The sequence below is a fragment of the Gabonibacter chumensis genome, assembly GCF_024741215.1.
Lineage (GTDB): Bacteria > Bacteroidota > Bacteroidia > Bacteroidales > Marinifilaceae > Gabonibacter > Gabonibacter massiliensis.
In genome coordinates, this window is sequence record NZ_JANSKB010000001.1 from 173,015 (window position 1) to 230,685 (window position 57,671).

Annotated in this window: 51 protein-coding genes, 2 tRNA genes and 1 pseudogene (2 of these 54 running past the window's edge); 25 read left to right on the forward strand and 29 right to left on the reverse strand. The window is 40.2% G+C overall.

Annotated features, from left to right (window positions below; all coding sequences use genetic code 11):
* The 3 genes in view from sppA to NVS78_RS00805 are tightly spaced (at most 39 nt apart) and all read left to right on the forward strand, a layout consistent with a single transcriptional unit that may run on beyond the window.
* On the forward strand, positions 1–547 hold the 3' portion of the coding sequence (sppA, locus tag NVS78_RS00795; RefSeq protein WP_286357508.1) for a signal peptide peptidase SppA. It extends 1,247 nt beyond the left edge of the window; 547 of the gene's 1,794 nt are visible here — the last part of the coding sequence; its start codon lies beyond the left edge, outside the window; it ends in the stop codon at positions 545–547.
* 39 nt (positions 548–586) lie between these two features.
* Positions 587–1,636, forward strand: coding sequence for a tetraacyldisaccharide 4'-kinase (lpxK, locus tag NVS78_RS00800; protein ID WP_353620707.1), 1,050 nt, complete (start codon positions 587–589; stop codon positions 1,634–1,636).
* A complete protein-coding gene (locus tag NVS78_RS00805) occupies positions 1,611–2,423 on the forward strand; it encodes a purine-nucleoside phosphorylase (protein WP_286357509.1) in 813 nt (270 codons plus the stop codon). Before lpxK ends, NVS78_RS00805 begins: the two co-directional genes overlap by 26 nt.
* 19 nt (positions 2,424–2,442) lie before the next feature.
* On the opposite strand, the gene NVS78_RS00810 is transcribed toward NVS78_RS00805, so the two are convergent.
* Positions 2,443–2,943, reverse strand: a complete 501-nt coding sequence (locus tag NVS78_RS00810) for a 3'-5' exonuclease (RefSeq protein WP_041502827.1) — start codon at positions 2,941–2,943, stop codon at positions 2,443–2,445.
* A gap of 18 nt (positions 2,944–2,961) precedes the next feature.
* Positions 2,962–3,786 (reverse strand): peptidoglycan editing factor PgeF, encoded by an 825-nt coding sequence (gene pgeF, locus NVS78_RS00815; RefSeq protein ID WP_286357510.1) that lies wholly within the window; start codon positions 3,784–3,786, stop codon positions 2,962–2,964.
* 72 nt (positions 3,787–3,858) lie between these two features.
* On the opposite strand from pgeF, the gene NVS78_RS00820 reads away from it, so the two are divergent.
* A complete protein-coding gene (locus NVS78_RS00820) occupies positions 3,859–4,644 on the forward strand; it encodes a Fic family protein (RefSeq protein WP_286357511.1) in 786 nt (261 codons plus the stop codon).
* A gap of 242 nt (positions 4,645–4,886) precedes the next feature.
* Positions 4,887–5,150, forward strand: a complete 264-nt coding sequence (locus tag NVS78_RS00825; RefSeq protein ID WP_041502824.1) for a type B 50S ribosomal protein L31 — start codon at positions 4,887–4,889, stop codon at positions 5,148–5,150.
* A gap of 54 nt (positions 5,151–5,204) precedes the next feature.
* Here the strand turns inward: NVS78_RS00825 and NVS78_RS00830 are convergent, their stop codons facing one another.
* A complete protein-coding gene (locus NVS78_RS00830) occupies positions 5,205–6,398 on the reverse strand; it encodes a GlmU family protein (RefSeq protein WP_286357512.1) in 1,194 nt (397 codons plus the stop codon).
* A gap of 223 nt (positions 6,399–6,621) precedes the next feature.
* On the opposite strand from NVS78_RS00830, the gene lon reads away from it, so the two are divergent.
* On the forward strand, positions 6,622–9,036 hold the full coding sequence (gene lon, locus NVS78_RS00835) for an endopeptidase La (RefSeq protein WP_286357513.1): 2,415 nt from the start codon (positions 6,622–6,624) through the stop codon (positions 9,034–9,036).
* 53 nt (positions 9,037–9,089) lie between these two features.
* On the opposite strand, the gene NVS78_RS00840 is transcribed toward lon, so the two are convergent.
* Positions 9,090–10,223, reverse strand: coding sequence for an AI-2E family transporter (locus tag NVS78_RS00840; protein ID WP_286357514.1), 1,134 nt, complete (start codon positions 10,221–10,223; stop codon positions 9,090–9,092).
* Positions 10,224–10,294: 71 nt separating this feature from the next.
* Positions 10,295–12,976 (reverse strand): MutS-related protein, encoded by a 2,682-nt coding sequence (locus tag NVS78_RS00845; protein ID WP_286357515.1) that lies wholly within the window; start codon positions 12,974–12,976, stop codon positions 10,295–10,297.
* Between the two features lie 317 nt (positions 12,977–13,293).
* On the opposite strand from NVS78_RS00845, the gene NVS78_RS00850 reads away from it, so the two are divergent.
* From NVS78_RS00850 to cydB, 3 genes are all read left to right on the forward strand, one after another.
* On the forward strand, positions 13,294–13,503 hold the full coding sequence (locus tag NVS78_RS00850; RefSeq protein WP_041502819.1) for a DUF4492 domain-containing protein: 210 nt from the start codon (positions 13,294–13,296) through the stop codon (positions 13,501–13,503).
* A gap of 4 nt (positions 13,504–13,507) precedes the next feature.
* Positions 13,508–15,058: a cytochrome ubiquinol oxidase subunit I gene (locus NVS78_RS00855; protein ID WP_286357516.1), complete on the forward strand. Its 1,551-nt coding sequence runs from the start codon at positions 13,508–13,510 to the stop codon at positions 15,056–15,058.
* A 103-nt stretch (positions 15,059–15,161) separates the two neighbouring features.
* On the forward strand, positions 15,162–16,280 hold the full coding sequence (gene cydB / locus NVS78_RS00860) for a cytochrome d ubiquinol oxidase subunit II (RefSeq protein WP_286357517.1): 1,119 nt from the start codon (positions 15,162–15,164) through the stop codon (positions 16,278–16,280).
* A 106-nt stretch (positions 16,281–16,386) separates the two neighbouring features.
* Here the strand turns inward: cydB and NVS78_RS00865 are convergent, their stop codons facing one another.
* The 3 genes from NVS78_RS00865 to trxA all read right to left on the reverse strand — a co-directional run bounded on the left by NVS78_RS00865 (position 16,387) and on the right by trxA (position 20,071).
* Entirely contained in the window at positions 16,387–17,802 is a 1,416-nt protein-coding gene (locus tag NVS78_RS00865; protein WP_041505533.1) for an amidophosphoribosyltransferase, read from the reverse strand.
* 114 nt (positions 17,803–17,916) lie between these two features.
* Positions 17,917–19,566 carry a SulP family inorganic anion transporter gene (locus tag NVS78_RS00870; protein WP_286357518.1) on the reverse strand — a complete coding sequence of 550 codons (1,650 nt, stop codon included), beginning with the start codon at positions 19,564–19,566 and terminating at the stop codon, positions 17,917–17,919.
* Between the two features lie 151 nt (positions 19,567–19,717).
* Positions 19,718–20,071: a thioredoxin gene (gene trxA, locus NVS78_RS00875; protein WP_286357519.1), complete on the reverse strand. Its 354-nt coding sequence runs from the start codon at positions 20,069–20,071 to the stop codon at positions 19,718–19,720.
* 113 nt (positions 20,072–20,184) lie between these two features.
* Here trxA and NVS78_RS00880 point away from each other — a divergent pair, with 113 nt between their 5' ends.
* Entirely contained in the window at positions 20,185–20,559 is a 375-nt protein-coding gene (locus NVS78_RS00880) for a YccF domain-containing protein (RefSeq protein WP_041502813.1), read from the forward strand.
* Positions 20,560–20,631: 72 nt separating this feature from the next.
* Here NVS78_RS00880 and NVS78_RS00885 read toward each other — a convergent pair whose 3' ends face one another.
* The 4 genes and pseudogenes from NVS78_RS00885 to NVS78_RS00900 all read right to left on the reverse strand — a co-directional run bounded on the left by NVS78_RS00885 (position 20,632) and on the right by NVS78_RS00900 (position 25,037).
* Positions 20,632–21,138 (reverse strand): TlpA family protein disulfide reductase, encoded by a 507-nt coding sequence (locus NVS78_RS00885; RefSeq protein WP_286357520.1) that lies wholly within the window; start codon positions 21,136–21,138, stop codon positions 20,632–20,634.
* Between the two features lie 118 nt (positions 21,139–21,256).
* Positions 21,257–21,697 (reverse strand): annotated as a pseudogene (locus NVS78_RS00890) (lipocalin family protein); the annotation flags it as partial.
* A 102-nt stretch (positions 21,698–21,799) separates the two neighbouring features.
* A complete protein-coding gene (locus NVS78_RS00895) occupies positions 21,800–23,887 on the reverse strand; it encodes a type IA DNA topoisomerase (protein ID WP_286357522.1) in 2,088 nt (695 codons plus the stop codon).
* Between the two features lie 16 nt (positions 23,888–23,903).
* Positions 23,904–25,037, reverse strand: a complete 1,134-nt coding sequence (locus tag NVS78_RS00900) for an OprO/OprP family phosphate-selective porin (protein ID WP_286357523.1) — start codon at positions 25,035–25,037, stop codon at positions 23,904–23,906.
* Positions 25,038–25,280: 243 nt separating this feature from the next.
* Between NVS78_RS00900 and NVS78_RS00905 the strand changes: the two genes are divergently transcribed.
* The 3 genes from NVS78_RS00905 to NVS78_RS00915 all read left to right on the forward strand — a co-directional run bounded on the left by NVS78_RS00905 (position 25,281) and on the right by NVS78_RS00915 (position 26,487).
* Positions 25,281–25,916, forward strand: coding sequence for a lactate utilization protein (locus NVS78_RS00905; protein WP_286357524.1), 636 nt, complete (start codon positions 25,281–25,283; stop codon positions 25,914–25,916).
* Between the two features lie 3 nt (positions 25,917–25,919).
* Positions 25,920–26,336: an acyl-CoA thioesterase gene (locus NVS78_RS00910; RefSeq protein WP_286357525.1), complete on the forward strand. Its 417-nt coding sequence runs from the start codon at positions 25,920–25,922 to the stop codon at positions 26,334–26,336.
* Between the two features lie 76 nt (positions 26,337–26,412).
* Positions 26,413–26,487: transfer RNA gene (locus NVS78_RS00915), tRNA-Val, on the forward strand.
* Between the two features lie 330 nt (positions 26,488–26,817).
* Here the strand turns inward: NVS78_RS00915 and NVS78_RS00920 are convergent.
* The 5 genes from NVS78_RS00920 to NVS78_RS00935 all read right to left on the reverse strand — a co-directional run bounded on the left by NVS78_RS00920 (position 26,818) and on the right by NVS78_RS00935 (position 34,287).
* The gene (locus NVS78_RS00920; protein WP_491896682.1) at positions 26,818–28,935 is read right to left on the reverse strand and encodes a golvesin C-terminal-like domain-containing protein; all 2,118 of its coding nucleotides are present in this window, start codon (positions 28,933–28,935) and stop codon (positions 26,818–26,820) included.
* A gap of 148 nt (positions 28,936–29,083) precedes the next feature.
* Positions 29,084–30,052: a hypothetical protein gene (locus tag NVS78_RS14235; protein WP_491896680.1), complete on the reverse strand. Its 969-nt coding sequence runs from the start codon at positions 30,050–30,052 to the stop codon at positions 29,084–29,086.
* Between the two features lie 454 nt (positions 30,053–30,506).
* Entirely contained in the window at positions 30,507–31,955 is a 1,449-nt protein-coding gene (locus NVS78_RS00925; protein WP_059027243.1) for an amino acid permease, read from the reverse strand.
* A 166-nt stretch (positions 31,956–32,121) separates the two neighbouring features.
* Complete coding sequence (locus NVS78_RS00930) at positions 32,122–33,420, reverse strand: M18 family aminopeptidase (RefSeq protein WP_286357527.1); 1,299 nt, start codon at positions 33,418–33,420, stop codon at positions 32,122–32,124.
* Positions 33,421–33,435: 15 nt separating this feature from the next.
* The gene (locus NVS78_RS00935) at positions 33,436–34,287 is read right to left on the reverse strand and encodes a 3'(2'),5'-bisphosphate nucleotidase CysQ family protein (RefSeq protein WP_286357528.1); all 852 of its coding nucleotides are present in this window, start codon (positions 34,285–34,287) and stop codon (positions 33,436–33,438) included.
* 405 nt (positions 34,288–34,692) lie between these two features.
* Between NVS78_RS00935 and folB the strand changes: the two genes are divergently transcribed.
* The 3 genes from folB (at position 34,693) to NVS78_RS00950 (ending at position 35,962) form a co-directional block, all read left to right on the forward strand.
* Positions 34,693–35,046 carry a dihydroneopterin aldolase gene (folB, locus tag NVS78_RS00940; RefSeq protein ID WP_041502802.1) on the forward strand — a complete coding sequence of 118 codons (354 nt, stop codon included), beginning with the start codon at positions 34,693–34,695 and terminating at the stop codon, positions 35,044–35,046.
* Between the two features lie 62 nt (positions 35,047–35,108).
* Positions 35,109–35,179, forward strand: a tRNA-Cys gene (locus tag NVS78_RS00945).
* 618 nt (positions 35,180–35,797) lie between these two features.
* Positions 35,798–35,962 (forward strand): hypothetical protein, encoded by a 165-nt coding sequence (locus NVS78_RS00950; RefSeq protein ID WP_286357529.1) that lies wholly within the window; start codon positions 35,798–35,800, stop codon positions 35,960–35,962.
* 110 nt (positions 35,963–36,072) lie between these two features.
* Here the strand turns inward: NVS78_RS00950 and NVS78_RS00955 are convergent, their stop codons facing one another.
* The 4 genes from NVS78_RS00955 to NVS78_RS00970 all read right to left on the reverse strand — a co-directional run bounded on the left by NVS78_RS00955 (position 36,073) and on the right by NVS78_RS00970 (position 39,609).
* A complete protein-coding gene (locus NVS78_RS00955) occupies positions 36,073–36,804 on the reverse strand; it encodes a DUF4595 domain-containing protein (RefSeq protein WP_286357530.1) in 732 nt (243 codons plus the stop codon).
* Positions 36,805–37,196: 392 nt separating this feature from the next.
* Positions 37,197–38,246: a DUF3871 family protein gene (locus tag NVS78_RS00960; RefSeq protein ID WP_286357531.1), complete on the reverse strand. Its 1,050-nt coding sequence runs from the start codon at positions 38,244–38,246 to the stop codon at positions 37,197–37,199.
* A 250-nt stretch (positions 38,247–38,496) separates the two neighbouring features.
* On the reverse strand, positions 38,497–38,940 hold the full coding sequence (locus NVS78_RS00965) for a JAB domain-containing protein (protein WP_286357532.1): 444 nt from the start codon (positions 38,938–38,940) through the stop codon (positions 38,497–38,499).
* Positions 38,941–39,129: 189 nt separating this feature from the next.
* Positions 39,130–39,609, reverse strand: a complete 480-nt coding sequence (locus NVS78_RS00970; protein WP_151411495.1) for a hypothetical protein — start codon at positions 39,607–39,609, stop codon at positions 39,130–39,132.
* Positions 39,610–39,929: 320 nt separating this feature from the next.
* Between NVS78_RS00970 and NVS78_RS00975 the strand changes: the two genes are divergently transcribed.
* The 6 genes from NVS78_RS00975 (at position 39,930) to drt3b (ending at position 47,158) form a co-directional block, all read left to right on the forward strand.
* Entirely contained in the window at positions 39,930–40,406 is a 477-nt protein-coding gene (locus NVS78_RS00975; protein WP_286357533.1) for a hypothetical protein, read from the forward strand.
* 349 nt (positions 40,407–40,755) lie between these two features.
* Positions 40,756–41,424, forward strand: a complete 669-nt coding sequence (locus NVS78_RS00980) for a hypothetical protein (RefSeq protein ID WP_286357534.1) — start codon at positions 40,756–40,758, stop codon at positions 41,422–41,424.
* Positions 41,425–41,613: 189 nt separating this feature from the next.
* On the forward strand, positions 41,614–42,378 hold the full coding sequence (locus NVS78_RS00985; protein WP_286357535.1) for a Fic family protein: 765 nt from the start codon (positions 41,614–41,616) through the stop codon (positions 42,376–42,378).
* Positions 42,379–42,388: 10 nt separating this feature from the next.
* Positions 42,389–42,889, forward strand: coding sequence for a hypothetical protein (locus tag NVS78_RS00990; RefSeq protein ID WP_286357536.1), 501 nt, complete (start codon positions 42,389–42,391; stop codon positions 42,887–42,889).
* A gap of 604 nt (positions 42,890–43,493) precedes the next feature.
* Positions 43,494–44,936 (forward strand): antiviral reverse transcriptase Drt3a, encoded by a 1,443-nt coding sequence (drt3a, locus tag NVS78_RS00995; RefSeq protein ID WP_286357537.1) that lies wholly within the window; start codon positions 43,494–43,496, stop codon positions 44,934–44,936.
* Positions 44,915–47,158 carry an antiviral reverse transcriptase Drt3b gene (gene drt3b / locus NVS78_RS01000; RefSeq protein WP_286357538.1) on the forward strand — a complete coding sequence of 748 codons (2,244 nt, stop codon included), beginning with the start codon at positions 44,915–44,917 and terminating at the stop codon, positions 47,156–47,158. The genes drt3a and drt3b overlap by 22 nt, the downstream gene beginning before the upstream one ends.
* 195 nt (positions 47,159–47,353) lie before the next feature.
* Here drt3b and NVS78_RS01005 read toward each other — a convergent pair whose 3' ends face one another.
* From NVS78_RS01005 to NVS78_RS01025, 5 genes are all read right to left on the reverse strand, one after another.
* Positions 47,354–49,282, reverse strand: coding sequence for a hypothetical protein (locus tag NVS78_RS01005; protein WP_286357539.1), 1,929 nt, complete (start codon positions 49,280–49,282; stop codon positions 47,354–47,356).
* Positions 49,283–49,764: 482 nt separating this feature from the next.
* Positions 49,765–50,772, reverse strand: a complete 1,008-nt coding sequence (locus tag NVS78_RS01010; protein WP_286357540.1) for a hypothetical protein — start codon at positions 50,770–50,772, stop codon at positions 49,765–49,767.
* Between the two features lie 108 nt (positions 50,773–50,880).
* Entirely contained in the window at positions 50,881–52,137 is a 1,257-nt protein-coding gene (locus NVS78_RS01015) for a site-specific integrase (RefSeq protein ID WP_286357541.1), read from the reverse strand.
* Positions 52,138–52,703: 566 nt separating this feature from the next.
* Positions 52,704–53,351 (reverse strand): CatA-like O-acetyltransferase, encoded by a 648-nt coding sequence (locus NVS78_RS01020; RefSeq protein WP_286357542.1) that lies wholly within the window; start codon positions 53,349–53,351, stop codon positions 52,704–52,706.
* Positions 53,352–53,369: 18 nt separating this feature from the next.
* Complete coding sequence (locus NVS78_RS01025) at positions 53,370–55,211, reverse strand: LTA synthase family protein (RefSeq protein ID WP_286357543.1); 1,842 nt, start codon at positions 55,209–55,211, stop codon at positions 53,370–53,372.
* A 301-nt stretch (positions 55,212–55,512) separates the two neighbouring features.
* Here NVS78_RS01025 and NVS78_RS01030 point away from each other — a divergent pair, with 301 nt between their 5' ends.
* Positions 55,513–55,662 (forward strand): hypothetical protein, encoded by a 150-nt coding sequence (locus tag NVS78_RS01030; protein WP_162835846.1) that lies wholly within the window; start codon positions 55,513–55,515, stop codon positions 55,660–55,662.
* 5 nt (positions 55,663–55,667) lie between these two features.
* Here NVS78_RS01030 and NVS78_RS01035 read toward each other — a convergent pair whose 3' ends face one another.
* Positions 55,668–56,114: a DoxX family protein gene (locus NVS78_RS01035; RefSeq protein ID WP_286357544.1), complete on the reverse strand. Its 447-nt coding sequence runs from the start codon at positions 56,112–56,114 to the stop codon at positions 55,668–55,670.
* Between the two features lie 115 nt (positions 56,115–56,229).
* Between NVS78_RS01035 and NVS78_RS01040 the strand changes: the two genes are divergently transcribed.
* Together NVS78_RS01040 and NVS78_RS01045 are read left to right on the forward strand one after the other, a co-directional pair.
* A complete protein-coding gene (locus tag NVS78_RS01040) occupies positions 56,230–56,502 on the forward strand; it encodes a LysO family transporter (RefSeq protein WP_041502797.1) in 273 nt (90 codons plus the stop codon).
* Positions 56,503–56,516: 14 nt separating this feature from the next.
* A complete protein-coding gene (locus tag NVS78_RS01045; protein ID WP_286357545.1) occupies positions 56,517–57,119 on the forward strand; it encodes a LysO family transporter in 603 nt (200 codons plus the stop codon).
* Here the strand turns inward: NVS78_RS01045 and NVS78_RS01050 are convergent, their stop codons facing one another.
* Both NVS78_RS01050 and NVS78_RS01055 read right to left on the reverse strand, forming a co-directional pair.
* Complete coding sequence (locus NVS78_RS01050) at positions 57,120–57,452, reverse strand: STN domain-containing protein (RefSeq protein ID WP_286357546.1); 333 nt, start codon at positions 57,450–57,452, stop codon at positions 57,120–57,122.
* Between the two features lie 215 nt (positions 57,453–57,667).
* A protein-coding gene (locus tag NVS78_RS01055; protein WP_286357547.1) for a hypothetical protein crosses the window boundary here: on the reverse strand, positions 57,668–57,671 show its 3' portion. 530 nt of this gene lie beyond the right edge of the window; only the last 4 of its 534 coding nucleotides appear in the window; its start codon lies off the right edge, out of view — the gene reads right to left on this strand; the stop codon is at positions 57,668–57,670.

Genomic DNA, 57,671 nt, shown 5'->3' on the forward strand with positions numbered 1-57,671 from the left:
ACTTCTATTCAGCGGGGAAGAACTGATAAAAGATAAATTAGGCATCTCTACCAACGTCGTAAAAACCAACGAACACAGCGACTTCGGAGGCGGTTATCCCCTTCCTCTTCCCGTAAGCTCCAGGCCACTTACCTCTTACGAAAGAAACGTTATGCAAAATTATATCAACCGGGGATATGATACCTTTTTAAGTCGGGTTAGCGAAGGACGCCGCATGAGTAAAGAAGCGGTCGATGAAATCGCCCAGGGGAGAGTCTGGACGGGTACCGATGCCCTCAGAATCGGGTTAGTCGATCTTCTCGGCGGTTTGGACGATGCCATACGGATCGCGGCCGACAAGATAAAATCGACCCAATACCAAATCGTAGAACTGCCAACGAGTAGAAATCCGATAGAAGAGTTGATTTTAAATCTTTCGGAGACAGTAAAGAACCAAATCATAAAATCCGAATTAGGGGCATACTATGAACTGTATACGGCCCAAAAAACATGGTTAAGTATACAAGGAGCCGTCGCACGTATCCCTTACAACGTATCATTCAACTGAAACAGTAAGGTTCAATTACTAACTTTAAAAATCTGCATAGTGATTAAATATCTTGTTTTATGGCCTTTAAGCATACTTTACGGAATAGGCGTAAATATCAGGAACCGATTGTTTAATCTGGGCCTTCTCGAGTCAAAAGAGTTCGATGTTCCCATCATCTGTATCGGTAATATCACGATCGGAGGCACGGGAAAAACACCCCACACGGAATCCATCATTAACGTACTCCAGAAAGACCATCGCGTAGCTTGTTTAAGCCGGGGATACAAACGCAAAACTTCCGGATACATATTGGCGACAGAAAATTCCACGGCGGATGAAATCGGAGACGAACCCAAGCAAATAAAAAATAAATTTCCGGATATCACGGTTGCCGTCGATGCCGACCGTGTCAGAGGGGTGAAAAAACTACAACAATTACCCAACCCTCCGGATATCATTATTCTTGACGACGGATTTCAACACCGATACGTGAAAGCGGACATCAATATCCTGCTGATCGATTACAACCGTCCTATCTATAAGGATCATCTCCTTCCCTTGGGACGGTTACGCGAACATCACAGCGCTTTGGAACGGGCCAATTATGTCATCATTACCAAATGTCCCTCCAATATCACCCCGATAGAAAAAAGAATCATCTATAAAAATCTGAAGCTAAAGGCTTACCAGGAACTGCTGTTTACCACCATGCAATACGGGGACATTACCCCGTTAGACGGTAAAAGTAAGTGCCTAAAAAATAATAATAGCGTCGTCTTATGCGTTACGGGGATCGCGCAACCGGGCCCCTATCAGGAACATTTGAAAACACTTTTCGGCCAGGTCTCCTTTTTAACTTTTCCGGATCACCACCGTTTCACGAACAACGACATACAGAAAATCATTCAGGAATTCAATAAAATTGATCAACCGGACAAGTACATTTTCACAACGGAAAAAGACGCAACCCGCTTGATTTCATACGAATTTCCCGATGAAATCAGGGAACGTATGTTTTATATACCTATCGAACCCGAATTTTTAACTTCCAAAGATCAACTCATCAAAAATATACACAACTATGCTAAGCAAAATAAAAGAAAGTAAAGATTTTATCTATCCTTTTTTAGACGGAGAATATTCGACAGGTATCATCCTCGGTACGGGCTTAGGAGAACTCGGAAAATCCATTGAAATAAAACAGGCTATCCCTTACGCGGAAATCCCCAACTTTCCGGTATCGACAGTCGAAGGGCATCAAGGTAAACTGTTGATCGGCCAATTCGGCAATAAGAACGTGATCGCCATGCAAGGACGCTTTCACTTCTACGAAGGATACAACATGAAGGAAGTTACTTTTCCCGTGAGAGTGATGCACGCCTTAGGGGTGAAAACATTGTTCGTTTCCAACGCGGCAGGCGGAGTAAACACCAACTACCTGGTAGGAGACCTCATGATCATAAAAGACCATATCAATCTCTTCCCGGAACATCCGTTACGGGGAAAAAACATGGAGGAGCTGGGCCCTCGCTTCCCGGGTATGACCGAGGCTTACAGTAAAAGATTAATCTCTTTGGCGGAAGAGATCGGCAAGAAACTGAATATTAAACTACAAAAAGGTGTATACGCCGGCTTGCAAGGGCCTTCTTTCGAGACACCAGCAGAATATAACTGGATAAGAGTCATCGGAGGAGATGCCGTGGGCATGTCTACGGTACCTGAAATTATTGTAGCCCGGCATATGAATATGGAATGTTTCGGTATGTCGGTAATCACCAATAGTACAGCTAACGAAGAGCTGATAAAGACAAATCACGAAGAGGTCCAAGACGTGGGAAATCATGCACAACCCCGTATGACAGCCATTTTCCGGGAAATGATCAACCAATTATAATAAAATGACGGTAATACCGTCATTTTTTATAATTCTCCAATTGCAACATGATTTGAGCAGCTCCCCGGGCATCGCTCAACGCTTCATGGTGATTTAACGCTATTCCAAAATAATCACACACCGTGTTCAAACGATAATTCGGTAACTCTTTTATATATCTCCGGGTTAACTGATAGGTACAATAATGTTGGGGTAAACGGGTATAAATATCAGCTCTTTCCAAACAGGCTTTCAATACCCGCATATCGAAGCTCGCGTTATGGGCTACCAACGCATCCGTATCCAAAAAAGAGGCAATCTCTCCCCAAAGCTCTTCAAATAAAGGAGCATCCGCAACCTGCTCGGGGGTAATTCCATGTATATCTATAAACTTCCGGTAAAAAAAGTAAGGCTCAGGCTTTATCAAACGGAAAAATTCATTTACGATCTTTCCGTTTCGTACCTGAACCAAACCGATAGCGCATGCACTCGTCGGGTATCGATTGGCCGTTTCAAAATCAATAGCTGTAAAATCTAACATGAATGCCGTAAATTCCCGTCAACACTTTTTCTTCATCATTATTCCAGCCCCGAAGCGCCCGGTATCTCCCTGATCTCCCCGGTAAGAGAAGAAACGATCCCGGTTACATACCGTACAAATACGGGCCACTTCAATATAACCGGAACATAAACCGGCCTCCATCAACTCCCTGCGATTAGCTTCCCACAAATCGAAATTGTATTTCCCATGATTTTTCCCCGACTCTACCAAGTCTTCCCAGCGATTCAAATTTTTTCGGACGATCTCGACAACCTCTTCGCCCACTTCAAAACAACACTTCCCGATAGAAGGTCCTATGCCGGCTCTTATATCTTTAGGATTACATCCGAACTCTTTTTTCATCCGGGCGACGACCCGAGAAGTAATCTTCCCCACCGTTCCCCGCCATCCAGCATGAATCGCCGCAATCACGTGCCTCTCCGTATCGTAAAGTAAAATAGGCACGCAATCGGCGGCTAATACCATCAAACAAACCTCCGGTAAAGCAGTAATCAAGGCATCTGTCTCCGGCAAACGGGTTTCCCGCACTCTTCCCCCGCACCCGACACTATTTTCAAGCACGACTTCGACATGGGTCGTATGTTTTTGTTCCCCGGTCGTCACCGTCGATAAATCCACTCCTACTTCCGACAATAACAGTTGTCGATTCTTCAATACATTCTCTCCCTCATCCTCCTCTGTAAAACCGATATTTAAAGAAGACTGCCCTCCACGACTGACACCACCCTCACGACCGGAAATAAAATGCACAAGATGAGAACAACTCCCCAATCCCGTAAACCGATAAACAGGTATATTATTATGAATACTCCTTTTCAGCATAAATAACTCTTTTAGGCGGCAAAGTTACAAAAACACCCCAAGAAAAACTCGCGAAAACATAACAATTTCATTATGGAGAACGTACTTATCACAAACCAAAAAGAAAGAAAAATGTGGCAAGAATTATGTAAAATGAGGGCTGAATACCTCGATAAATATAACCTTAAAGCTCAAGGCTATCCCTCACGTTTAGTGGAAACATTACTCTACGAGATTGCCAGATTAGAAGGAATTACAGTTAAAAAGCAAGATTTTTTGGATGTCCTCAACGAAAAAAATACCCCTGAACGAATAACCGAATGGGACATTCACAGAATAAAAGATTTGGAATCCGCTTTTTTGTACCTTGTCAGGTGTTCCAAACAACAGAAAAAATTTTCTTCGGAATTTGTACGGGATGTCAGCGCCTTGGTAATGAAACACACGGGAAAAGAGGAGACAACTACCGTCGGCCGATACGATACGTCACTGGGTGATTTCCGTTTGGGAGAAGAGTACTACGAGGAAGGAGTGCTCTCCGATTATACTCAAATTCCGGATATGCTTGACAAATTATGCAAGAAAGTTAATGAAGAGTTGGATCAGGTGCACGATATCATGACGGTAAAATTAGGGGCCCGTTTCCATTATCGCTTCCTGCACATCAAACCATTTGGAGAGGGAAATATCGAGGTGGCCCTGCTGTTAATGAACTACATCCAAATGTTATTTAACGAACCGCTTATCATTATTCCGGGAGAGGATAAAGCCAAATACCTTTCAGCCTTAAAGATGCAAAAAGACAAACCTACACCCGAAATCTTCGAGGAGTTTGTTGGTAAAGAATTACTCGAGTCTCTACAAAAGGAATTATCTTAAAGAGGTGCATATTGATAAGCAAAACCGTTCGAAGGCGGAAGTGGATAAACCCATTTTCCGCCTTCGATTATTATAAACGGATCAACGACAAGTATCCCGACTTTTATTCCGTATTCGTCCGAACGAATTCAGGAACTTTTCAAAGAGATAAAAAAAAGTCAATGAAATTCTTTGTGATTTATAATGAATGGACTATCTTTGCTGGCCGTTAAAGTAGAAACAAATTTAAAATTATATACGAGATGAAAAAGGGCATACATCCTGAAAATTACAGATTAGTAGCATTTAAAGATATGTCTAACGGAATGACTACTATTACCAAGTCAACAGCCGCAACAAGAGAGACTATTGAAATCGATGGAGTAGAATATCCTCTGATTAAGATGGAAATTTCCAACTCTTCACACCCGTTTTATACCGGTAAAATCAAATTGATCGACACTGCAGGACGTGTCGATAAATTCATGAACCGTTATAAATCACACATGGAAAACAGAAAAAAATAATCGTTTCGATACGATATAAAAAAGTCGCTTATCAAAAAATAAGCGACTTTTTTACTATTTAAACGTCCTGAATTCACGGGTATCTTCAAAGACTCGATCGATAATACGTTTTTCCACGTCATCGAAAACTTTTCCACGTCTTTTCATGACAGCTTCTGCCGTAACCGTAAATTGACGCATTTGATGCTCTACAAAACCGGAAGCCCCTCCCCAGGAAAAAGAAGGGATAAAATTCCTCGGAAAATCGGAACCGAAAATATTGGCCCCGACACCGACAACGGTTCCCGTATTAATCATCGTATTGATTCCCATTTTCGAATGATCTCCCATGATCAAACCGCAAAACTGCAAACCCGTTTTCCGAAAATGCCGGGTGTCGTAATCCCACAGCTTAACCTCTACATACGTGTTTTTCAAATTGGAATTATTCGTATCCGCACCCAAATTACACCACTCGCCTATAACCGAATTTCCCAAAAAACCATCATGTGCTTTATTGGAATACCCGATAAACACGACATTATTCAATTCCCCGCCGCATTTGCAGTAAGGCCCCAAAGTCGTTGCTCCATAGACCTTCGCTCCCATATTCAACACGGCATGCTCACACATGGCCAATGGCCCCCGGATCAATACTCCCTCCATGATTTCCGCTTCTTTACCTATGTACACCGGTCCGCCATCCGTATTAATCGTCGCGTACCGGACAACAGCCCCCTCTTCCAAGAAGACAGGATACTTTCCGCGTATCCGTACGCTATCTTCCAAAACAGCGCTCTTTCTCCCCTTTGTCAACAAATCGAAATCAAGAAGTAATTCCCCGGCATTATAAGCAAAAACATGGTAAGGATAAATTATCCTCGTGCATTCTCCCGAATATTCCAGGGAACGGAACGCGGCGAACTCCTCTTTTCTTAACCGATCGGCCACCTGTTTGCCGCCTCGCACGGCAATCACGACTCCCTGTTCTCCGAACAACAAATCATTCGATTCCAAACGACGAACAGCAGCAACCAGGTCCGCATTCGCACATACGGAGGCATTTATCCACAAATTATCATCCTCCGTCCGCAAGGGATATTTCTCCTGAAGATAATCACTTGTTAAATAGGAAACGGAGTTATTCAACCTTCTTTCCCACTTCTCTCTGAGCGTGAGAATACCTACCCGTATCTCGGAAACCGGACGAGTCAAGGTAAGAGGCCTTAACGTACTCCAACTTTTATCATCAAATAAAATAGTATTCATTCGTATTATCTAATTATTCTATGACAAAAATAACAATTGCTTCCATTACTTCCCGTATTACAGGAAAAAATCTTTGGCACAGGAATTGCCCTGTATAGAATCGTCTCAACTCAAATGAATCGTTGACAAAATGTCAGTCATTCGTTTTTATCACACACGAGACAGAAGGTGAAGAGGAGTGTAATTACAAAAAACAACTAAAAAGGAAGATAAGGAGATCATAATGAACGAAATAAACTTTGACGATATGCTATCGGAAAATATACAGGAAGAACGTCAAGACTTATTACAGATATTAGGAGATGAAAAAGAATTGCTGAACGAATCGATTAATATACCTGACACTCTGCCAATATTACCGCTTCGGAACACCGTGTTGTTCCCGGGTGTAATTATTCCCATCAATATCGGCAGGGAAAAATCCCTGAAACTGATCAAATATGCTTACAAACAAAGCGCCATGATCGGGGTTATCGCCCAAAAAGACACCAACACGGAGAATCCGGCACAAAACGACCTGTATTCTATCGGTACCGCCGCATCCGTTTTGAAAATATTAGAGATGCCGGATGGAACAACAACGGCAATCATTCAGGGGAAAAGAAGATTCCAGTTGGAAGATATCCTGTACGATGAACCCTATCACGTGGGGAAAATTATAGTAAAAACGGAAGAAGTTCTATCTAAAAACGATGAAGAATACAACGCTATTTCCGACTCGTTGAAAGAGATGGCTATGAAAATCGTAAAGTATTCCAGCAATATTCCCAATGAAGCCGGCTTCGCGTTGAAGAACATCGAAAGCATGCTGTTCCTGATCAATTTTATCTCATCCAATACGGACATTGACTATCGAAATAAACAGGAACTGCTGGAGATTGACAGCATAAAAGAACGGGCGATAAAACTGTTGGAACTACTGAGTAAACAGGTCAGCATTTTAGAATTGAAGAATGATATCCAGAAAAAAGTAAAATTCGATCTGGATAAGCAGCAACGGGAATATTTCCTGCATCAACAAATGAAAACCATTCAGAACGAATTGGGCGGAAATTCCGTTGATGATGATATTCAGGAACTGGAAGAAGCAGCCAAAAAGAAAGACTGGGGAAAAAATATCCAGGAATTCTTTGAAAAAGAACTACAGAAATTAAGAAGACAGAATCCTTCCATGCCGGATTATTCCGTGCAACTGAATTATTTGAAAGAATTAACCGAGTTACCGTGGAACCACTATTCGGAAGATAACTTCGACTTGCAGAAGGCTTCGGAAATATTAGACAGCGATCACTACGGCCTGGAAAAAGTAAAAGAACGAATCCTCGAATACTTAGCCGTATTGAAATTAAAAGGAGACATGAAATCTCCGATCATCTGTCTATACGGCCCCCCGGGAGTAGGAAAAACTTCTTTAGGAAAATCCGTAGCCAAGGCTTTAAACCGGGAATTCGTCAGGATGTCGTTAGGAGGACTGCACGATGAATCGGAAATCCGCGGGCACCGTCGTACCTACATCGGAGCCATGCCTGGACGGATCATTCAGGGAATAAAAAAAGCCGGGACCTCAAATCCCGTGTTCATTTTGGACGAGATCGACAAGGTCGGGCAGGACTTTAGAGGAGACCCTCAATCCGCCCTCTTGGAAGTATTGGATCCGGAACAAAATTCAACTTTCCACGACAACTACTTAGACGTGGATTACGATCTGTCCAAAGTGATGTTTATCGCAACGGCAAATGATATTTCCACCATAGCTCCGCCTCTACGCGACCGAATGGAGATGATCGAGGTAAGTGGTTATCTGATGGAGGAAAAAATTGAAATTGCCAAACGGCATTTGATCCCGAAACAGTTAACCAATCACGGGGTAAAAGCAGAAGAGGTAGAATTTAGCGATACTATTTTAAATTATATCATCGATAAGTATACCCGGGAATCCGGAGTACGCAATCTGGATAAAACATTAGCCAAAATTATGCGTCAGGTAGCCAAACACGTCGCCCTTGATCCCACTTTCTCGATAAAGCTTTCCAAAGAAAGCGTAAAAGAGTACCTGGGGACTCCCATATTCACGAGAGAAGAGTACCAAGGGAACGAGCTGCCGGGTGTCGTTACGGGATTGGCATGGACAGCTGTCGGTGGAGAAATCCTTTATATCGAATCCAGCATCAGCAAAGGGAAAGGTATGCTAACCATGACCGGCAGCTTAGGAGAAGTCATGAAAGAATCCGCCACCTTGGCCTTAGAATATATTAAATCGCACGCGGAAGAATTAAACATAGACACCGCATCTATCGAAGAGCATAATATCCATATTCATGTTCCTGCCGGAGCTGTCCCTAAGGATGGTCCTTCCGCCGGAATTACCATGGTAACCTCTTTAGCGTCTTCCCTCACGGGGAGAAAAGTAAAAAAAGCATTAGCTATGACCGGAGAGATTACTCTTCGCGGCAAAGTATTACCCGTCGGAGGAATCCGCGAAAAAATCTTAGCCGCCAAACGAGCCGGTATTAAAGAAGTCATCCTGTGCCACGAGAACAAAAAAGATATCGATGAAATAAAGAAAGAATATATCAAAGGCATTAAATTCCATTTCGTCGATCATATACGGGAAGTTTTACAAATTGCCTTACTCTAAAATAGAAACGGCCTTTCCCTCCGGAAAGGCCGTTCTTATTTCTTCACGACTCTTTACCCCTCGTCATGTCGCACTCCATTCTCGTCATTCAATCCCTTCGTAAGAGTCTTCACTAACTTATATTTATTGAAAAATTCACCAAGAATAACCCTCAAAACCGTATAGCCCGGAATCGCCAAAATCATACCCGGAATACCGGCAATGCTACCGGCAACCAAAATCACAAGAAAGATCTCCAACGGATGGGCATGGACACTGTTCCCGTATATCAAAGGCTGCAGTACCGTATTATCAATCAATTGAGTAATAGAGAACACGATCGCCATGTATACAAGTAAAGGAAACAGCGCCGTATAAAAATCCATATCAAGATGCGTGGCTATTCCCACAACCAACCCGAATACAGCACCGATCAAAGGACCGATATAAGGGATCACGTTTGTAATTCCCGTCACCAAACCGATCACCACCGCGGTATTAAATTTCAGCCCCACGATGGAAAGCCCAAGAATATTCAATCCCATCACAATGATCACTTCGAAGATAATACCTACAAAATAACGAACGAGCAATTTCTGAATAGAATCCAACGCTTTTTTCGTTCCTTCTTCGTATTGAGTGGGCACGACAGCCAAAAGCATTCTGGAAAACAGCTTGCTGTCTTTCAGAAAGAAGAAAGTAATGAAAGAGATTGAAAACAACGCGATAAAAATGCCGCTGATCGTCCCCGCCAATGAACCGAACAAATTTTTAACCCGGCTAACATCGACCAAAGAACTCAAGTTTTTCTCAATATAATCTTTTATATCCTGATCGTTATCGATAATACCAAAATGCTTTAAACCGCGCTCCGCATCCGCTAACGGAGCATCAAGCTGATTCACTATATTGGCAACGCTCAGATCACTCAACGACTGAAATTCCTGGCTCGCCATAGGAATGACCGTATAAAAGAAAAGAATAAAAACCACCCATATACACACTAAGGTCACAGCAGCCTTCAATGAATCGGAAAGAGCATATCCCCGTATTTTTATACGACCTAACAAATCTATAATCGGCCTTCCGAGAAAAGAGATCACTACAGACACCAAAATATAGGCAATAATGGACGAGAAGTACCAACACAGAAATGCGATGATGGCTAAAATAATCCCTCCTAAAAGGTATTTCCCTAAACTATTCATATCTCATTTTCCATTTATTCTATCTTTACACGAAACAAAATTAGATAAATAAATCGGTCCTTTTCCTCTTTTTACCATTTTTCCGTCATTTCGATAATGTGATGTTTACGAATAATCAACATTCCATGCCGATCTCCCGTAATTCCCTCTTTCAGTTTATAAGGATAAATTATTTTTTCTCCCTCCATATTCGTCGGGAAATAACAACATTGCAGATTATCGTATTTTTTCTGTAAAACCTCTCCCGTTTCAATGATATGGGTCGAAAACAAGAACTGACTATTTCTACGTGTGGTGAACGCTTCTGTTACGGCAACCGTGGCATCATAAGCATCCTTTACGTTTACACCTTTAAATAACTCATCAAATATAAGCACCAGATTTTTATTTCGACCGACCTCTTCGGCTATCGTTTTTATTCGAAGAATCTCAGCATAAAAATGGCTATACCCCAAATTCAAATCATCAGACACGTTAATTGAAGTATACATTCCGTCGCGAACGGAGAAAGTCATCCCTTTCGCCGGAACAGGAAGTCCGATATGCGCCAAATACACGGCAATACCGAAAGCCTTCATAAAAGTAGACTTCCCGGCCATATTGGCTCCCGTCAGGAAAAACATATTCCGCTCTTTATCGATCCGAAACGAGTTGGAAACAGGATTACTGATTGCCGGATGAAAAAGCTCTTCTACCTGCATAACAGCTTCCTCTTTCGGCAAAATACGAGGAGTTGCAAAATCATATTTATTCGCCACACGAGCAACAGCGGTATATACATCCAACTCATACAATAAATTTCTCAATGCTTTCAGTTGCTCCTTGCAAATCGTCCTCAGAATGTAATCGTAACGATACACTTTCATAAAAGACAACTTCTTTACGTTCGTTTCCTTACGCCACCATTTCAATTTCTCGGAATGAATAATTTCATCTATGGTTTTACGTTGCTCGAGATAAGCCGTCTCCCGAGGATCAAACGACCGGATGAATTGCTCCAACACCCCGAACATTTGAATGGTCGCCGCAATACCTCCACGAATAATGTCGTATTCGGGATCGCAAATACTTCCGTGCTTCATGCGCAACCACCAGGTATCTATAAAGGCAAGGATTTTTTTTCGCCTTTCCGTTGCAAACAAATAGGCATCCAAGTTATCGAATAATTCCGGCTCCAAAGGAAATTCTATATTTGCACGACGAAAATAATCGATCATTTTATAACGACGCTTCAACTCCTCCTCATCGGTAATCGGATTTTCAAACATGCATTCCAATAATTGCTCCCCTCCCATCGTCTTCGTATCGTTAAACAAATTAAACACAGATGTACTTTTAAACTTACCCAACAGTTCCAAATCCTTTAAAGTCTGCCAATCCGCAACGAATTTACCGGGTTCTCCGGAATCCGTACTCTTCACATCCGCTTTTCCCGTAATAATATCGACGATTTGTTCATTGCGAATAATATTCATTCCATGCCGTTCTCCCGTAATTCCCTGAGCTAACTTGTAAGGAAACACAGCCTTATTACCTTCCCACCGGGTCGGGAAATAAACAAAATTCACATTCGCACAATCCTTTTTTAAATCTTCCCCAGCCTCTATAATATGAGTAGATATCAAAAATACGTTTTTGGTATTTCGGGCAAATGCCCTCGTAAGAACCAACGTACCGTCATAAGCATCTTTTACATTCGTACCGCGGAACAATTCATCGAAAATAACAACCAAACCAGAACGACGACTTACCTGGTCCACGATCTTTCTTACCCGCAAAACTTCCGCGTAAAAATGACTATACCCTTTATGGATATCATCCGGCAAATTAATCGTGGTATATAAACCGCTGCAAACAGAAAATTCCACTTTTTTCGCCGGCACGGGAAAGCCCATATGAGCCAAAAACAATACCAAGCCAAAAGCTTTCATAAAGGTGGATTTACCGGCCATATTGGCACCGGTCAAAAAAATCACGTTGCTTTGCTGGTCGACATGAATGCTATTGGCTACCGGGCCACTCACGTGAGGATGATAAAAATCGATCATGGAAATCCGGTTGCTTCCGTCCGGCAAAACTTCGGGAAAAACAAACCCCATACTTTCCGCAACCCATCCCACCGAAATATAAGCATCAAACCGATAAATATGAGTCATTATCCTTCCCAGCAAATCTCTCCCGTCAAATCGAAAAATCGTATCACACCCCACGATCTTTTCATAAGAATAAGATTTTACCGTTTTTTCTTTCAATATCCAGCTTAATTGCTCCGTTGCAATTATTGACAGAATATCCGCCACATTATTTTTGAAAGAAACCGAATCAAAAAAATGCTTCTGTTTTTCAAAATATTTATATACCTCTTTTATCATTTCGATCGTGGCCTTCACCCCCTCTTTATACATCCCGTATTCCAAGTTAAATCCCATATTTCGCTTTAACCTCTCATCCAACGACACATCTTTATTCTCCAACCGACTATTTTTTGCAGCATTTTTCAGATAAACCTCTACTTTCCCGATTCTTTCCCGGTTAAAAGGGAAACGCATCTTATTCTCCTTCATAAATCGAATAATCGAAGAACGATCTGCAATTTTCTCCCTTTCCGTCAACGGAGAAAGAAACATATCTTCCAAATATCCCGATCCCCCGGCCGTCTGAGTATAGTTATACAAACTATAAATATTGTTTCCCCGATGTCTCCCGAATATATTCAGGTCATCATATGTCTGTCTATCAGTAATAAAGCCCATGGATTTGTATTTAGCATTAATAATGTTTCCTTTACGTGGAATAGCCACACGAATGAACGCCGTTATCTTACCCTTCAAATTACCTCCGAAATCCCCCTCTTCGTTGTAAATCTAAAAATTAATTACTTGATTTCAAAATCTATTTACAGTCGAATTCAAGCGGTTAAGATAGAACAGACCGAATCGCGAACACTTCTCCACCTTATAAAAACTATCTATCAGCTCATAAATAAATATTATTAACAATAAGAATATTATATTAGAAAACATTTTTATCTTTATTACGTTTTTAAGTTATTATAAACTCATTTTCGATTATGCTGAAAAAAGTTTGGAGGTTATATTACGACGGATTTAAAAATATGCCCCGATGGGGAAGAAATCTATGGCTGATCATTTTAATCAAGCTATGTATCATGTTTTTAGTGCTCAAACTATTTTTTATGCCCAATTACTTAAATTCTAATTACGATACTTTTCAAGAAAAAAGTGATCATGTATTTGAAGAATTAACCACAAAACCTTAACATTATGCTCTTTCACCTAACAACAACTTCTTTAGTGGAATGGTCACGTTGGCAATTTGCCATGACAGCGATCTACCATTATATGTTTGTTCCGTTAACATTAGGATTAGCCTTAATGCTCGCCGTCATGGAAAGCATCTGGGTCCGTACAGGGGATCAACGTTGGTTAGACGCAACTAAGTTCTGGATGAAACTTTTCGGAATCAACTTTGCCATTGGCGTAGCTACCGGCCTAATCTTAGAATTTCAGTTCGGAACCAACTGGTCGAACTACTCCTGGTTCGTGGGGGATATATTTGGGGCTCCACTCGCCATTGAGGGGATCCTCGCTTTCTTCTTGGAATCGACCTTCGTTGCCGTCATGTTCTTTGGATGGAACCGGGTCAGCAAACGTTTCCACCTCATTTCCACATGGATGGTTTTTGTAGGGGCAAATATTTCCGCCCTGTGGATATTAGTCGCCAATGCCTGGATGCAAAATCCGGTCGGCATGGAATTTAACCCGTTGACAGCCCGAAACGAAATGGATAATTTCTGGGCCGTACTTTTATCTCCAACGGCCGTAAGCAAGTTTTTCCACACGGTAACTTCCGCTTATACTCTCTCGGCCTGTTTTGTCGTGGGGATCAGCGCTTGGTTTATATTGAAAAAAAGACATCTCGAGTTTGCCCGTAAAAGCATAATATTAGCTTCCGTCTTCGGACTGATCAGTATACTTATTACCATTTATACCGGTGATTCCAGTGCTCAGGACGTGACAAAAACACAACCCATGAAATTAGCCGCGATGGAAGGCCTAAACGAAGGAGGACGAGGTGCCGGATTAACCGTTATCGGCCTTCTGACCGATGATCCGGCTCTACCGACGACCCGCATGAAAAAAGTTTCGTACGGAATCCATATCCCCCGAATGCTATCGTTTTTGGGATATCACAAAGGAGATGCCTACATTCCCGGTATTCAGAATATCCTGGACGGATATACTTCCGAAGAGGGTAAGACCTATCCTTCGATCGAACAGCGTATGGCTAACGGGCGCACGGCCATTCAGGCTTTAAAAGATTACAAGCAAGCCGTTAAAGAAAACAATCCGATTGCAGCAGACAGTACTTTAAAGGTATTCAGGGCGAACTATGCGGACTTCGGATACGGCTATCTTAATTCCCCGTACGATACGATCCCTTCTGTTCCCCTCGTATTTTACAGTTTCCGTATCATGGTGGGGTTGGGCATGTTATTCGTTCTTTTATTCGTTCTTTCACTTTGGTACGCTAAAAAAAGGAAATTCGATAAATTCAAAATCATACCCTATCTGGCTCTCGCCTGTGTTCCCTTGGCTTACGTGGCTTCGCAATGCGGATGGATCGTTGCCGAGGTCGGACGCCAACCTTGGGTCGTACAAAATCTTTTACCTACCAACGTGGCCGTAACTAAAATTACGTCCAACTGGGTGATAACGACTTTCTGGATGTTTGCCATACTCTTCACGATATTACTCATCGCCGAGCTGAGAATCATGGGAAAACAGATTAAAAAAGGGCCGGAAACAGATTAAATGATTTAGTGATTTACGATTTAGCGATTCAATTATCACGAAATCTTTAATCACAGAATCACCCAATCATTAGATCTCTGAATTATTAAATCTAAAATTGTAAATGAATATGGAATTTTTACAACATTATTGGTGGATTTTAATATCGTTACTCGGCGGATTACTGGTATTCCTGTTATTCGTCCAAGGAGGACAAACCCTACTATACACGATAGCCAAAACAGAAGACGAACGCAATTTACTCGTTAATAGCCTTGGCCGGAAATGGGAATTCACGTTCACGACCTTAGTCGTATTCGGAGGTGCTTTTTTTGCCAGTTTCCCTCTTTTCTATTCAACGAGTTTCGGCGGAGCTTATCTCGCGTGGATGGTCGTACTTTTCTGTTTCGTCATGCAAGCCGTCTCTTACGAATACCGTCGGAAAGCAGGTAATTTATTGGGAGAAAAAACATATAACGTCTTTCTGATCATTAACGGAGTCATCGGGACCATCTGTATCGGGGCGGTAGTAGGTTCCTTCTTCACGGGTAATCCCTTTTCATTGGGAGTGATGAATGACGTAACCTGGATGAGTCCTTGGCGAGGCATAGAAGTACTATTCAATATGGCCAATCTCTGTTTGGGATTCGCCGTTTTTTTCTTGGCTCGCACTTTAGCAGCCCTCTATTTTATTAATAATATCGACCATCCGACCATTTTCAACAGAAGCCGGAAACAAGTCCTTTATAACGCGGTCCCGTTTGTCGTGCTTTTGTTGGCGTTTCTTGCCATTATTTTATTAAGTAAAGGTTATGCCATCGCGGAAAACGGAGAGATCGTTCTCGTGCAATATAAATACTTCCATAATCTGATCGAGATGCCTGTCAACACGATCATTCTTTTGATCGGAGTTGCAGGAGTCCTTTTCGGTATCATCAAAACATTGTTCTCGGAGAAATGGAATAAAGGGATATGGTTCTCCGGCATAGGAATCGTTTTGGCTGTAATAGCCCTGTTCATTCTGGCGGGTTTCAACAACACGGCTTTCTATCCGTCGTATACCGACCTAAACTCTTCCCTAACCATATACAAGGCCTCCTCATCCCATTATACGCTGAAAGCCATGTCATATGTCTCCTTGATATCGCCTTTCGTGATCGCGTACATTTTCTATGCTTGGAGAGCATTGAATAAAAAACAGATCGATTTGAAAGATATACAGGAAGATCATCACGCGTATTAATCATTGCAAATTGTAGATTGTAAATCTAAAAAATTGGTACTCGATTTACAATCTACAATTTACAATCCAAAATCGTCAATCCTTTTAATCACTGAATAATTATAGATTACAGATACGACGAATTGTCCCAGCAATGCGTGCAAAGATCCTCTTTCGGAATGCCGATGGCTTTTACCAGATCATCCAAACGCTGGAACTTCAACGAATCCAATCCCAAATGTTGTGCCATCACCTCCAGCATCTTTTTATATTGCACCGAATCAGGATCGGTATAAGGTTTCAGAATCTCTTCCGTCAGATCGGAGGTCCCCTCCAGATCGCGGATTACCCGACGGGTAAATAAATCGAAATTTGAACGGGAAGATGAAAAATTCAAAAAGACACAAGGATAAACCAACGGAGGGCAAGCGATCCGCATATGTATCTCTTTCACTCCGCATTCCCGCAATTTGACGACATTATCCTTCAACTGAGTACCGCGAACAATAGAGTCATCCAAAAACAAAATCCTGGCTCCCTTTGTAAAAGCCTCGTTCGGCAACAATTTCATCTTAGCGACCAAATCCCGCATACTTTGATTCTGCGGCATAAAACTACGCGGCCACGTGGGCGTGTACTTCACGAAAGGGCGTTTGTACGGAATCTTCCGGGCATTGGAATAGCCTATGGCATGGCCTACTCCGGAATCAGGAATACCTGCCGCAAAATCTACCTCCACGTTATCATGCGCGGCAATAGCGGCCCCGCAACGATAACGGGCATCCTCCACGTTAATTCCCTCGTAATAAGAAGAGGGATAACCGTAGTATACCCAAAGAAAAGAACAAATCTGTTTCCTGCAACCCGGTGTTGTCACCTGAGTAATACCGTCCCGGCTGATTTGTATCGCTTCCTTAGGTTCTAAATCCCGTACAATCGTGTAACCTAAATTGGTAAAAGAAGAACTTTCACTCGCCACCACATAACCGTTATCGTTCTTTCCCAAAATAATCGGGGTACGACCATACTTATCCCGGGCAGCATAAATTCCGGTTTCCGTTAAAATCAAAAAAGAACAGGATCCCTTTACCCGGCTATATACGTTCTCAATTCCTTCTTTAAACGTGTTTCCCGTATTAATAAGCATGGCCACCGCTTCCGTTTGGTTGACGGTAGAGCTCGAAAGCTCTGCAAAATGCTTCTTTTCACTTAAAAAACATTTTTCAATCTCATCCAAATTATCTATCCTCCCCACAACTACAACGGAAAAACGTCCCAAATGGGAAATCACCGTAATCGGCTGAGACTCCATATCGCTAATTACCCCGATCCCCAATGAAGAACCCTTGAATTTATCCAATTCCGGTTCGAACTTATTCCGGAAATAGGCACTTTCCAAACTATGGATTGAACGGGTAAACTCCTGCCCGTTGTAAAAAGCCATTCCGGCCCTCTTCGTTCCTAAATGAGAATGATAGTCCGTGCCGTAAAAAACATCAGCAACACACTCTTTGCGAGAAACGCACCCAAAAAATCCACTCATAAATTATCGTCATAAATTAATTCGTACACAAAATTATAATAATTTTCGAAGAGAGAACAAGATTGTGATAAAAGAAAAAGCCGTTCTGGTCTTTAGTCCCGAACGGCTTTTCCGTTATTTTGTCTCAACCATTGCAAGAGCGGCTTTCAGAGCCAGATCAAATTTAGGATAAATTTGTTCTTCCCCTATCTGCCGTCCGATACCGTTTTTAAGTAAATCTTTTCTTACCTGCTCATTTACCCCGGACAATATAATCCGTGTCCCCTCTTTCGTCAGTTGAGATATCGTTTCCGTTAAATTTTTCAAAGCAGTCGTATCCACGAAAGGTACATGCCTCATCCGGATAATCAATACTTGATAACGGACTCCCATTACCCGGATCGTCTCACAATAAGTCTTGGCCGAACCGAAAAAGAACGGGCCGCTAATCTCGTATATCCCTACGCCAGAAGGAATATCTTTATAATTCTCCAAAACATCCTGATCCATATTTCCCGTTCCGGTAATATCCCTCGGGGCATTATCAGCCATACGCTTCATAAACAACAAGGCCGCTAAAACCACACCGATCTCGATGGCAACGGTCAGATCGACCAAAACAGTTAAAAAGAAGGTTACCAAAAGTATGACTATATCGAAATAGGAGGCTTTCAATACGGAACGGAAAGACCGCCACTCACTCATATTATAAGAAACAACAATTAATATTCCCGCCAAACAAGACATCGGAATCAAGGAGGCCCACTTCCCGAAAAAAAGCATGATCAATAGTAAGACCACCGCGTGTATCATCCCCGCCACCGGAGTCCGCCCCCCGTTTTTCACATTGGTAGCCGTACGTGCAATAGCACCCGTGGCCGGAATCCCCCCGAACAAAGGAGCCACGATATTGGCCGCCCCTTGGGCGATCAATTCCGTATTGGATCGATGATGTCCTCCGATCATACCATCGGCAACCACGGCCGAAAGCAACGATTCAATAGCTCCCAAAATAGCGATCGTAAAGGCCGGTTGAACGTAATGAGCCAAATTAGCGAAATCCAATGAAGGAATCGTCGGGGCAAAATTACAAGAAATCTCGCCATACAAGGTTCCGATTGTCGTCACCGGAAGAGAAAAAATGGCGACCACAGGTGTAACGAGCAGTATAGCCACAAAAGAACCCGGAATTTTAGTAGTCAATTTCGGCATGTATACCGCTATTAAAACGGTCACGACCGTTATGATGACAGCATACCAGTTGATCGTATGTATATGATCGATATAACAGGCCCATTTCCCGACAAAACCGCTCGGAACATCCGTTAATGTAAGTCCCAAAGCATTGGATATCTGGGTCGAAAAAATAACCACCGCAATACCGGAAGTAAAACCGACAATCAACGGATGAGGTATAAATTTAAGCAGCGTCCCCAGCCGCAACATCCCGAACCCGATCATAATGATTCCGGCCAACATGGTAGCAATAATCATCCCGTCCATACCGTAATCATTCACGATGCCGTAAACGATCACGATGAATGCACCCGTCGGTCCCCCGATTTGTACCCGGCTACCACCCAAGAACGAAATAATAAATCCAGCGATAATGGCAGTCATCACCCCCTTTTCCGGAGAAACACCGGAAGCCACGGCAAAAGCGATGGCTAACGGCAAAGCCACAATCCCGACAACAACACCCGCTAAAACATCTTTCGACAAGTTCTTTTTGACAGAACCATCCTTAATCAATCCGAATAATTTCGGATCAAACACTTTTTCCATATCAAATACCCTTTAATAAAAACGCACAAAGGTAAAAAAATAAATACATTTGGAGGTATTTGAAATAAAGAATATAAAACCCGAAGAGAAGCCTTTTACAGTTTCTCTTCGGGATCTTCGATATAATGTAACAAATAAATCTTCTAAGTTATTATACATTAAAAACTTTCTGAAATAACTCTTTAAACTGAGCTTTCGACATCGCACCGCTCGCCACCTGAGGTTGAGCATCCACCGGAACGAACATCAACGTCGGAATACTACGAATATTAAAAGCAGCGGCCAGTTCATTCTCAATATCACTATCTACCTTATAAAAATCTATCTTACCCTTGTACTCCTCCTGCAATTCGTCTAATATCGGGGCTATCGCCTTACAAGGTCCGCACCAGGTTGCGTAAAAATCGACCAAAACAGGGTGCTTCCCTTTAAACTCATACACTTCTTTATTTTGATAATCAAACACTTTTTGTTTAAAACTATCCTTTGTCAAATGCTCTATCATATCCCTCTGCTTTTAAATACGTGATCTATTCTCTACAAATGATACGTTTCCCTGCCCAAATTGTTACCTTTATTTTATTTTTGCTTTCTAAAAATACCTTTAAAACAAACATCATGAAAATCTTGGGAAATATTATTTGGATCGTTTTCGGCGGATTGGTTATCGCGTTGGAATATTTTACCTCAAGCGTAATACTTTTTATCACCATCATCGGAATTCCTTTCGGACTGCAAACCCTTAAATTAGGCGTATTGGCCCTCTGGCCATTCGGTAGTCAAGTTATAGACATTCCCCATAGTAACGGATGCCTCTCCCTCCTCATGAATATCATTTGGTTTTTCATCGGCGGCATATGGATATGCCTTTCACATCTTTGTTGGGGCATTGTTTTTTGCTTAACGATTATCGGTATTCCTTTCGGGCTACAACATTTTAAATTGGCCGGATTAGCACTTTCCCCCTTCGGTCACGAAATTATAAACAAGTAAAAAAGGGATTGCCCTACAAGCAATCCCTCCATAAAAACAAAGCCCATTTTGATACATCCCAAAGGCTTCTTTCTATTTTATTCCTTTCAAAGCTTCCAGAGTTTTCAATGTTGCCGGATCAGAAGGACGAGTCATATCGAGATTCAATATTTTCCCCTCCTTATCCAACAGGATAAAACGAGGGATCGTCCGTACGCGATAAGCATTCATAAAAGCCCGGTCGCCACCTGTATGCAACTGAACACCGCCTAACTTCTGATCTTTCACCATCTTTTCCCAATCCGCTTTATTCTGATCGCATGAGATACTCACGAAAACAATATTCTTATCATGCATCTTTTTCTCCAACTCTTTCAGGTGCGGCAACTCCTGCCGACAGGGAGGACACCAAGTAGCCCAAATATCAATGTAAACATATTTACCTTTCAAATCACTCAAAGAAACCTCTTTTCCATTGATATCATAATATTTGAACACGGGAGACGCATCTCCTGCTTTCAGCTCTTTTTTCTCTTGAGCCCCGACCGTAGTGAAAAACAAACATGCACATAAACATGCCAATAAATATCTCAATGTCATACTTTTCTATTTTATCGTTTCAAAATGATAGTCAAATTTAAATCATTTACAACAATAACCGATCACATTCAACGGATTTAAGATAGATTTAATACTTCCGTTTCTCATCGAAGTTCTCTTACTGGTTGATATAGATGAGTTTCCCCGTATCATAGCCGCGATTCTCCGCCTTCGTCAATAATTTTTTAAGCTTATTATCAGGCAATTTCGGGGTCCGGCTCAAAATCCATAAATACTTGTCGGAAGAACTTCCGATTAAAACAGAGGAGTACTCCTCGTCTAACTCCAAAATAAAATAATCGGAATAAAAAAACCAGAAAAAAGAGACTTTTAACTTTCCGGGTTCATCCGGATCCGGCATCTTGGCCTTTCCCCGGGCTTCATGCAACCGTCCGTCCTTATAACCGCTGTTTACAACCTTGATTTTTCCATCATCACATAAAGAATAAACTGCCGTCACCCTATCCAATCCCCGTTCGAAACGATGGTCAAAACGGGCTATTTCATACCATTTACCCATGTAACGAGTCAATTCCAGCTCTTGTACCACATGCATATCCACTTTAGGGCATTTTCCATTGTTTTCTACACGATATGTCATAATCCGCATTATTTAATATGTACGAATTATAACGCAAGATATCATCCCTTGGTTACCGAACTATTTTTTATCAATCACTACTTTACAAAATTCATCCAAACGAAGCGTTCCGCTGAACGCATTACCCTCAGCGTCTTTAAAACCGGACAACATCCCGGTTTTACCTTTTAGCACTACGGACTCCACCTGTTTTCGCGTTATTTTTTTCCCCTGAATCTCCATCGGTATCAGGAAATCACAGGATTTTTTATAGAGAGAGCATCCCCAAGCTGTACGTCCCTTAATAATCTCACCATTACCGCATTTGGGACATTTCAAGACAAGCGGAATCTGTTCCTTTACGGGCTTCTCGGCCACTTTCTCTCCTTCTGTCTCCACGGCAATCGCTTTCCGGCGAGCGCACTTCACCTCGTGGATCACCTCGTTGACCATCACCTTTAGCTCCTCCATAAAATCCGTCACACGATAAGATCCGTCTTCGATCATCCGAAGCTTCTTCTCCCATTGTCCGGTCAATTCGGCGGATTTCAACAGTCCGTTCTGGATCGTATCGATCAGTTCGATTCCCGTAAGCGTAGCTACCAACCGTTTTTTATCCTTCCGGATATAACGGCGTTTCAACAAAGTTTCGATGATACCGGCCCGGGTTGAAGGACGTCCTATTCCGTTTTCCTTCATCAAATCTCTCAACTCCTCGTCTTCGACCTGTTTCCCGGCCGTCTCCATGGCCCGCAATAAATCCGCTTCGGTAAAATATTTCGGCGGTTGCGTCTCTTTTTCCTGTAGTTCCGGATGATGGATTCCCCGTTCCCCCACCTCATATGCAGGCAAAACATTTTCATCACTCTGCTTATTGGAAGCTGTCGGAAAAAGCACTCTCCAAGCGGGAACCACAATCTGTTTGCCCGTGGCCTTAAACTCATGCTCTCCCACGATTGCCATCACCGTTGTATTGGCCACTTCACAATCCGGATAAAAAACGGCAATAAAACGACGGGCAATCAGATCATATACCCGTTTCTCATCGGGGGTCATATCGTAACTGAATACGCCGGTAGGGATAATAGCATGGTGATCCGTGATCTTTTTATCATTAAAGACTTTCCCCGATTTCCGAATCCTTCCTCCGCTCAATATCGGTTGTATCACTGACTCGTAAGGCTTCAATCCCTTCAATATTACGGGCACTTTAGGATAGATATCGTTAGGTAAAAAATTGGTATCCACGCGAGGATAAGTCGTCAATTTCTTCTCGTAAAGCGATTGAATGATTTTTAACGTGGCATCCGCGGAGAACGCGAATTTACGATTACACTCCACCTGCAATAAGGTGAGATCGAACAATTTCGGCGGATGCTCCATCGCTTTTTTCCGTTCCACGCTCGCGATTTCCAACTCCAATGGCTCTATCTCCTTCAAAAAAGCCTCAGCCTGGGATTTATCCGTAAACCGTCCTTTCGTGTTGGCGAACCATCCCACCCTGTAATCCGTACGTACCTCCCAGTAGGTTTCGGGTTTAAACCGTTCAATCGCCTTCTGGCGCTCCACGATCAAAGCCAAGGTAGGAGTCTGGACCCGGCCGATCGAGAAAACCCCTTTACCGTCTCCATATTTTAACGTGTAGGCCCGGGTCGCGTTCATTCCCAACAACCAGTCTCCGATCGCTCTTGCCGATCCGGCAGCATATAACGTATCGAAATCGGCAGCATCCATTAATTTCTCAAACCCTTCCCGAATGGCCTCTTCTGTCAAAGAAGAGATCCACAACCGTTTCATCGGAACCCCGCATTTGGCTTTCGTCAGTACCCAACGTTGAATCAACTCTCCCTCCTGCCCGGCATCCCCGCAATTAATGACCATTTCGGCCTTCCCCACCAACTCTTCAATAACGGCAAATTGTTTCTTGATACCCTCGTCCTCTATCAACTTAATCCGAAACGTCGAAGGGATCATCGGCAAATAAGTCATATTCCACTGTTTCCATTTGTCCGTGTACTCATGCGGTTCCTGCAAAGAACAAAGGTGTCCGAACGTCCAAGTCACACAATAGTCATTCCCTTCGAAATAACCGTTTCGACGTATTTTCGCTCCCAATACGGTAGCAATCTCCTTCGCGACACTGGGTTTCTCCGCTATACAAAGCTTCATGAAATAGGATTAAACATTAAAAACTCACCTGTACCCGTCCCTGAATCATGTTAAAAGTCTGCTTACCGTCGATCTGGGCATACTTATCCAAACTAACCAGACTATAACTCATTTTAACCGCAATGTATTTATTGAAATAATAGATAGCTCCCAAAGAAAGATCGTTTTGTTTTCCCCCCATAATCCCTGCTTTCCGATCATTCAAATTAGTCACATTATATCGACAAAGCACCTCCAAGCTTTTTGTTCCCGGACTCTTCGCCATTCCTGTCATCTTGCTGTAACCGTATTTTCCGCTTAACAAAGCGTATCCCATCTGCACGTACCACCCGTCACCGTCATAATCCGAAACGGCATGTCTCCGGTTCACATGCCCGAACATATACTCGCTTTGCATATAAAATTTATCGTATACCAGAATGATTTCGGCTCCCAATTTCCATTGATTGATGGCCTCCGTTACCTCCGCCTTCAAGAACTTTTCCGAAAGCAACTCGGAAGGAGCTCCGGCAGCATAAGTTATCGTATTCTTTTCCGCCTCCCCATGCGTGCTGAAACGGGAAGAGAGCCCGATGTGAACGGCATTATCTCCATTTACATAAGGACGATAAAGATACCGGCCGGCTATCGTATACCCCTCATCTCCTTTCTCCTTATTATCCACATCCTTATCGCTAAAGATACCGGTCCACAAATTTAAAGCGTCTACATTATAGATATAACTGATCCCCAATTTACGACGATCTCCAAATGCTTTTCCGGTAACAGACACCCCGTTAAATTTCATATCCGATGTCCCGATGCGGTAATCCAACCCAAAAGCTTCGTAATAATGTCCGATCCGGATCACGTGGCGTTTTTGCTGATATTCGATATAAACATCCTTCAAAGAAACTTCACTATTGGCAAATCCTATCTCGATTTTTCCATACCAATGATCCAAAAAACGCATGGTGGTCCCTAAACGTACATCATAAACCTCGACGGCATTTCCCAACGGGGTCTTATCACTAAAAAACACGCCCCCGTCAAACAAAGCCCGGCCGATCAGCCGACACTCGAACTCTCCTTTCTCAGACTTCAACACTAACTGAGCCGAAGTAATATGCACGAATAAAATAAGAAAAAGTAACGAAAAAAGAACTCTCATAAATTTAACATTTTCAAATAAATACTATACTTCCCATTCAAAAAGGCAAAAATACAAAAAAAATCCATTATCCCCTGTCGATAAAATAACACGATCAAAAACAGATCGGGATTTGTTTTACAACATGTTACAGTTCGATATCATACGATATTCACAAAGATTAGTTACCCACCTACTTACGGCCCTCTTTTTTGAGTCTTTCTGTTTTTATCCTATCTTTGCTCGGTATATAAACTTTCGGCCATGGAAAACGAGACCATAGAGCACACGATAAAAGCGTTAGAAAAAAATCATTTCGAAGTCTATTTTGCCCGAACGACAAGCGAGGCTCAAGAGATTTTCTTCACCGAGATTTTCGAACGCCTCCAGCCTACCGCAATCTCCTGGGGCGATTCCGAAACGATGAAGGCTACCGGAGTATTGAATGCCTTGGAAAACCATCCCGAATGCGTATTGATCCGAACCTTTCAAGAGGGATATAGTCGGACCCAAAAAACATACTGGAGACGACAAGCCTTACAGGCCGATTTGTTTCTTACCGGAACTAATGCCTTAACCAGACAAGGCCAACTCGTCAATGTGGACATGGTCGGGAACCGGGTTGCAGGCATCACGTTCGGTCCCAAAAACGTCGTTTTATTCATCGGCGTAAACAAAATCACCGAAAATCTGGAAAAAGCGATGGAACGCATCCGTACCGTCGCCGCCCCCCGGAACGCGATACGTCATCCCCATTTGCACACGCCATGTCAAACAACCGCCTCCTGCATGAACTGCCAAAGCAGCGATCGCCTTTGCAACACCTGGACCATCACCGAAAAGTCTTTTCCGCCCAAACGAATTAAAATCATCCTGATCAATGAATCTTTAGGTTTATAAAACATGCATACATATCTATTCGAATTAGAAATGAAAGTACGCGACTACGAGTGCGATATTCAAGGAGTAGTCAACAATGCCAATTACCAGCACTATTTAGAACACGCCAGGCATGAATTTTTGGAATCCACCGGTAAAAGTTTCTCCGATCTTCACGCTCAAGGGATAGACGCCATGGTCTCCAGAGTGGATATCTCCTACAAACACTCTCTCAAAGGAAGCGACCGCTTCTCGGTAAAGATCGCCTTAAAACGGGAAGGAATCAAACTGCTCTTTTTTGAAGATATCTATAAAATTCCTGATAACCAACTTTGTGCAAAAGGATGTGTCGAAGTCATATGCTTACAAAACGGGAAACTAACCCGAGGAGAACCATTCGACATGCTTTTCAGCAAAGAATTAGAGAGATCGGAAAAATAAATTTTCGATAAAAAATTCTTCATTTCTTTTGACAAATTAAAAATATAAATTAGATTTGCACCGCAATTCGATACACGGGCGCTTAGCTCAGTTGGTTCAGAGCATCTGGTTTACACCCAGAGGGTCGGGGGTTCGACTCCCTCAGCGCCCACAAAAAGAGGTTCAAAAAGAACCTCTTTTTTTATTCTCCAAAAATTTACCCGTAACATTCAGGGATTCCGACGAAGGAATAAAAAAATTCTGTGATTCAATGATTCCGTGAGTAAGAGATTAAAAAGATTGACAATTGTAAAAACTCCCGTTGTTCAAGATTGATCGACTGACGAAACAGCGGATACATGATAAAAAATTTACTTGTTTTCATGATTTTTTTTTATTTGATCTCTCTAACTATTTAGTTCTAAACGATTCGATATTCCCGGCAACACGAGTCTTTTATCACGACCCCGCCATCCCTTGTTCCCCGGGGAGTATCTCACGATTACTCGACTTTTACCCATTTCACGGCATCCGCGTACAGGTATTGATGTCGATCGACGCCTTTCCCGCACAGCGTAACCCTTGCCTTCCCGGCGGGAAAGCGATACGTCCCGAGCGATGCCCAACCGTCTTCCGCGTGCAACAGGTCGAGATCGACCTCTTTCACGCCACCGGCATAAACAAAACGGTATTTTTGTACCGGGTTTCTTTTTTTCTTCCCGCGACTGTAAAAAGATCTCGAGTTGTTATCGTCTACACGAGACTTATTGTTATAAACAAACAACTCGTACGCCCCGGCCTCCGGCAAGTCCACCTCCCACTCGACATCGGAATCTCCTTTCCCGGACTTTTTCTCTAAATAACTTCTGGAAAGTTCCCCGTACGCCTCGTTACTACTCATCCAACTCCAACGTGTATTTTTATAACCCGTTTGCCGGTACAATTTCTGCACGATCCGGCTATTTTCCACAACCCGGCAACCCGGGTCATCGTTATCCACGATATACACCCCCGGCTCCGGGGCGAAAGCAAAGGTATCGGCGTCAAAAAATCCGTCTACAGGTTCTTTAATCCTACCTTTTTTAGCAAAAGGCTCAAACACACGATACGAGGGATCATTTCGAGACCCGTTCGTCTCGACCAGGATTGTCCAACGATCACTCGGGCCCTCGAAATAAACTTTGATCTCCTTGCAGGCTCCTGCTGGGACAAGGTAATGACGTCCTTCATTGACATACCTGCGTCTTATCGAGAGGATACCGCCACAGTTTCCCTTATTCCACGCTTTTATACTGAACACGAATCCTTTCTTTCCTCCCGGGGCTTCCACGTCGTCCACCCGGGCATCCCTGAAATAGTACGCGGGCAAACCTCGCTCGCGATACAATTCACGGGTTAACTCCAAAAGAGATACGCCGAATCGTTTCTCCAACTCTTCGCAATACTCCTCGTAACTAAAGCTCCGGAACAAGTGGCTTTGAATAAACCCCGTGTTAAAACGGGCTAATTTCCCCGGGGAAACGGTACGTAAAATATATTTTAAAAAATTACATCCCTTGTAAAACAGCACATCCCCTACTTCACAACCCGGGACGTGCAGCGCATCTTCCAAGCTCCGGTTTAAAAGATACCGGGCTGCCATTGAATTACCACTCCCTCCCCAACTGACAAAATCCGAGTCAAACCCCTCTTGCATATAGTGAAACAAGAGATTGATCCCGGCAAACTCGGGAGAGTACACGTTGTAATGATACTTTTGCAGCAAATAGGAAATATCACCTTCATTTCTCACGTTGCTTCTCCCGCTTTTACCGGTTAATTGATTAAAAAACACGTTTCCCGCCGGGACGTATCGCTTATCACCGGTTAATTCCCTCATGTACATGTCCAAAAAACCACGCGACGGGCTAATCGTCCCGTTCCATTCAGTTCCCATTTTAAACGCCCGGGAGAATAACGCCTCCCTTTCCGGACGAAAGATGATTTCCGGTTGTACCAGCTCGCTATTGGTCTTCCAGTCCCGCCCGTAAGCGCAAAAATGAACAGGCGTCTCCACGAGACACAGTTTATCGAAAGCGTATGTTACCTTGTTATCTTTCGACCTGTACCTGCACATGCCTTCCCAGTAGTCGACAGTCTCTTCCGCGGTTATTTCTTCAGGAACGAGGTATTCATGCCCCTTGAATAAAAAGAGTTCATACCAAACGCCGCTTATTCGAGCGCTCTTCCGGGTATAATCGCCGGCACAAAGCGTTAAACCGGGCAAGGCAACCTTGTTCACGAAACGAGTGTCATCTCCTTCCCTCGTCTCCTTTCCCTGGGAGATCACCGCTCTCGAGCGTTCCCCTTTTACCCGTAACGTGAAACGAGTGTAATCCTGACCCGACAGGTAGGGAGAATCGACGTTAACAGGGGGAATACTCGAGGGATACCACAAGCACTCGGGAGTGAGCAAGGTGTAGTCCGGTTGAAGGTAAAAACAATGTTGCCCCGTGTTGTACATGTAATAGCGACGCGACATGGCGAGAGAATCGATATTCGTTACTTCGGGGTAACAAACAGCCGGGGAGATCGAACCCGTGTACTCCATTTCTACCCGTCTCGTTTCTCCCGCTTCCATCGATAACGGCAGAATCAAGACCTGTCGCTCCCGCCGAAAGGGTAAAACCTCTCCGCCCGTGGTTAATTTCAAGACCTCCAACCCCGGGTTTAAATACAAAACAACGGAATCTATCTTCTGGTTATGAATATTCTGCAAGTTTAGCTCGCTACACGCCGAGTAGGCGTATCCCTCCTGCTTGAACTCGATAGCATGATCGGTAACACGAACTCCCGGAACGGCCTCGTGTTTGGCAAACGTTTCCCGAACCGCATCCCGCTCCTGATCCCGGCGGATGAAATGACCCGCGTAAAAGCCCGATAGGACAACACCCAACGCCAGTAACCACGCTCCAGGGCGACCGGCGGAGACATTGCTCCTCGAGCCGGAAGGAAGCCGGTGAACGAAAGCGACTCCCAGGATGATTAACCCGCATCCCCAAGCGAAAAAAAGAGGCCCGTTGTAACAGGTAGACCCCGAGACCAGCGAATCCCGTGACGTCCGAGAAAGTGTTGGGCAACGTGATGGCCAGCACGTCGAACACCCCGTGAAAGAGTTTACGGCCAAAATCCAGAAAAAAATACAACAAGCCGAGCAATAAAACGCAAGACAAGGCCATGTTACCCACCATTCCTTTAATACCCGTCGTCAATCCCGTGAAAAAAAAGAGTAACGGGCAAGTCAACGTGAAAAAATAAAAAACATAAGGATAAAGAGCGAAAGGAGAGTCGCTCGAGAACAAGTGAATTAATATCGCCACCACCCCCAGGAAAAAACTCAGGAAAAGCATTAAAATTAAAAAACCCGCCGTTTTACCGCACGTCAGTTCCAGGTTTGAAAACGGGCGTGCCGACAGGGCCGCGTTAGCTCCCTCTACGCGACTTTTACGCTGAAAATTACCGGCAAAAAAAACGATCTCGATAAACAGGAACGCGTTTACCAGGCAAGCGTTCGTGTAAGGGATGGCCGAGGGTAACGACACGGTAACCCATTCCGGTTCCACCAGGTTACTTTGCGTGATCACGTGAAGAAAAATCACGATCAGCGCGACAAGCGCCGTGACCATTTTAAAACTCCACTCTCTCGAGATCGCTTTTATCTCGTAACCGGCAATCAAACTAACATTCCTGGTATTCATATCTATAATCCTGACAAGGTGTTTAACATCAAAACGAAACAATTATCACGACAATATTGTAATCAATATTTTACAATAATATCATTCAATTTGCAAATACAGTATAATAATGAAAATATATTGCAATATATTTCACGATTATAATATAAACTTCAGTTTACACCTCGATATTGAAATTTATTGAAAACCAAGCGGGAGTCAAAAAAAAAACACACAGGACTAAATCACCACATAAAATTATTAATAATCAAATATTTATAATCATAACACCAAAAAAGCACACGCATAAACTTATAATCCAATATAGACCAATTACCATTCGGGACCCAGGCCATCCCGACCTGTTTTTGATCGATCCGCGAGGGATCGTCAAAATGAAAAACCGAAGGTTTTAACCCGATTCCACGCGAACAATCACGAAAAGAATAAACGGAGCTTAAAAGCTCCGTTTATATCAGGATTTTTGTTTTCGTTTATCCATGGCAAAACTGATGATAAAAGGTATGGCAAAAAAGACCACGGTCCCCGTTATCACCAATCCGGTATAGAAGGCCGGACTTCCGACAGGCAGTTGAGAAGGAGGAAAAAAAGTAACGGCAAAAGAGAAAAGAACGGCCAAGAAGCCGATTCCGGCAATCAGCCACATTCCCAGATTCCCGCCCGGGACCTTATAACTCCTCGGTAAATCGGGTTGGGTATATCTCAATTTGATGCCCGAAGCATACATCATCATGTACATTAACAGATACAATCCGATCGTCAAGGCACTCAACAGGAAAAAGGCCACACTCACGTCATCCATAACCATATACAACGACGATAAGACAGTAACGATACATCCCTGTATAATTAAAATATGAATCTGTATTCCGTTCTTGTTCGTCTTTTGCATAAAATTCGGCAATTGTCCGTCCCGGGCCGTCCACAACAACCCCCTACTGGGACCGGATATCCAGGACATTACTCCCGCCAATGCTCCGAACGCAACCAATAGTCCCATCACATTCGTCAACCAACCGACGTGATAATGATTGAATAACTCCTGAAACGTCACCAACAAACCGGCCTGCAGATTAATCTGATCGTAAGGTGTTACAACGGCCACGGCCAAAGAACCGAAAGTAAACAAAGCAAAAGAGATCAACGCGGCTAAAAACATAGCGGCAGGAAATTGTTTTTGCGGATTTTTCATCTCCTGTGCATGCACCGCGTGTACCTCCACTCCCGCAAATAAAAGTAAGATCCCGGCTAAAAAAGCGATATCGCTCATCCCTGATATATGAGGAAACAGTCGGGGATGTACGTGCTGTGCGGCATCCACGCTAACAACCTGACTTACCGTGGAGGGTATATGCTCGAAAGATACCGGATTTTTCCCGACAATCCAGATAATGGCCATAACAATAATCACGACACCCGGCAGTACCGTTCCCAACAAGAAACCCTGACTGGTTATCCGGGAAACGATAGAGGTTCCTTTAAGAGTTACCCAAGTTGCAAACCAATACATGATAATGGAAAACAAACCGACAAACATACCGTTTTGCGCCAAATCGGGTCTTCCGATCATATAAGCGATGGAAGCAGCCGCAAAACCTAATACCGTCGGATACCAAACCACATTTTGTATCCATTGCAAAAAAATAGCCGCAAATCCCATCCTTCGGTTAAAAGCTTCCTTTACCCAGGTGTAAACTCCTCCGCCTTTATCGGCAAAAGCACTTCCCAACTCCGCTCCCACCAACGCCGCGGGAATAAGGAACAGAAAAGTAGCAAAAAATATATAAAAAAACATCGTCAGCTCTTCTTGAGCCATCATGGGTAATCCCCGCAAACTGATCACCGCGGCAGCCGTCATTAACGCTAATTGCCACGTGGAAATATTCCTCTTCCGTTTTTCCATCATCATTATTTTAAGTTAAATGCTATTTAGACTCCTAATTACAGTGTAATAACGTAACAGCACTTTTTTTTGTTTACCCTCCTCCCGTTAATAAATGCGGCGATCTAAAAAAAACAGGACCCTCAAAAATTGAAGGTCCCTGTTTTTTAATGGTAAGATAAAATTCTCATACATTATAAAATTTCGTAAACGCCTTAATTACGTAAAAATGATCCATCACCCCTCCGGTCTCCCGTACCGAATGCATTCCCCACATCGGGTTACCTATATCAACGCCTCTCATCTCCATCTGCGAAAGCAAAATATTGCCCAGGGTAGATCCTCCAGCCATATCCGAATGATTCACAAATTTCTGGCAAGGCACATCTGCCATCTTACAAATCGTCTCGAAAACAGCGGCAGAATCACCATCCGTCACATATTTTTGATTGGCATTAAATTTTATGACAGGACCACCGTTTATCACCGGATGATTTGTCGGGTCATGTTTCTCCACGTAATTCGGATGAAGGGCATGCGCCATATCGGCCGAAATCATAAACGAATTATGAATAGCCCGATAAAGATCTTCCGGAGTACCGCCTAATCCAAAAACGATCCGCTCTATGATCGTTCTCAAAATCGGCGAACCGGCTCCCTGTTTGGTTCCGCTACCCACCTCTTCATTATCGAAAATGGCTAACACCTTGGTTTTCGAACATTTTTCAGAAGCCAAGAACGCTTTCAACCCGGCATGAGCCATTGCCAAATCGTCTAACTTTCCGCAAGAGATAAATTCCTCGTCGATTCCCACCAAACAACCTTTTTGATATTCGTAAAGGGTTAAGTCGAAATCAAGAATCTCTTCTTTATCCACTTTCATCTCTTCAGCTATCAAACCCAACAAATAATTATTTTTTTCAAACGTGTCGTTGATCATTCCCAATACGGGCAACATGTCCTTTTGCTTACTCAACGGATTCCCTTGATCATTCACGGCACGATTAAAGTGAATGGCAATATGCGGGATCACCAACACGGGACGCTTAAAATTCACGAATTGAGTCGCGGGCTTCAACGGATTCAAACTCCGCAGCATAACTCTTCCGGCCATAGATAAAGGACGATCGAACCAGGTATACATGATCGGTCCCCCGTAAACTTCCGTGTTCAACTTCAAATATTTTCCGGCAACAAGCATTTCTGCATTCGGTTTTATTCTGAACGTCGGGGAATCGCTATGCGCACATACCAACTTAAAACCCTCTTCGGCGATCTCACCGCTACCGATCTCAAAAGCAAAAAGAGAAGAGTGATTCTTCGTTACAAAATATTTTCCACCTTTTTCTATATGCCATGCCTCACCTGAAAACAGCTGTTTGAAGCCGTGATTCAACAACTCTTTTTTAGCATTCGCCACTACATGAAAATTGGTCGGGCTTTCATGTATAAATTCAATTAATTCTTTTGCTACCTGTTTTTCCATTTTATCCTGTTGTTATTATTTATTTCCCGATTTTTCACCCAACTGAAAATCATAAAAACGGGTATCTCCCGCCATAATCAAATCATGAATCCGTTTACTGAACATAATAAACGGAGGGCTTAACATATTCTCTTTATTATATACCAAATTTCTTCCGGTCTCCAAGTTCAGCACCATTCCTCCCGACGCTTCGACGATGGCATGACCGGCGGCCGTATCCCACTCCGAACATTTCCCGAATTTAGGACATATATCCATCTCTCCCTTAGCGATCATCACCTGCTTCAAAGAAGCTCCAAAGGGGAACAACTCGACTTCATATCCCAAACCCTTTAAATAATCGATATATTGAAATTCGTTTTCCGTCATATTGAACCGGCTGACCGCAACTTTCAATTTATTTCCTCCGGCCACGGAAGTTTTTAACTTTCCGCCCCCTTCCCCGTCTTTAATTCCACACTCCACATCCACACCTCCCCACACCAATTCCCCATCATTCACGTTATTTATCATTCCGAATACGGGAACTCCGTTCTCCACCAATGCAATATTCACGCAAAATCTTCCGTTCCGGTAAATAAACTCTTTCGTTCCGTCCAAAGGATCGACTATCCACAATTCCCGCCATCCGGAACGAATTTTATAATCCGGCAACGGAAGTTCCTCGCTCACCACCGGAATACCGGGAAAAAGCTTTTGTAAAGCCGACACGACATATTCACTCGATACCTTATCCGCCTCCGTCAACGGCGTCAAATCACTTTTCAACTCCACAGAAAAAGACTGCTTATTGTATATATCCAATATCAAACGCCCCGCCTCTTCTGCAATCTCTTGGATTCCAGCTATTTTACTTCCTATTACCATAATCTAATCTTAATACAAACGGTTTTATAAACTTACGAATAATATTAATTACAACCATAACAATCTATCATTTAATTAACAAAAAATCAATCCAATTCACACAGCCAAATTAACATTTCACTATATATCAACAAGATGGCTATTATTAGGTCAAAAAACACAAAAAATAAGCCCAAAATATTAAACAAGATTAACTATACATATAATATTTATTAACAATAAATATTACACCACCATAGAGATTGGCATTACCTTTGCAGTGTCTTTAAGAGATTGAAGATTTTTCATAAGTTTGTATGGTTTAGGTTAGTAGTTAGTAATGTAATCTTAAGAGTCGACGTCCTGTCGACTCTTTTGTATTTAAAAAAGGAGTAAAGTTATCATTTTTTTGTAAAGCAAATGCACATGGAAGGAATTATTGAAATCGAAGGAATGGAATTTTTTGCTTATCATGGCTGTTATGAAACGGAGCGCAGTGTAGGCAACAAATTCAGGGTCTATGCCAAAATCATCGCGGACTGCGGAAAAGCGGCGGCAAGCGATGACATCAACGATGCTCTCAACTACTTCTCGGCCTATGAAATTATCGCCCGGGAAATGATGATCCCCTCCCATTTATTAGAGCACGTTGCCAAACGGATCATCGATGCCCTATACCTGGCTTTTCCCGAAATCCAAAACGTTACCATTAAAGTATCCAAATTAAACCCTCCCTTAGGAGGAAAAATCGCTGCAACCAGCGTGACTCTATCAAAATAATTACGGACAAGATTTGTATATTCCGAAAAACCCCTTATCTTTGCCACGCAAAATCGCAACAGGGTCGGTTGGCCGAGCGGTTAGGCAGCGGTCTGCAAAACCGTGTACAGCAGTTCAAATCTGCTACCGACCTCAGAAAATCAGTCACTTACAAAGTGACTGATTTTTGTTTATGGAGTGTTTCTGGCCAAAAATGGCACGAAACCTTGACCAAAACCTTGACCATTTTTGTGTCTGTTTTCGTTAATCTCACTTCATGATACAACATAAAAATAACACATATAATTCTAATATACATCTAATTACGCTCACAATATAGTTCCCCAATTCAATACATTCAATATATTAATCATTCGTAGAACCTCATTCTTATATTCAAATCTTACCGTAAACCTAGCATTATACACAAAATTTCACAAGATCATCTTCCCTATCTCATACCTCATCTTTTCAAGCAAACCTCATCTGAAAAGTAGCTCCTCACTCTATTAATACACAACATCAATACAGATCAGATTACACTTTTTTAAAGATTAAAAACCTAATAAACATCTAAATATAACACTCATCACCTTTCTTTAGCGAACAGAACATTTAAATGATAATATGTTACCATATATACAGATAACTGATATTCTGTAACATCTATTTTTTCACCTTACTTACAAGTAGTACCTTTGCAATACGTAAACGAATAACTTGATTTATTTACTGTTGTTTGCATTCTTGTTTGTTAGAAATCACTTGCATTATGAAACAAAAGAAAGAGTATGAATGGCATGGATTGGAACGTTTCCATGTAATCCATGAAATTGACTTGTTTAGGCATTTAGACATGGATAGATTAAAGAGATTATTCCCCGATATATTCGGGAAACCCAAGACGAAGCTTGTCAAGAAAAAACAGCGCAACTAAATGATTGAAGCCAGTACCTCATTGTATGGTACTGGCTTTTTTATTGGCAAAAAATAAAGGGTGACAAGCATAAGCCTATCACCCCTCACACCTAGCTAGCACACATACAGTTATTCTTTATATGTGATCGTTTGTGTGTACCCACTTTTAATGTCCTTTATATTGGAAACATAACCTTCATTATCAAAGGTATATTCATATTGATGTAGATGATCATGTGATTTAGCCGTTAAGATCAATTTCTTACTTCTATTACCGAAGTATCCACCTCTAAATAGAATATCATCAAATTCAGCATCTTCTGTAAAGTTGATAGAGATGATGTCAATATTACTCTTATTTTCGTATTCGGTATAAGTAAATGACATATCATCTCCTATTTTCAGAAGATTTTCGTTACTCCATGTAAGAATTTCGGAATATCCTTCTTTCTCTGCTTTCACCAAATACTTATCACTATTGTATAAGAATTTAACAGGTTTTCCATTATAATCATCGGAACTTGCAACGATTACACCATTTTCTAACGTGTAGGTTATTGTGTTGTACAATTCATCATCTTCATAGTCTTGCATTGTGATTGTCTTATCTCCGTATGCATATTTTTGCATAAAACTGTAAGCCTCATCAATATTGTAATATTTGTATTTTGTAACTCTCCCCTGAGGATCATACTCGAATGTTTCTTCACTTTCTTTTGTCCCCTTAGAATTTGAAGTAACAATTTTACTAACCAACTTCACCTTGTCTGTTGGTTTGTCATCATCCTTGTCATCGTCATCATCAGAACAAGCGACAAATACCGTAGCTAATAACAGCATCAATAAATAAATCTTTTTCATTTTTAATTGCAATTAATCTCTACTTCCAACTACCAAAGAAGTAATTAATATAAACAAGAAAGCGTGGTAGTTGTAAGTTTATCTTACGAAAGGTACGACCAAGTAACCCATGCAGAAATAAACAGCAACCCCACGCTAAACCATGTATATAGTAGATATATATACGGCAAGCATGAGCGTTTGTATCGTTTATCCCTCTGCATAAAAATTGGTCGTTTTTTCGTAAAGGATGAAACTAAACGCTTCCATTAATTCAATATGTCTGCCCACCAGTTGAACTGGAAGACAACACAAAAGTAAATAAATTTCAGCATCAAACAAACGCTTTTAGGATTGCTGTGTGGCAAAGTTAAAGTAATCGTTGGAATAACTAGTGCTTGTAACCAACGGTTTTACTCTATAAACCATTTATAGGTTGAATCTCCATGTAACGCCCTATCTATCCCTTCCGTTAATTGCGTGGAATTTAACGATCTATCTAGGAAGTTATCTATGTAACTGCTTTTATTGGCACCAGTAAGCATGTTGTAAAACTTCCATAAACTGATCTCGTTCTCTCCATGTTCCTTTTTAAAGTTATCATCATGGTAATACGCCTTGGCAATAATATTTACCTGTGAATCCGTCAATTCCATGTTGGGAAGTAACTTTTTCTCTTTTGCGGGCAAGCATTGATACAACCTGCTTTTCCCCAAGAACTGTGCGAATTGATGTTCCGTTAAATAAGAACTAGTGAAGCTCTTCATCAATCGTAAATGTTTTTCAGCATCGTACTGTTGGAATAACTTCATAACCTCTCTAAACAGGTCATGTTGGCTCGTGGCTCTAAGGTCTGTTTTAAAACCGTCAGTAAACGTACACAAGTTACAGCATACTTTATTCTGGAATCCAATAGCGACACTAAACCTTTCTGCCACTTTCTTTGAATAAAGGTTCTCCCTGTTATACGCTCTCACTCCTGTAATACATAAATTCACCCTGTTACCGTCTATCGTTTCATAAATGGTAGGTATCTCAAAAGCAAACGCCATTCTCTCGTAATAGATCGTCTTGTCACTTTCTAACAGTTGAGCTACTGGTTTATGAATGGCTTCTGGTATCCTTCCCTTTATAACGTGACTTACCATTATATCTGGTTCCTCTATGCTTTCCCCTCTAAACAGTTCACTTGCCACCTTATGCACCGTTTCTATAAATGCAGGATGAGATATTGTCATCTCGTTGTCCTTGCTGAACACTGGCACGATGCAATCACTTTTTAAACGGGTCATGTCAATAGGTTCAGTGTTAGCTTCAATGAAATGTTTTCTCCTTTTGTCCTTTCTAACAGGTTCATTCACTACCTCATAAGGAGTAAATTCTACTACTTGTGGTTCACTATTTCCAAATATAACTGGAAGTAAACCGTCATTTTGACTTGGAATTAATGTTGACGTGTTCATAATCTAATCTATTTAACGGTGGTGGAAATATTTAAAATTTCTGTCTATATATGGAACTAGTAAATTTCTCACCAACCTTGGTTTTTAAAGTTCATTATCACTTTTACTTGTTTTATTCATTCTCTAGCTTCAAGCCAGTTGAAAAATTGAACTGGAAATATACTTTTACACCATGTATAATAGTGGTGAAAATTATCTTCCTTACAAGCTATATATACCAATACAGCCAAAAATTCACCAACTTCAATTTCTAAAGTTTACCGTTATCTGAATAACTGTAATAGTCTTCCTCGCAATACAAGATGTAATCCAGTAAATCTATATCTACATATGAAAGTGCGATCTTTACCTGTTCCACCAGTTCATCATCCTGTTTAGTTGGTTCAAGATCACCAGAAGATTGGTTAATGCAAATGATCACTCCTTTACAATTAGAGAGTATAGCCAGTTGTAATATAAACCGTACATCGGTAATGTTGTAAGATAACGCACCTTCACTTATAGTAGATACTCCCAGTACCCTGTTACTGCCATTTAATAGAATAATTCTTGTAGAGATATGATGCTCTATTGTATCCTTAAACGGGGATACCAGTAACTCGTAAGCATCCCTTGCGGATTCAATCTTGTACTTTTTAGAAGGTTTCCTCCTGTACACCAGTTCTACCACTGGTAATTTAACTTGCTCGTTCATGATCTATTTACACTTTAATCACGTTGTCATTTTAATAATTCAAGCTCACGTTAGCTTGTTGGGTTTGGCAAGGGAAGAGAAACTTCGTGTTCCTATATTACCTGCTTGGAAAGCCTGAATGACTTCCCCCGCTTTAATATCGAAACCTCGTTTCCCTCCCCTGTGCGCTCTCTGTCCCTGTATCTTTAATTACTCTTCCACTAGAGCGAACTTCTTAACGAGTAATTTTGCCCTTTGACCACGGTAAACTGCTGGTGTTTCAACCTGACCGCATAACACGATCTTCTTGTCTTTAAGCGTGGTGATAAGGGCGTCTAGCATCATGTTTCTGGCAAAAGAATAGATGAATTGTAACTTTTTACCGTACTTCTTTTCAACGATAGGATCACATGGAATATCGTTGGGCGTGACATCTCCCGCTTGACTGGTTCGTACGAGTTGAGTGTATTTAATCTCCCTCACCTCTTCCTCTCCCAAAGCGCATACAACTTGTAACTGCTGCGGGTTCTCCCCCTTAAAGTCAATGACCGTCATTTCATCGCCTACTTTCATCGGGGGTGGTATTACTGCCACCTGATTTTTAAAATGTTCTAGCAAGGCTGGATTGATCTCGATAGAACTGGAAGGTCTTGTTTCCTCCCTGTTTTGAATGTAAGTTTTTAAGTCCATAATTGAATTGATTTTTAATTAATTAAATTGGTTTTTATCTGGCTTGGGGTAGGGGTATCATGAGGTTACACTACTCTTGTATAGAACACACCTGTATATATTGCCAACCTAAAATTAGAGGGGAGGGGGTGTTTTTTAGAGGGGAGGTATACATCTGACATTAACAGGCTAGTTGGTGGAGAATTTATGAATAGTATATACTGGTTAGAATTTTGTATTTTCCCACCAAGTACAAAAAAATATTTTGAGGAATGTGTTAGAGTATAAAATGAACTTTAAAATAAAAGAACAAGGAATTGTGCAAGAAATCGAATTCAGGTATGATTGATTTTTTAATAAAACGAACTTTAAAACAAAATATTTTGTGGATAGTTTTGTGTGTAGATAAAATCTTCTTACATTTGCAATATAAATCAAATGATATAATTATGGGATTAAAAATATACAATGCAAATGATTTTAATGTAAAACTCAAAAGTACGATTCATTCAACAGGAAAGCTCGGATTTACAGAGGCTACAGCAAAGTTTATGAAGCTTGAAGTTGGGGCGGGTGTAAAATTTGCAAGTGATGATAAAGATGAAAGTATGCTTTATCTTATGTACTGCAAAGAATTTGAGGATGGTGCATTTAAAGTTGCAAAATCAGGAAATTATTTTTATGTGAATGCTAAAGGATTATTTGATTTACTTGGTTTAGATTACAAAAAGAATAATATCATGTTTGATATGGTTGAAGTAAAGGAGTTGGGTGAGAATGTTTATAAATTAAATATGAGGAGTATGCCGAGAAAGTGAAAGCGATAAAAAAAGAAAGTGAATTAAAGACGGCAATCCTGATTCACTTTCTTTTAGACTATTATCTAATTCGCCAATTAGGCTAAGGTTGCTCACCTTAGCATACATAATAGTTACATCATATATGCAAAAGTAATATCATTTTTGTATATAAACAAGGATTGCTATGAGTTTAACTTTTAAAAGTTTTTATTATGGCAAAAACAAGAAAGATTGGAAGAGATGCAAAAACGGGTAAGTTTATTCCTGTTAAAGTTGCAAAGCAAAGACCTAATACTACGATTATTGAAACAATAAAGATTAAGAAATAGTCTGGGTTTAAAGTGAATTTTAATACAAAAATGAATATATGAAAATTATTTCTTTACATCCTTTGACAGAGTTTGTGGATGCAACTCCTGCAAAGAAACGACGAATAGTAAAAGAACAGAAAAAAGCAAATATATTTACAGCACCTTTATATCGTACTGTAAAAACAGTGATTCCTAAGTTTTTTTACAAAGAATTTGATATATCTGTTATTACTGATGCAATTGAAAGATTGCAGAAAAGTGATCAAAGTACAGAGTGGAAAAAGAATAATGTGGCTAATTCTATTTTGGCTTTGAGGCATTTTATTGATATGCAATTCCCTAAGGAGTTTGCTAAAATACATTGTAAATTCTTACCTAAACTTGAACGTAAGGAATGTTTTTTGGGGGCTGTAATGGTTAGAGTGGCACCTGATGTTGTTTTTAGATGGACTATTGGAGGGAAAAAGTATATTGGAGGTATTAGATTCCATATAGGAAAATCCAAACCATTAAATTATAAAACAGCAAGATTGAGAGCATCTATGTTATCTTATTTCTTGGTAAATTATATTGCAGATTATGACGAAATTGTCAATAATCAATATTGTTTTTGTGTCGACATTATTCACGAAAACATTGTCACGGCTCCAGTAGATATATCTTTAGATATACAAACATTACAAAATGCTTGTGATGAAATCGCTACGTTGTGGGATGTAGCCTAATTTGTTTATTCTATGTGAATACAGGGTTTAAATCTATCTTTGACCCTGTATTTCTTTTTTTATTAACATGAAGAGAAAAGCTGGTGAAAAATTTATTAATTATATATGAAGAAAAGAATTTTGTATTTTTCCACCAGATATAAACACTGATAATTTCTTACCTTTGTAATCAACTAAAAATACGGTGATATGAATAGCAAGTTGGTTGATTTATTAAAAGAAGTGGATTCATTGAAAGTGCGGTTATCGTCCTTGCGTCCTTTACCCGTTGAGGCGTTAAAGAAAATACAAGATGCTTTGGATATAGAATACACTTACGAGAGTAATCGTATAGAGGGGAACACGCTTACTTTACAAGAAACAGCACTTGTCGTGAATGAAGGAATCACCATTTCTGGTAAATCCATGCGTGAACACTTGGAGGCAATCAATCATGCAGAAGCTATTGATTATATAAAGGAGGTTGCCAAACAGGATATTGAAATAAGCCAAAGGACAATCAAGGAGATTCATGCACTTGTGTTACATGGCATAGATAGAGAGAATGCTGGAAGTTATAGAACCGTACCTGTAATGATCTCGGGTAGCACACACGTACCGCCTCAACCTTATTTGTTAGAGAAACTAATGGAAGATTTCATGCTTGCATTTCAAAGCATGGAAAAAGAAAATATTCATCCTGTTATTATCGCTGCTTACTTGCATGATGAACTGGTGAGGATACATCCATTTATAGATGGTAACGGGCGTACTTCTCGACTTCTGATGAATCTTTATTTACTGCAAAAAGGTTATACTATTGTTACTCTTAAAAGTGATAATGATATGAAGTTACGTTATTACAAGGCTTTGGAGGTTTCTCACACGGAGCAACAACATGATGATTTTTACTTGCTAGTTGCCGAAGCGGAAAAAGCTTCTTTGGAGAGGTATATTTCTATTTTAGCATCATAAATGAAATGCCATGTGTTCTTTTCAACAAGAAGATTCCAAGTATTCCTTGGAAATAAAAATTTTTCAACATGAAGTAGCAGTTGTTGATAATGGTTTTGATAATAAAAGAAGATATTTTGAAAACGAAGAAATTATAACGATTAATCAAATTGATCGTAGGTCTAATGGTAATGGTATTCTTCGTTTTAAGCATGATGATAACCTAGAGATATGGTATTCCCAGTTACATCGAGAACTATGGGATAAACATGGAGCTATCATGCCATGTATTTTGAAAATTAATGGGAAAGAATATAACGTATGTGAGTTACCTATTAGAGAATTTGAAGAACTTGTCTTGCATAAACCGCTTAAAGTTAAATATCAAGAAAGATGCTATTATTATATGGGCAAATATGATGAGGAAGAACAACTTCGTATATTGACATGTTTTCGCAACAGGGAATTTAAGAAAATAGCAAAACGTTATAAAGCTCGAAATTTGTATCGTTTTGAAGCTGTAAGTGAATAATCTGGATTAAATGGTTTGAGATTTTCGTGCGTGTAATTTCCTTGTATGGTAAAGTTGGAAATAGAATGCCAAATCAATATATTATTATAGATATAAATATTTGATATTCTGATACATTTACTTGGTACAATCCTATTCAACAAGTATCTTTGTACATGTAAATGATTGGCTTGATGTTCTTTCCTAAATTAGATACTCTTTTGTTTGTTAGAAAAATTTATTCCTATGAAATTACGTAAGAAAGGAAAAACCTCCAATTCAGAATGGTTTGGTGTAGAACATTATCGAATTTTCCATGAAATGGATTTATTCAGGTATGTAAACATGGAGAGATTAAAAATGTTATATCCTGATATTTTTGGAAATCCCAAACCGAAGCTTGTCAAGAAAAGACAGCACAACTAAATGATTTGAAGCCAGTACCTCATATGTCCTTAGGGTACTGGCTTTTTTATTTGTTGGTGGAAAGTTTATGAATTGTATATAGAGATCAAAACTTTACATTTTTCCACCTATGTGAATTCTGATACTTTCTCGTTGTTTTGTATGTATTAAGAAAAAGATTAATTTTGGACAATTAATTGATTTAAAAACTAATTGCATAATGTTAGATCAATCATTCTCTGCGAAAAATTTTGAAGATATATTTAATAGAGAGAATAGAAAAGGTAATATAAATCCAGAGCTATTATCAGACGAATACAAAGTTATAATAGAAAATCTGAAAAAACTTAATCAGAGACAAAAAGAAATTTTCAGTAAGAAAAAGAATAATTGGACAAAAGAAGAAAAAATAGAAATCAAAAATTTGAAAGATGCTATTCAAGCAAAACAACAGAATAAACAAAAATCTTTAGAAGATTACTTTAAAAAAATAGAAAAGCTTGTAAATCAGTCATCATTTAGAATAAAGTTGAACGTGAAGAAAGATGATGAACATAAAGATTTATTTTTTATTAATAAGGATGATGAGAAACAATTTTTCGTGATAAAATGTTTGCAACGAAATATTTATCGTACTTTTAAAGTGAAGCAAGCTAATCGTCATGTTATAATGACTCAACTTAAATTACTTTTAAACGAAAGTTTACCAAAATACATTATTCGTACGGATGTTACCCATTTTTTTGAATCTATATCACAAGAGCGATTGTTTCAAAAAATAGAGACTAATACGCTATTAAGTAATAAATCGAAAACATTAATAAAGGCTATTGTAAAAGAATACGAGAATCTCAAAGATAAAACGCAATATGATCTTAAATTAGGAATTCCTCGTGGAATTGGAGTGAGTTCGTATCTTTCTGAATTATATATGAAAGATATAGATCGAGAAATAAGTGGACGAGAAGAAATATTATATTATGTTCGTTATGTAGATGATATATTTTTGATCTTGTCATCCTTACCGATGGGGCAATCTTTAGAAGAATATTATAATGGATTAAAAAGTGTTTTTAAGCAAGAGGGACTTGATATAAAAGACTCGAATGATCCTGAAAAATGTCAACTTATAAATGTGCATGATAAATTCTCTGGTTCAAAGAATTTTAATATTAAATATTTGGGATATCAGATTAAAGTAACCAAGGATGATAATGGTTTACATTCAGAATTTAATATGACTCAAGATAAAATAGGTAAATTAAAAAAACGTATTGAATTCGCTTTTGAGCATTTTAAATCTGTTAGTCAGAGCGATATAAAAAAAGCCCGTCGAGATTTATTAGATTGTTTGAATTATATATCGGGTAATTATCGTTTGTCAAAGTATAAATCAGGAATTAAAGCTGGTATTTATTATTCAAATGATTTACTTGATAATACTAAAGGATTGGATAACTTGACTCATTGTTTGCATAATATTAATCTTGATCCTTATGTGAAATTATTTGAAGATTCTGATGCTCGCAATGAATATATCAAAAAAATGAAAAAATTAATCGAAAAGATTGATTTTAAAGAACGTTGGAAAAATAAGCAAATGTATAACTTTTCTGTTCACCGTTTAAAAGAAATTGGGCAATGGTTAGACGTAAAAAAATAAAACTTCGTTATAAGAAAGAGCGTGTGTTATTTGCTGATGTTTTACCATACGAGATCCCTTTTATTTTTACTAATCGTTATTTTTATCGTTATTTAGTACAAAATGAAATAAGAATAGAGGATGATGGATTACATTGGAGTAATCAAATAAGTAAAGGAGCATTTCTTTTGCTGAAAGCAATTTTTGCTGGTAATATGGATCAAACAATAAAAATAGAAGATGGTTTTTTGAGAATTCTACCTAAAAATAGACCTTCTACTATACCGAGTTCATATAAGATTCAACATAAGCCTAATAAAGCTCGTGTTTTGTCTATCATACATCCAGCAAATCAAATTTATGTAGTGCATTTTTATGAAAAATACAAAAGTTTGATATTATACTATTGTAATCAAAGTAATTTTTCATTACGTCATCCCAATAAAGTTGCTTGTTATTTTTATTATAAAGATAAGTTGCATAAAGAATTACTTGGTAAAAAAAATGATAAATTGGAGTTGTTTTTCAATGAATATGAGAATTTGAAGTCATTTTTTAGTTATAGAAAATATTCAAATATACATAAGTTTTATGAGGATTATCGTTATCAACGTGCTGAAAAAAAATTTACTCATCTATTAAAATTTGATTTGCAAAGTTGTTTTGATAGTATTTATACACACACTATTGCATGGGCTTCCAATGGGGGAAAAAATAATTATAAAAACTATTATCCATATAAGAAATGTGATGAAGCATTTGGATCCCAATTTGATTCATTAATGCAAAAAATGAACTTTAATGAAACTAATGGTATTGTTATAGGACCAGAGTTTTCCCGAATTTTTGCTGAAATTATTTTAGGACATATTGATAAAGTTGTGGAAAGTAGAGCTAAAAATAAGGGATATTACTATAAAATGGATTATGAATGTTTTAGATACGTGGATGATTATTTCCTTTTTTATAATGATGAATTAGTGCGTGATGAAGTTATGCTTTTATTTACAAATTTATTAAGAGAGTATAAACTCTCTATTAGTGATTCAAAAACAAAAGAAATTGAACGCCCTTTTATCTCAGAAATTACTCGTGCTAAAATACAAATTGATGCCTTGATTGATGAGCGACTTTCTAAAAAAGCATATATTCATGAACAAATGTTTCCTATGATAGTAGAAGATAAAAATGATGAAGAAAAAGATGAAGTAGAAAGTGAGGTGATGGAAATAAATGAAAAGAGGATTAATGAATGTCTTACTCATAAACATTATATTACCTTACATGCTAATGATTGTAATGCAAGGTTTAAAATGATAATTCAAGATTATAATTTGCAATATAAAGATATATTGAATTATACCCTTGCGCGTATAGGTACAGCTACGGAGCGATTTTTGAAAGTTTTTGATAAAGATTTTAAGATACTTTCTTTTGCAATTAAAGAAAACAAGTTATCAAGAGACATCATTCAAGCTTGTCAAACTATGAAAAGTAGGCAAGAGCAAATGTTAACTTGTTATTTGGTAGAACTTCTTGATGTAGTATTTTTTTTGTATTCTAATAATAAGCGAGTTAATACAACATTGAAAGTTATTAATATCTTGAATTTGATAATGCTTTATACCAAAGAAAATTATAAATCAAAAGAAAATTACTATCAAAGATTTTCGGCAAACGCTCGTGCAGTTGTATTAAAAAAAATGCAAGATGAAATTAGCTTGGTATTGCAGGCAACCTCATTTAATGAGGATACTCAAATGGAAACTCTTTATTTCCTTATAGTACTTAAGGAATTAGGGACTAATTATCAATTAGATCATACCATTTTAGACAAATACTTGGGAATAAAATATAATAAAGATGGAACTATTGAAAATTATCCGTCCTTAAATCTATTTTCATTTATTGTCCTACTTTACTATTATGGGAATCGTCATTGTTATAAAAAATCGAAACAAGTACTTATAAGTAAGATTTTTGAACGATTTGAATTAATACCTGTTGATAAGCGTTGGAAACATACGGACTTGATAATATTGTTGATAGATATGTTGACATGTCCATTTATAGATTTGGCATCTAAAAAGGTGTTAATGAAGAAAATGAATATAGATGATAATAAAGAACAAAATGCTATCTTTGCATACTTGAAAAGAAAGAAATATATGTTTACAAAATGGACAGGAATAGATATAAATAAGGAATTGAGTGCGAAAATCTCGCAAGAAGTATATTCTTGATAGATTTTCAACCTCAATAAAATGTGTTTGAAGCACAAGTCTCATCTTTATTCCACACACATAGCTTCAAATCAGCATCATGGATGCAATATTAGGAGGGTATTGTGACTTGGCCTCCTTATTTTTTTATTCTGAGTACTTTTATGTATGCATGTTATTAATGATTTTATATACTTGGTAGTAAATTTGAAAATTTCACTCTCTTATACCTTTTGAAAAATTTTCCACCAACTCTGGTTTCATGGCAACAAGTCTATATGCCCCTCCATTGGCGTTGGAAACCTTGAACTCGGAGTAATAATCCTCTATCGTTTTATCAGTTAAAGTGAAATATACCTTTTCTAATTCAACCTTTACCCCGTACTCTTTAAAAGGAATGCCGTGAGCCATGAATATCACTCTTAACCTCTCTCGGATAACTTTATTGGGAATGTACTCTCCATTGTTCATTTCTTGTTCAAACGCCTTGAACACGTCACGCACCACATCGGGAGAGAAACGTCGCTCGTGGGCTTTTTGCTCGTGGAACGTTTTTATCATCTTGTCAATCTCTCCTTTCTTGTAGTCGGCTTGTTCAATGGCAGCCTTCCCGATCGTGTCGTACGCTTTCATGATATATCCAGCGTCCTCGAACGCTCGCAGTATTTCAATGTCGGGAGTGATGTCGTGATCGGGATTTTGTAACACTAGCTGTTGCAATCTATCCAAGTGACTGACAACCTTTTTCCAGAGTTGTTTCTTGCTAGCTTTTCTCATTGCCAGTTTGTCATCTTCTCCAAGTCCCTTGGTATCATCCGTGAAATTGATATTGAAATGTCCCGTTCCCTCGTACGCCTCGTGCAAGTTTCGGGCAGAAGTGTAATATCCCTTCACTCTTTCCTCGTTATAGAGGTTATCGACGGAGAAATAGTTTATCTCTCCTTCCTCGTCGAGTAACTCCGTGTACCTTACCTTTTCCAAGTCTTTCAATATGGCTTTCTTTTCCACCTCGGTCGTGGATTCTTCTAAACGTTGGTTTAGATTCTGGTACGTGGTTTCAAATTGTCGTATCATGGCGGAAATCTCCTCTCCCGTCATCACTTCCATTTCCTCGTTAATGTTAGATATAACGGTTAGAGAGTTGTAAGTATTCCCGTCGGCGTATTTATTCCTGAATCTTCCCTGTGCCTGTATCACTTCCGTGTAGGGATCAACGATAGAGTGGGGGATGTTACAATCGGATAACACTAGAATGTCTGGTTTCGTTACAGTATAAATATCAACGGCAGAGAAGAAACGACAGGTGAAAAAATTAATCCTCGCTAGGGGTAAATCCAAGTTCTCGTGACTGTTCTTGAAATTGCACTCTTTCAACGCTTTCACGCTCTTGTTGGAACAATACACCTTGTAATCTTCCTCTTTTATCAAGTTATTATTTAAAAGGTAGGTAATTACCTTGTTTATTCCCATCGTGGAATTGAAGAAGATGCACAGGCATTGACTGTTCTGGATTAGTTCTCTTAAACGTCCCGTCATGGTGCGGTTAAAACTTCTTGTCACTATTAAGGTCATGTTCTTCTTGTAGTCAAAGTTCGGGACGATCTTCCATATCTTGAAATTCTGGTGTTCCAACTCTGGATGATGCATTTCTAGTGGTGTGGCGGATACCATGGCTTTTTTCTCGAACTTGAAAAAGTCATTTATCGGTTGTGATATTCTCGGTCTGTAATCAACATCTTGGGTTATCTTCTCGCACTCGTCAAACAGGCAGAAAAATTCTTTATAGATGTCTATTCCCAATTCCCGTGCAGCTTTCCTTATCTTCTCGAATCCCTCTGGCGTGGTTAATAGTTTCTTGTTGGTGATGGACTTGTTCTTTAAGAAATTCTTTACTTGTGTTTTGGTACACAAGGCGTACACCGCTAAAGAGTTGTCAACCTTTTCGGCTTTCCCGATAATCACGGGTACGTTAGGCTCTATAATAATAGAGGGACGTTTAGCCAAGTGTAATTCCCAGTAGGTTGCCCCTATACCCGTTAATGTCTTGTCTATAATAACATTGGTTTCTATCTCTTTAATTCCTTCACGGGCGAAAGCCTCCACTAGTGTTTCGTTTCTTTCAATCAGGTAATCTTTAGTTCTCATAACATTATCTGTTTACAAAATACAGGAATCCCGTTTGGTAGTAATTTTGAAAATTTCATCTTGTATATGGTTTTCAAAAATTCTCCACCAACCATGAAAAACAGGCTAGAACTTTACTTCTAGTTGCTTTCTGGATTCCAAATTTTGCTTTCAACACTGCTGAAAGCTTGCAGACAATCTTGAATGAGGTGCGCACCGTCAATTGATTGATTTGTCACAAAACTACCGCTCCAAAGAGGGCAAATCCATAAAGAATAATAGCTGTTTGAAGCCCTATTCTTTAGAAGATCATAACCTGCCAGAACTCTCGTTTCGTGTTGCAAACTAACTTCAAATCGAGGTTTATTTTTTATCACTCTCTTTATCCGTTCGATTGCGGAAGCAAAGGTGGGGCAAATACGGGAGGTAGGCTATAAACAATTATAGCCAGTTTAAAGGGGTATTCTTTAGCTGGCTATAAATCAACAAAGTAAGGTATAGAATTACCAGAAATAAAGTTTAGAGGGATTGTTTGGAGAGGTCTTGTAATTGCCTTGCAAGGCGGGAATCCACTCTGGCTTGTACCCTCGTTTTTCAAGGTAAGCTATTTTAGCGTTGATATAGTTCGTGTCCATTGTATCCTCTTCACCCGTTACAAGTTCTACCTGTTCCATGTAATCCAGTATGAACGAGTACATGTCACTCTTCTTACCCATACCAGAATGGTTCACCAGTAAACGATACATTCCTACCATTACAAGGTCTTGCGTGGGGTTGCCCGCCTTGCGTCCTTTCTTGGTGGAGTAAACTTCTTTCAATTCTTTTTCAGCTTCCTCCACGGAATCCACGCCCAGATAGATGTGCAAGTAAGAATCAAGCAAGTTAGTAAACCAACGCTCTATGCCATTGTTTATGGTGACCTCTTGCTGGTTGTTGCTTAATGTTATAGTTCTGTCTTTCTTCCTTTTATCCCCTTTTAGAAACAGGTAAAGTTCTAACATTTCTGGTCTTATCTGTTTGAAATAGGTATCCATGTTATACGTGGCATCTAGTAATTCTGGATCGAGGATAGGTTTAAAGGCTTCATGTTTCTTGTAGATCACGGCAAGCATCCATAGCGTGTGGAATATGGTATCCCTGTTTTGATCTGGCAATTTACTTGCTAGCTTCTCGATCTTGACTTTCAGACCTTCATCCTTTAGAAAGATACCTTGAATGTTATCTGTCATGTAAGCTAAGCTGTCAAATGCTTTTATCATCTTTTGCTCTCTAGGAGCGTAACGCCAGTAATCAAATGGATTATCACTTGTTGCCAGTTCATCTAACGTGTTTGGAACCTCTACCATGTATTTATCATCATGAGGTACCCCGTAAAGTCCTTCTGGGTGAATAGCCAGATACATGTTTTCAATCTCTTTATATAACATCGCCCTGTTATAAGCGAAGTACTCTACCAGATAAGGTTCAATCACCTTCAACCTGTCTATCGGGAATATAATGTGGTCTGTCATGTTGTTTATACTTTAGAGAGGTAAAGGTAAAAAAAATACCACCTCCCCGAATCGAGGAAGTGGTATAAAGTTTCAAAGTAGAACCTTTACAGGTATATTAACTCCAGTTTATAACAGGTTAGTCATTGCTTCATCTATTTGTGTATTCTCGAAACTGTCCAGATAGATTTGAGTTACTTTCTCCGAGCTATGCCCCATAGCTTCTGATATAATAGAGGTGTTTACCCCCGATCGTTTTAACACCGTGGCGAATGAATGCCTTGCAACATACGAGGTCAGTTTCAATGATATATCCAGATGTTCCCCTATCTTCTTCAAATACTTGTTTACATACCTTGTTTGGTAATCTAACTTATAGTATTTCTCCTTCATCGTTTTCTGTTTGGTATCATCGAATATTGGAAAGAGATAATCTGTTTGCTTGTGCTTTTTCTTGCTATACTTCTTGATTATATCCTTCGCCATAGGTTGTAAACGAAATGAGATCATTTTCTTTGTCTTACTTCTCCGAAACTGTAACCTCTCGTTATCTATAACATTAGCATACTTTAGAAATGCAATATCTACAATATTAATCCCACATCCTAGATAGCTAAACACAAATATATCTCTTGCAAAGTCATAAAGAGGGAATGTATTCTCGTCTGAAATACTTTTCAAATCCAAGTTTATAATCCTCTCAATGTCTTGTTTAAGAATTGCCCTTTTAGATGTTTCCTCCTTGTACTTTGATACTTTAAACTCGTTAAAAGGATTCATGTCTGCTGGAATAGTTTTACTAACAACGGCTCTATTAATGACTGCCTTCAAACCTCTCAACCTATTCCCTATCGTATTCATCCGCAATCTCTTCTTTACCTTCATCCATGTTGCAAAGTCATTTAGAAATACCGTATCAATACTTTTAAGTTCAATATCCGTTCCTTTTGTAAATGCCATAAGACAATTAAGACAACACCTGTAATACCTCGCATTCTTGATATGATCTGTCGCCTCCAGCTCTTCAATATACCTGTCAAAATGTTGCTTTACATACTCTTTTTTCTCCTTCTCCACCTTTTGGGGTTTCTTCTCCCCAAACTCATCAAGAGATAATACCCTTCCTTCCAAATTGGCCGCCATTATCTTCTTGTCGATTTCCTTTTTCTTCTCATCTATTACAAGATCATAATACCTCTTGTTAGGACACTCTTGAAGTATTCCCTTGTTTTCCTCATCCCAGTAGTCTATTTTCAACTTTAATCCTAAAGAGAGCATCTTTCTCTGATCTCCTTGGTTTAACGTTAAATACAAAGTAGCCTCACCTTTCGTATTCAACCTAGTGCGGCGACAATATAATCCAATTGTAAAAACATTACTTTCCATGACAAATTACCTCCTAATTTATCACGAAATAAGATCAACACAATAACAAACAAGCATAACCAAAACCTTGACCACGGAAGATAGCAATCCATTAAACACATATAAATCAATATATTAACACAACAATTGCGCGGTCTGCAAAACCGTGTACAGCAGTTCAAATCTGCTACCGACCTCACAAAATCAGTCACTTACAAGGTGACTGATTTTTGTTTATAACCCCTTTTTTGCCGTTTCCACTTCCTTCATCGCTATCATTATCAATCATTTATCACTCAATTTACAATATAAGGCCGGTGAATATTATTCTCATTAGTTAATATATAATAAACTGATACCTTGGGTAAATTCAAACAGGTTATCATTGCCTCTATCATAAGGAAAAGGCGTTTAATATTTTTAGGATTCTCTCTCTCATGAACCTCTATTTTATCCTGTTCTGCCGATCCTTTAGCGAAATCTTTCAACTACCCCTCTTCCACCAAATCAATTTCCTTGTGCAGAAGAGATCGTAATACGATTATCGCCGATGCCGTAAAATGGGTAAAAATGTAGATGTACTTTCGTTACCGAGTTAGCCTCTCTTGTATTTTCTCAAAAAACCGCGATAAATGTTCGCCATCGACAAAGGCATGGTTCACGTATACGGAGAAGGGCATAACCGATTGTTTTCCGCGTCGTATAACTTTACCCATCGTGCTTAAAGGGTGAGTACATCCGTTTCCCGATTCATAGATCGTATAGGTTATCGAGGTAAAATACATCTTGGGGACAGCACTTAAATGCATGACATCGAAATCGCCTTTAGCGTACAGCTCTTTTTCCACACCGTAAGGATCTCCGTCAGCCTGAACATGGGAAACGAGTTCCCGTGCTTTGACCTGGAAGCGTTCGAAGTCCGGGTCGTAAGGGATTCTGACGGTCACGAACGTCTTTCCGGGAACTGCTATCGGGGTGATCATATCGACCGTGTCGTACAAGACAACCCGCCCCTCTTTGTCGGTTCGATAACGTAATGCCTCGATCTCGTTCGCGGCACATAATACGGCATGCAGGTAGCGCAAAAAGAACGATGTTCCGGTACTCTTCGCCGTAACGAACGCTTCCGTACACTCTATTTCGGTCGTTACCGAATACCACGAATTCACATACGAACGGAAAAAATTGAAATTATCCGAGCGTTCCCACGTTTCCAAATCTATCCAATGCTTCATACCTTATGTATTAAAAAATTATTCCGTACATTTTTCAATCGGATTATACCGGAAATAGTCGCAACGGATCATCAGGTCGGAGATTTTCCACGCTTCCTTTGCCCGATCGATCTCCTCTTGTGAGACATCGGCAACATCCCCGTAAACCTGCATTTGAGGGCTTACCGCGAAAGCCTTTTTATCCGGGTCCAGAATACTCCGCCCCAAACCCGTCCAAGAACAATTTCGCAGCCCTAACAGATCCAGCAAAGTCGGGTACATGTCGATTTGTCCCATCACTTTATCGTAACGCATACCGACAGGAGAATTAACAACAATAAAGGGCACATAAGGATCGGCTGACACCACATCCTTACCCGCCTCGGAACAGCATAAAGTTCCCCGGCTGTTGGCCAACCCTTCGTGATCTCCCGTAATGACAATCAGCGTTTGGCGAAATTTCTCCTGAGAACGCAAAAAGGCGACAAAATTTCCTATTGCCCGGTCCGTGTAATTCGCCATGGTCATGTAATCATTCATCCGCTTGGGAATTTTATCGGAGAAGGAGACTCTCTTCAGCTCTTCCGGCAGGATAAAAGGATTATGTCCGGAATAGGTGACGCATTGAAGGAAAACGAACGCGGAATCCGGCCATAGTTCCGGAGAAGAGATTTTCTCCCCGCATTGACGCAAAAAAGAGAGATCCCCTAATTTTTTCCGCGGTCCCACCTTTTCATCCAAAACGAAACTACGTCTCGAAATCAAAGAATCGAAACCCAAGGCCGGACAGATCACCTTCTGATTCCAAACGATCTCTTTATCTACCATCATCCCGTAAACTTTCGCATTTTCCGCGTTCTTGAGGTATTTCAAAAAAGAAGGATAGAGGGAACGGGGAAATTTCGTACTGTAAGAACCATTACCGATGGGCAATAAACCGGAATACAACAGAAGTTGGGCATCAATCGAACGACCTCCTTTTACTTGCGTGAGTACTTTAGAGGCGTAAAGCGTCGATTTTTCTTTCAATAAGGCATTCATACAAGGGGTGATCTCCACTCCTTCCACCGTCTTTTCCAACACCCAACTCTCCAACGACTCTGCAAGAATCAATATACAACCGTTACGCTCTTCCAATTGAAAAGGTAATGTTTTATGCCGGGGGTGAAGTTTTAGCCAGGCTTCGATCTGTTGTTTTATTTCAGGCGTATAAGCTATGTTTTCTAACAGATAATCGTAATAAAGAGATCCGAAAACGGTATATATCGGGGTATCACAGGTATGTTTATTGGCCCCTTGCAAAGATTCGTAAGCAGCCTTAAAACCTCCCTTCAACCAGATAAAAGCACCCGAAAATAAGGTTGCGACCAAGATCAACAACAAATAACGCCCGGCCCATTGCCGTTTTTTCCAAACGGGGAGGATAACTTTCTTTTGCTTATATTTTTTATAATAGAGGACGGCCGTCAAAAGGGTTGAAAGCGGAAAAACCGCATCGATCCAACACACCGAATCGTATACGCTCGCGGTAAAATCTTTCAGATTACCAACGAGTCCGTAGCTATCCAAAGGTATTGCCGTAAAATAGGTCCTGAAATACATCAAATTGACGATAAACAAAATATCCAATAAAAAAGCGATAAAAAGAGTCCATTTTACAGCACGGAAGCAAAATAACGGGATAAGAAAAAGGAGAGTAAACCACAGCTTATTCAAATATCCCTCCAAAAAAGAAAACGAGGTAAACGTGGTCTGCGACGACCAGATCAGGTCGAACAAAACAAACTTGAAATAAATGCAAATAAAGAATAGTAGATACGCTTGCCGATTTACTTCTTCCGGGAAAAAATAATTTACAACCTTTTTAAAAAATACTTTCATACAACCGTTTTACCTCATAATAATCCGGAAGGCAAAGGTATAAAAAACAAACATTTTAATTGTAAACAGCAAATTTTTAATTGCAAACCGATATTTAAATCATAAAAATCATTACTAACACGTTTCAACATCCAAACGATTTATTCCGCCCAAGGCGAATAAAATAACTTTATACCCTTACGTTACCGGTTAAAAAACAACGGATTAAACGCAATCTATAATCCGGAATCAAACAAAACGGACGATTTCGGGAACCCTGCATCGAATTTTACGTTTGATTACAAAATCAAAATAGAATAATATGAAAAAAAAGAGTTATAAAATCTGGCAAGTCATCGGCGTTATCATCGCCATCGTTTTATTGATATACTGGCTATTAGCCGTAACCGTCTTAGAGGAAGACGAGAACGTCATCCCCGTGTTAGACGGCACGGAACAAACCACCTTCTAAAGGGATCAGTCATCCGTATTCCGGATGTTTACATTCCAATGCTTGGAAATCAGGGTATCCAAAGCGTAACGTCCCCCTCCGGTAAAAAAGAGTACCACGTATATGCCGAAATAGAGCAGTGGTAACTCTTTTACTTGAAACGGATCGCTGCCATGCACGACAAAAATGACGACAAGCATGGAAAATATCAAGGGTAAGGTGGCTAACCGGGTAAATGCCCCTAATATCAACAAGACGGAGCAACCGACTTCCGCACTAATAATCATGAGCAAAGAGAGGGAACTTCCCAAGCCGATCGGATCGGGGAAGGTAGCCGACAACTCTCCGAAAGAGAGCAATTTAGCAACGCCATGCGTCATCATGGTTATTCCTACTAAAAAACGCAGCAACAAAAGAATCGTATCCGGAAAGCGACTTTCCGAAGAGAGGGTACGGGCAATTATTTTTTTCATAGTAAATTGTTTTTATTTCTTAAACGTAAGGAACAGGACAAAGTTACAAAACCCTAAACGCAAGCCCGGCCAATTGAAAAATTAATCGTACTTTTGCCGTAAAGAACAAAAAGTTATGATTATTGTTATCGGATTAATGGTATGCGGCATTGTCCTCGGATATATCTTCCGGGAAAGGAATCTGAAATTCGTGCATAAAGGAATCAACTATGCCATCTACCTACTGTTGTTTTTGTTAGGGCTAAGCGTCGGAGCCAATGATGATATCATGAATAATTTAGAGACGATCGGGTACGATGCGTTACTGATTACCTTGGGAGCCGCGGGAGGTAGCGTACTATGCGCGTGGGCCGTTTATAAATTCTTTTTTACCGCCACTTCTAAATAAAAGGACCCGATAAAATGAAAGGAAGTATAACCATCGTTGCATTTTTTATAGCAGGCATCCTAATCGCCCGTTTTATCGATATTCCCTCTTCCGTCACGGGAGACAAGCTTACGGTATACGCCCTCTACCTGCTTATGTTTTTAGTAGGAATCAGTATCGGAAGCGATAAAAAAGCGTTACAAGCATTAAGGCGACAAGACCTGAAACTCGTACTCGTTCCGTTAGCCACAATCTTGGGAACCCTTGCCGGTTCCGTTCTGATCAGTTTCGCATTACAAGGCAGGAGTATCACGGATTGCTTAGCCGTGGGGTCCGGTTTCGGCTACTACTCCCTCTCCTCTATTTTTATCACCCAATACAAAGGTGCGGAATTGGGAACGATCGCTTTAGTATCTAACATCATGCGGGAGCTTATCGCTTTATTAGCCGCCCCTCTGCTGGTTCGTTACTTCGGGAAGTTAGCTCCCATATCGGTCGGGGGAGCCACGACCGCAGACACCACGTTACCGATCATCACTAAGTTCAGCGGAAAAGAGTTTGTCATCATCTCCATCATCCACGGGATCACGGTAGACCTAAGCGTTCCTTTTTTAGTCACGTTTTTCTGTACCATCTGATCAACGTTTGGGCCTGATCAGTAACAGATTCCGTTTCACACTATAAGTGTATCGCGTCTCCCGTAAGCATTGTTTCAGGGCCCTTTTCACCGAAACCTCCTTAAAACTCCTTGAAATCAATGGAATTTGCCTTATCTCTTCGTCACAATATAAAAAACGAAGTCCCGTCTCTTCCTGAAAAAACTCCAATACCTCCGCTATCGGGGTATTGAAGAACTCCGCACTTATCCGTTTTTCCGTCTCCCAATAACGAAAAGACAATAAAGTCCCCGACAACAAAATTCCTGTCAACAACACGAAACACATTCTCTTTTTACTTACCGCTTTCTTCATACTCTCAATTACAGGTTTAAAATACCCGAAAAGCATTTTCCACCGGAATACATTCCCCCAACTTCCTCCGCGTACTCCCATTTTCAAACACTTCCCGGGCTTCCTTCAAAACTATTACTATCTACACTCGATTTCCAATAATCCTATTTTTATCCCTATTCTTCTCTCAAAACATTATACTGAATAATGCCAATAATCGTTTCAGCATAATCTATCTAT

Excerpts from the sequence above, each read along its gene's own strand:
- NVS78_RS01015 (WP_286357541.1), bottom strand. The coding sequence starts at position 52,137 with ATGGAAAGTAATGTTTTTACAATTGGATTATATTGTCGCCGCACTAGG.
- NVS78_RS00980 (WP_286357534.1), top strand. The coding sequence starts at position 40,756 with ATGAAAATTATTTCTTTACATCCTTTGACAGAGTTTGTGGATGCAACT.
- drt3b (WP_286357538.1), top strand. The coding sequence starts at position 44,915 with ATGGTTAGACGTAAAAAAATAAAACTTCGTTATAAGAAAGAGCGTGTG.
- NVS78_RS00840 (WP_286357514.1), bottom strand. The coding sequence starts at position 10,223 with ATGAATAGTTTAGGGAAATACCTTTTAGGAGGGATTATTTTAGCCATC.
- NVS78_RS01035 (WP_286357544.1), bottom strand. The coding sequence starts at position 56,114 with ATGAAAAAAATAATTGCCCGTACCCTCTCTTCGGAAAGTCGCTTTCCG.
- NVS78_RS00900 (WP_286357523.1), bottom strand. The coding sequence starts at position 25,037 with ATGAGAGTTCTTTTTTCGTTACTTTTTCTTATTTTATTCGTGCATATT.
- NVS78_RS00830 (WP_286357512.1), bottom strand. The coding sequence starts at position 6,398 with ATGAATACTATTTTATTTGATGATAAAAGTTGGAGTACGTTAAGGCCT.
- NVS78_RS00845 (WP_286357515.1), bottom strand. The coding sequence starts at position 12,976 with ATGGGCTTTATTACTGATAGACAGACATATGATGACCTGAATATATTC.
- NVS78_RS00910 (WP_286357525.1), top strand. The coding sequence starts at position 25,920 with ATGCATACATATCTATTCGAATTAGAAATGAAAGTACGCGACTACGAG.
- NVS78_RS00820 (WP_286357511.1), top strand. The coding sequence starts at position 3,859 with ATGGAGAACGTACTTATCACAAACCAAAAAGAAAGAAAAATGTGGCAA.
- NVS78_RS00925 (WP_059027243.1), bottom strand. The coding sequence starts at position 31,955 with ATGGAAAAACGGAAGAGGAATATTTCCACGTGGCAATTAGCGTTAATG.
- NVS78_RS00895 (WP_286357522.1), bottom strand. The coding sequence starts at position 23,887 with ATGAAGCTTTGTATAGCGGAGAAACCCAGTGTCGCGAAGGAGATTGCT.
- NVS78_RS00920 (WP_491896682.1), bottom strand. The coding sequence starts at position 28,935 with ATGGAAGCGGGAGAAACGAGACGGGTAGAAATGGAGTACACGGGTTCG.
- NVS78_RS00970 (WP_151411495.1), bottom strand. The coding sequence starts at position 39,609 with ATGGACTTAAAAACTTACATTCAAAACAGGGAGGAAACAAGACCTTCC.
- NVS78_RS01050 (WP_286357546.1), bottom strand. The coding sequence starts at position 57,452 with ATGAAGAAAGCGGTAAGTAAAAAGAGAATGTGTTTCGTGTTGTTGACA.
- NVS78_RS01020 (WP_286357542.1), bottom strand. The coding sequence starts at position 53,351 with ATGAAGCATTGGATAGATTTGGAAACGTGGGAACGCTCGGATAATTTC.
- NVS78_RS00805 (WP_286357509.1), top strand. The coding sequence starts at position 1,611 with ATGCTAAGCAAAATAAAAGAAAGTAAAGATTTTATCTATCCTTTTTTA.
- NVS78_RS00930 (WP_286357527.1), bottom strand. The coding sequence starts at position 33,420 with ATGGAAAAACAGGTAGCAAAAGAATTAATTGAATTTATACATGAAAGC.
- NVS78_RS00985 (WP_286357535.1), top strand. The coding sequence starts at position 41,614 with ATGAATAGCAAGTTGGTTGATTTATTAAAAGAAGTGGATTCATTGAAA.
- NVS78_RS00905 (WP_286357524.1), top strand. The coding sequence starts at position 25,281 with ATGGAAAACGAGACCATAGAGCACACGATAAAAGCGTTAGAAAAAAAT.
- NVS78_RS00955 (WP_286357530.1), bottom strand. The coding sequence starts at position 36,804 with ATGAAAAAGATTTATTTATTGATGCTGTTATTAGCTACGGTATTTGTC.
- NVS78_RS00870 (WP_286357518.1), bottom strand. The coding sequence starts at position 19,566 with ATGGAAAAAGTGTTTGATCCGAAATTATTCGGATTGATTAAGGATGGT.
- NVS78_RS01010 (WP_286357540.1), bottom strand. The coding sequence starts at position 50,772 with ATGACAGACCACATTATATTCCCGATAGACAGGTTGAAGGTGATTGAA.
- NVS78_RS00990 (WP_286357536.1), top strand. The coding sequence starts at position 42,389 with ATGTGTTCTTTTCAACAAGAAGATTCCAAGTATTCCTTGGAAATAAAA.
- pgeF (WP_286357510.1), bottom strand. The coding sequence starts at position 3,786 with ATGCTGAAAAGGAGTATTCATAATAATATACCTGTTTATCGGTTTACG.
- NVS78_RS01005 (WP_286357539.1), bottom strand. The coding sequence starts at position 49,282 with ATGAGAACTAAAGATTACCTGATTGAAAGAAACGAAACACTAGTGGAG.
- NVS78_RS00975 (WP_286357533.1), top strand. The coding sequence starts at position 39,930 with ATGATTGATTTTTTAATAAAACGAACTTTAAAACAAAATATTTTGTGG.
- NVS78_RS00965 (WP_286357532.1), bottom strand. The coding sequence starts at position 38,940 with ATGAACGAGCAAGTTAAATTACCAGTGGTAGAACTGGTGTACAGGAGG.
- NVS78_RS00885 (WP_286357520.1), bottom strand. The coding sequence starts at position 21,138 with ATGACATTGAGATATTTATTGGCATGTTTATGTGCATGTTTGTTTTTC.
- NVS78_RS01045 (WP_286357545.1), top strand. The coding sequence starts at position 56,517 with ATGAAAGGAAGTATAACCATCGTTGCATTTTTTATAGCAGGCATCCTA.
- NVS78_RS00850 (WP_041502819.1), top strand. The coding sequence starts at position 13,294 with ATGCTGAAAAAAGTTTGGAGGTTATATTACGACGGATTTAAAAATATG.
- NVS78_RS00935 (WP_286357528.1), bottom strand. The coding sequence starts at position 34,287 with ATGGTAATAGGAAGTAAAATAGCTGGAATCCAAGAGATTGCAGAAGAG.
- NVS78_RS00960 (WP_286357531.1), bottom strand. The coding sequence starts at position 38,246 with ATGAACACGTCAACATTAATTCCAAGTCAAAATGACGGTTTACTTCCA.
- lon (WP_286357513.1), top strand. The coding sequence starts at position 6,622 with ATGAACGAAATAAACTTTGACGATATGCTATCGGAAAATATACAGGAA.
- NVS78_RS00865 (WP_041505533.1), bottom strand. The coding sequence starts at position 17,802 with ATGAGTGGATTTTTTGGGTGCGTTTCTCGCAAAGAGTGTGTTGCTGAT.
- drt3a (WP_286357537.1), top strand. The coding sequence starts at position 43,494 with ATGTTAGATCAATCATTCTCTGCGAAAAATTTTGAAGATATATTTAAT.
- NVS78_RS01040 (WP_041502797.1), top strand. The coding sequence starts at position 56,230 with ATGATTATTGTTATCGGATTAATGGTATGCGGCATTGTCCTCGGATAT.
- NVS78_RS00855 (WP_286357516.1), top strand. The coding sequence starts at position 13,508 with ATGCTCTTTCACCTAACAACAACTTCTTTAGTGGAATGGTCACGTTGG.
- NVS78_RS00950 (WP_286357529.1), top strand. The coding sequence starts at position 35,798 with ATGAAACAAAAGAAAGAGTATGAATGGCATGGATTGGAACGTTTCCAT.
- trxA (WP_286357519.1), bottom strand. The coding sequence starts at position 20,071 with ATGATAGAGCATTTGACAAAGGATAGTTTTAAACAAAAAGTGTTTGAT.
- cydB (WP_286357517.1), top strand. The coding sequence starts at position 15,162 with ATGAATATGGAATTTTTACAACATTATTGGTGGATTTTAATATCGTTA.
- folB (WP_041502802.1), top strand. The coding sequence starts at position 34,693 with ATGGAAGGAATTATTGAAATCGAAGGAATGGAATTTTTTGCTTATCAT.
- NVS78_RS01025 (WP_286357543.1), bottom strand. The coding sequence starts at position 55,211 with ATGAAAGTATTTTTTAAAAAGGTTGTAAATTATTTTTTCCCGGAAGAA.
- NVS78_RS14235 (WP_491896680.1), bottom strand. The coding sequence starts at position 30,052 with ATGAATACCAGGAATGTTAGTTTGATTGCCGGTTACGAGATAAAAGCG.
- NVS78_RS00825 (WP_041502824.1), top strand. The coding sequence starts at position 4,887 with ATGAAAAAGGGCATACATCCTGAAAATTACAGATTAGTAGCATTTAAA.
- NVS78_RS00810 (WP_041502827.1), bottom strand. The coding sequence starts at position 2,943 with ATGTTAGATTTTACAGCTATTGATTTTGAAACGGCCAATCGATACCCG.
- NVS78_RS00880 (WP_041502813.1), top strand. The coding sequence starts at position 20,185 with ATGAAAATCTTGGGAAATATTATTTGGATCGTTTTCGGCGGATTGGTT.
- NVS78_RS01030 (WP_162835846.1), top strand. The coding sequence starts at position 55,513 with ATGAAAAAAAAGAGTTATAAAATCTGGCAAGTCATCGGCGTTATCATC.